At 32.9% G+C, this 57,671-nt stretch carries 58 protein-coding genes, 1 tRNA gene and 1 pseudogene (2 of these 60 cut by a window edge); 38 read left to right on the top strand and 22 right to left on the bottom strand.

Translation table 11 applies throughout. The features are described 5' to 3' along the window. From H3S88_RS06985 to H3S88_RS06970, 4 genes are all read right to left on the bottom strand, one after another. Positions 1–26: the 5' end (the start) of a tautomerase family protein gene (locus tag H3S88_RS06985; protein WP_198228453.1), read on the bottom strand. Its footprint begins 223 nt before the window's first position; the window shows 26 of its 249 coding nt (coding positions 1–26); the start codon lies at positions 24–26; its stop codon lies off the left edge, out of view. Further along, positions 27–857 carry a hypothetical protein gene (locus H3S88_RS06980; RefSeq protein WP_198228452.1) on the bottom strand — a complete coding sequence of 277 codons (831 nt, stop codon included), beginning with the start codon at positions 855–857 and terminating at the stop codon, positions 27–29. It abuts the gene before it with no gap. A 14-nt stretch (positions 858–871) separates the two neighbouring features. Next, a complete protein-coding gene (locus tag H3S88_RS06975; protein ID WP_198228451.1) occupies positions 872–1,621 on the bottom strand; it encodes an AfsA-related hotdog domain-containing protein in 750 nt (249 codons plus the stop codon). A gap of 90 nt (positions 1,622–1,711) precedes the next feature. After that, on the bottom strand, positions 1,712–2,332 hold the full coding sequence (locus H3S88_RS06970; protein WP_198228450.1) for a hypothetical protein: 621 nt from the start codon (positions 2,330–2,332) through the stop codon (positions 1,712–1,714). 1,105 nt (positions 2,333–3,437) lie between these two features. Here H3S88_RS06970 and H3S88_RS06965 point away from each other — a divergent pair. Continuing rightward, the gene (locus H3S88_RS06965; RefSeq protein ID WP_198228448.1) at positions 3,438–4,343 is read left to right on the top strand and encodes a LysR family transcriptional regulator; all 906 of its coding nucleotides are present in this window, start codon (positions 3,438–3,440) and stop codon (positions 4,341–4,343) included. A gap of 393 nt (positions 4,344–4,736) precedes the next feature. Here the strand turns inward: H3S88_RS06965 and H3S88_RS06960 are convergent, their stop codons facing one another. After that, entirely contained in the window at positions 4,737–4,979 is a 243-nt protein-coding gene (locus tag H3S88_RS06960) for a CGNR zinc finger domain-containing protein (RefSeq protein ID WP_198228446.1), read from the bottom strand. Positions 4,980–5,664: 685 nt separating this feature from the next. On the opposite strand from H3S88_RS06960, the gene H3S88_RS06955 reads away from it, so the two are divergent. The 4 genes from H3S88_RS06955 (at position 5,665) to H3S88_RS06940 (ending at position 9,897) form a co-directional block, all read left to right on the top strand. Continuing rightward, positions 5,665–6,567, top strand: coding sequence for a LysR family transcriptional regulator (locus tag H3S88_RS06955; protein ID WP_086327572.1), 903 nt, complete (start codon positions 5,665–5,667; stop codon positions 6,565–6,567). Positions 6,568–6,719: 152 nt separating this feature from the next. Next, positions 6,720–7,559 (top strand): aldo/keto reductase, encoded by an 840-nt coding sequence (locus tag H3S88_RS06950; RefSeq protein ID WP_198228444.1) that lies wholly within the window; start codon positions 6,720–6,722, stop codon positions 7,557–7,559. A gap of 396 nt (positions 7,560–7,955) precedes the next feature. Continuing rightward, positions 7,956–8,471, top strand: coding sequence for a shikimate kinase AroL (gene aroL, locus H3S88_RS06945; RefSeq protein WP_086327678.1), 516 nt, complete (start codon positions 7,956–7,958; stop codon positions 8,469–8,471). A 226-nt stretch (positions 8,472–8,697) separates the two neighbouring features. Further along, positions 8,698–9,897, top strand: a complete 1,200-nt coding sequence (locus H3S88_RS06940) for an MFS transporter (RefSeq protein ID WP_039129514.1) — start codon at positions 8,698–8,700, stop codon at positions 9,895–9,897. A gap of 581 nt (positions 9,898–10,478) precedes the next feature. On the opposite strand, the gene H3S88_RS06935 is transcribed toward H3S88_RS06940, so the two are convergent. Next, positions 10,479–11,705, bottom strand: a complete 1,227-nt coding sequence (locus H3S88_RS06935) for an MFS transporter (protein WP_086327533.1) — start codon at positions 11,703–11,705, stop codon at positions 10,479–10,481. A 359-nt stretch (positions 11,706–12,064) separates the two neighbouring features. On the opposite strand from H3S88_RS06935, the gene H3S88_RS06930 reads away from it, so the two are divergent. The 5 genes from H3S88_RS06930 (at position 12,065) to H3S88_RS06910 (ending at position 18,129) form a co-directional block, all read left to right on the top strand. Continuing rightward, a complete protein-coding gene (locus H3S88_RS06930; protein WP_198228442.1) occupies positions 12,065–12,892 on the top strand; it encodes a sugar phosphate isomerase/epimerase in 828 nt (275 codons plus the stop codon). A gap of 15 nt (positions 12,893–12,907) precedes the next feature. Then, a complete protein-coding gene (locus H3S88_RS06925) occupies positions 12,908–13,780 on the top strand; it encodes a shikimate dehydrogenase (RefSeq protein ID WP_198228440.1) in 873 nt (290 codons plus the stop codon). A 110-nt stretch (positions 13,781–13,890) separates the two neighbouring features. Continuing rightward, positions 13,891–14,655, top strand: a complete 765-nt coding sequence (gene aroD / locus H3S88_RS06920) for a type I 3-dehydroquinate dehydratase (RefSeq protein ID WP_198228438.1) — start codon at positions 13,891–13,893, stop codon at positions 14,653–14,655. Between the two features lie 134 nt (positions 14,656–14,789). Next, positions 14,790–15,629: an SDR family NAD(P)-dependent oxidoreductase gene (locus H3S88_RS06915; RefSeq protein ID WP_086272788.1), complete on the top strand. Its 840-nt coding sequence runs from the start codon at positions 14,790–14,792 to the stop codon at positions 15,627–15,629. A gap of 460 nt (positions 15,630–16,089) precedes the next feature. Then, positions 16,090–18,129, top strand: a complete 2,040-nt coding sequence (locus H3S88_RS06910; protein ID WP_198228436.1) for an FAD-dependent oxidoreductase — start codon at positions 16,090–16,092, stop codon at positions 18,127–18,129. Between the two features lie 347 nt (positions 18,130–18,476). Here the strand turns inward: H3S88_RS06910 and H3S88_RS06905 are convergent, their stop codons facing one another. The 5 genes from H3S88_RS06905 to H3S88_RS06885 form a co-directional block, all read right to left on the bottom strand. Then, on the bottom strand, positions 18,477–18,770 hold the full coding sequence (locus H3S88_RS06905) for a nuclear transport factor 2 family protein (RefSeq protein WP_198228434.1): 294 nt from the start codon (positions 18,768–18,770) through the stop codon (positions 18,477–18,479). Positions 18,771–18,836: 66 nt separating this feature from the next. Continuing rightward, complete coding sequence (locus tag H3S88_RS06900; protein WP_086289960.1) at positions 18,837–19,196, bottom strand: MmcQ/YjbR family DNA-binding protein; 360 nt, start codon at positions 19,194–19,196, stop codon at positions 18,837–18,839. 141 nt (positions 19,197–19,337) lie between these two features. Then, the gene (locus H3S88_RS06895) at positions 19,338–19,658 is read right to left on the bottom strand and encodes a hypothetical protein (RefSeq protein ID WP_198228432.1); all 321 of its coding nucleotides are present in this window, start codon (positions 19,656–19,658) and stop codon (positions 19,338–19,340) included. A gap of 43 nt (positions 19,659–19,701) precedes the next feature. Beyond that, on the bottom strand, positions 19,702–20,004 hold the full coding sequence (locus H3S88_RS06890) for a DNA alkylation repair protein (protein ID WP_198228430.1): 303 nt from the start codon (positions 20,002–20,004) through the stop codon (positions 19,702–19,704). Between the two features lie 630 nt (positions 20,005–20,634). Then, positions 20,635–21,474, bottom strand: a complete 840-nt coding sequence (locus H3S88_RS06885; RefSeq protein ID WP_198228428.1) for a helix-turn-helix domain-containing protein — start codon at positions 21,472–21,474, stop codon at positions 20,635–20,637. A 217-nt stretch (positions 21,475–21,691) separates the two neighbouring features. Between H3S88_RS06885 and H3S88_RS13540 the strand changes: the two genes are divergently transcribed. Beyond that, entirely contained in the window at positions 21,692–21,775 is an 84-nt protein-coding gene (locus tag H3S88_RS13540) for a tRNA-dependent cyclodipeptide synthase (protein ID WP_370528590.1), read from the top strand. Between the two features lie 162 nt (positions 21,776–21,937). Then, a complete protein-coding gene (locus H3S88_RS06875) occupies positions 21,938–23,302 on the top strand; it encodes an MFS transporter (protein WP_198228426.1) in 1,365 nt (454 codons plus the stop codon). Between the two features lie 365 nt (positions 23,303–23,667). On the opposite strand, the gene H3S88_RS06870 is transcribed toward H3S88_RS06875, so the two are convergent. Beyond that, complete coding sequence (locus tag H3S88_RS06870; protein WP_198228425.1) at positions 23,668–24,612, bottom strand: GlxA family transcriptional regulator; 945 nt, start codon at positions 24,610–24,612, stop codon at positions 23,668–23,670. A gap of 135 nt (positions 24,613–24,747) precedes the next feature. Here H3S88_RS06870 and H3S88_RS06865 point away from each other — a divergent pair, with 135 nt between their 5' ends. Continuing rightward, complete coding sequence (locus H3S88_RS06865) at positions 24,748–25,596, top strand: MBL fold metallo-hydrolase (protein ID WP_198228424.1); 849 nt, start codon at positions 24,748–24,750, stop codon at positions 25,594–25,596. Positions 25,597–26,255: 659 nt separating this feature from the next. Here H3S88_RS06865 and H3S88_RS06860 read toward each other — a convergent pair. After that, positions 26,256–26,834, bottom strand: a complete 579-nt coding sequence (locus H3S88_RS06860; RefSeq protein WP_198228423.1) for a CGNR zinc finger domain-containing protein — start codon at positions 26,832–26,834, stop codon at positions 26,256–26,258. 124 nt (positions 26,835–26,958) lie between these two features. Between H3S88_RS06860 and H3S88_RS06855 the strand changes: the two genes are divergently transcribed. Beyond that, positions 26,959–27,831 (top strand): alpha/beta fold hydrolase, encoded by an 873-nt coding sequence (locus H3S88_RS06855; RefSeq protein ID WP_198228421.1) that lies wholly within the window; start codon positions 26,959–26,961, stop codon positions 27,829–27,831. Between the two features lie 644 nt (positions 27,832–28,475). Here the strand turns inward: H3S88_RS06855 and H3S88_RS13535 are convergent. From H3S88_RS13535 to H3S88_RS06840, 3 genes are all read right to left on the bottom strand, one after another. Next, positions 28,476–28,688, bottom strand: a complete 213-nt coding sequence (locus H3S88_RS13535) for a nuclear transport factor 2 family protein (protein WP_367301848.1) — start codon at positions 28,686–28,688, stop codon at positions 28,476–28,478. Positions 28,689–28,947: 259 nt separating this feature from the next. After that, positions 28,948–29,307: an MmcQ/YjbR family DNA-binding protein gene (locus H3S88_RS06845; RefSeq protein ID WP_086326846.1), complete on the bottom strand. Its 360-nt coding sequence runs from the start codon at positions 29,305–29,307 to the stop codon at positions 28,948–28,950. Positions 29,308–29,454: 147 nt separating this feature from the next. Then, positions 29,455–30,012 carry a TetR/AcrR family transcriptional regulator gene (locus H3S88_RS06840; RefSeq protein ID WP_198228419.1) on the bottom strand — a complete coding sequence of 186 codons (558 nt, stop codon included), beginning with the start codon at positions 30,010–30,012 and terminating at the stop codon, positions 29,455–29,457. A gap of 116 nt (positions 30,013–30,128) precedes the next feature. On the opposite strand from H3S88_RS06840, the gene H3S88_RS06835 reads away from it, so the two are divergent. Beyond that, positions 30,129–30,668: an HPP family protein gene (locus H3S88_RS06835; protein WP_198228418.1), complete on the top strand. Its 540-nt coding sequence runs from the start codon at positions 30,129–30,131 to the stop codon at positions 30,666–30,668. Positions 30,669–31,400: 732 nt separating this feature from the next. After that, positions 31,401–32,063 carry a DUF421 domain-containing protein gene (locus H3S88_RS06830; protein ID WP_198228416.1) on the top strand — a complete coding sequence of 221 codons (663 nt, stop codon included), beginning with the start codon at positions 31,401–31,403 and terminating at the stop codon, positions 32,061–32,063. A 55-nt stretch (positions 32,064–32,118) separates the two neighbouring features. On the opposite strand, the gene H3S88_RS06825 is transcribed toward H3S88_RS06830, so the two are convergent. Then, positions 32,119–32,391, bottom strand: a complete 273-nt coding sequence (locus H3S88_RS06825) for a DksA/TraR family C4-type zinc finger protein (protein ID WP_198228414.1) — start codon at positions 32,389–32,391, stop codon at positions 32,119–32,121. A gap of 166 nt (positions 32,392–32,557) precedes the next feature. On the opposite strand from H3S88_RS06825, the gene msrA reads away from it, so the two are divergent. The 3 genes from msrA to msrB are packed head-to-tail and all read left to right on the top strand — an operon-like array spanning position 32,558 to position 34,115. Next, positions 32,558–33,091: a peptide-methionine (S)-S-oxide reductase MsrA gene (gene msrA / locus H3S88_RS06820; RefSeq protein WP_198228413.1), complete on the top strand. Its 534-nt coding sequence runs from the start codon at positions 32,558–32,560 to the stop codon at positions 33,089–33,091. Positions 33,092–33,103: 12 nt separating this feature from the next. Beyond that, complete coding sequence (locus H3S88_RS06815) at positions 33,104–33,631, top strand: cytochrome b (protein WP_198228412.1); 528 nt, start codon at positions 33,104–33,106, stop codon at positions 33,629–33,631. Positions 33,632–33,671: 40 nt separating this feature from the next. Continuing rightward, on the top strand, positions 33,672–34,115 hold the full coding sequence (gene msrB / locus H3S88_RS06810) for a peptide-methionine (R)-S-oxide reductase MsrB (protein WP_198228411.1): 444 nt from the start codon (positions 33,672–33,674) through the stop codon (positions 34,113–34,115). 218 nt (positions 34,116–34,333) lie between these two features. On the opposite strand, the gene lptG is transcribed toward msrB, so the two are convergent. Then, complete coding sequence (lptG, locus tag H3S88_RS06805; RefSeq protein WP_198228410.1) at positions 34,334–35,398, bottom strand: LPS export ABC transporter permease LptG; 1,065 nt, start codon at positions 35,396–35,398, stop codon at positions 34,334–34,336. Positions 35,399–35,409: 11 nt separating this feature from the next. Next, positions 35,410–36,510 carry an LPS export ABC transporter permease LptF gene (gene lptF, locus H3S88_RS06800; protein ID WP_198228409.1) on the bottom strand — a complete coding sequence of 367 codons (1,101 nt, stop codon included), beginning with the start codon at positions 36,508–36,510 and terminating at the stop codon, positions 35,410–35,412. A 138-nt stretch (positions 36,511–36,648) separates the two neighbouring features. Between lptF and H3S88_RS06795 the strand changes: the two genes are divergently transcribed. The 7 genes and pseudogenes from H3S88_RS06795 (at position 36,649) to H3S88_RS06770 (ending at position 44,599) form a co-directional block, all read left to right on the top strand. Further along, the gene (locus tag H3S88_RS06795) at positions 36,649–38,130 is read left to right on the top strand and encodes a leucyl aminopeptidase (protein ID WP_198228408.1); all 1,482 of its coding nucleotides are present in this window, start codon (positions 36,649–36,651) and stop codon (positions 38,128–38,130) included. 17 nt (positions 38,131–38,147) lie between these two features. After that, the gene (locus H3S88_RS06790) at positions 38,148–38,603 is read left to right on the top strand and encodes a DNA polymerase III subunit chi (protein ID WP_086327265.1); all 456 of its coding nucleotides are present in this window, start codon (positions 38,148–38,150) and stop codon (positions 38,601–38,603) included. Positions 38,604–38,922: 319 nt separating this feature from the next. Further along, positions 38,923–39,765 carry a Rossmann-like and DUF2520 domain-containing protein gene (locus H3S88_RS06785; RefSeq protein ID WP_198228407.1) on the top strand — a complete coding sequence of 281 codons (843 nt, stop codon included), beginning with the start codon at positions 38,923–38,925 and terminating at the stop codon, positions 39,763–39,765. Continuing rightward, the gene (gene panB / locus H3S88_RS06780; RefSeq protein WP_198228405.1) at positions 39,762–40,616 is read left to right on the top strand and encodes a 3-methyl-2-oxobutanoate hydroxymethyltransferase; all 855 of its coding nucleotides are present in this window, start codon (positions 39,762–39,764) and stop codon (positions 40,614–40,616) included. Before H3S88_RS06785 ends, panB begins: the two co-directional genes overlap by 4 nt. A gap of 4 nt (positions 40,617–40,620) precedes the next feature. Continuing rightward, positions 40,621–41,469, top strand: coding sequence for a pantoate--beta-alanine ligase (panC, locus tag H3S88_RS06775; RefSeq protein WP_198228403.1), 849 nt, complete (start codon positions 40,621–40,623; stop codon positions 41,467–41,469). An 18-nt stretch (positions 41,470–41,487) separates the two neighbouring features. Further along, a pseudogene (locus H3S88_RS13530) lies at positions 41,488–41,556 on the top strand (IS3 family transposase); the annotation flags it as partial. 184 nt (positions 41,557–41,740) lie between these two features. Continuing rightward, a complete protein-coding gene (locus H3S88_RS06770; RefSeq protein WP_198228401.1) occupies positions 41,741–44,599 on the top strand; it encodes a valine--tRNA ligase in 2,859 nt (952 codons plus the stop codon). Between the two features lie 61 nt (positions 44,600–44,660). On the opposite strand, the gene H3S88_RS06765 is transcribed toward H3S88_RS06770, so the two are convergent. After that, a complete protein-coding gene (locus H3S88_RS06765) occupies positions 44,661–45,332 on the bottom strand; it encodes an OmpW family protein (RefSeq protein WP_039127977.1) in 672 nt (223 codons plus the stop codon). Between the two features lie 269 nt (positions 45,333–45,601). On the opposite strand from H3S88_RS06765, the gene H3S88_RS06760 reads away from it, so the two are divergent. Further along, positions 45,602–45,677: transfer RNA gene (locus H3S88_RS06760), tRNA-Lys, on the top strand. Positions 45,678–45,896: 219 nt separating this feature from the next. Next, on the top strand, positions 45,897–46,229 hold the full coding sequence (locus H3S88_RS06755) for a multidrug efflux SMR transporter (protein ID WP_198228393.1): 333 nt from the start codon (positions 45,897–45,899) through the stop codon (positions 46,227–46,229). 387 nt (positions 46,230–46,616) lie between these two features. Here the strand turns inward: H3S88_RS06755 and H3S88_RS06750 are convergent, their stop codons facing one another. Further along, positions 46,617–46,820, bottom strand: a complete 204-nt coding sequence (locus H3S88_RS06750) for a hypothetical protein (RefSeq protein ID WP_198228391.1) — start codon at positions 46,818–46,820, stop codon at positions 46,617–46,619. Between the two features lie 18 nt (positions 46,821–46,838). Continuing rightward, the gene (locus tag H3S88_RS06745; RefSeq protein ID WP_198228389.1) at positions 46,839–47,765 is read right to left on the bottom strand and encodes a hypothetical protein; all 927 of its coding nucleotides are present in this window, start codon (positions 47,763–47,765) and stop codon (positions 46,839–46,841) included. 470 nt (positions 47,766–48,235) lie between these two features. Here H3S88_RS06745 and H3S88_RS06740 point away from each other — a divergent pair, with 470 nt between their 5' ends. From H3S88_RS06740 to H3S88_RS06695, 10 genes are all read left to right on the top strand, one after another. Continuing rightward, positions 48,236–48,706, top strand: coding sequence for a YhcH/YjgK/YiaL family protein (locus H3S88_RS06740; RefSeq protein ID WP_086326809.1), 471 nt, complete (start codon positions 48,236–48,238; stop codon positions 48,704–48,706). Positions 48,707–48,730: 24 nt separating this feature from the next. Continuing rightward, positions 48,731–49,666 carry a sugar kinase gene (locus H3S88_RS06735; protein ID WP_086326810.1) on the top strand — a complete coding sequence of 312 codons (936 nt, stop codon included), beginning with the start codon at positions 48,731–48,733 and terminating at the stop codon, positions 49,664–49,666. A gap of 211 nt (positions 49,667–49,877) precedes the next feature. Then, the gene (gene uvrA, locus H3S88_RS06730) at positions 49,878–52,709 is read left to right on the top strand and encodes an excinuclease ABC subunit UvrA (RefSeq protein ID WP_198228470.1); all 2,832 of its coding nucleotides are present in this window, start codon (positions 49,878–49,880) and stop codon (positions 52,707–52,709) included. 50 nt (positions 52,710–52,759) lie between these two features. Further along, positions 52,760–53,365, top strand: a complete 606-nt coding sequence (plsY, locus tag H3S88_RS06725) for a glycerol-3-phosphate 1-O-acyltransferase PlsY (protein ID WP_216355782.1) — start codon at positions 52,760–52,762, stop codon at positions 53,363–53,365. A gap of 173 nt (positions 53,366–53,538) precedes the next feature. After that, positions 53,539–54,144, top strand: a complete 606-nt coding sequence (gene recR, locus H3S88_RS06720; protein WP_086326811.1) for a recombination mediator RecR — start codon at positions 53,539–53,541, stop codon at positions 54,142–54,144. 93 nt (positions 54,145–54,237) lie between these two features. Beyond that, entirely contained in the window at positions 54,238–55,056 is an 819-nt protein-coding gene (locus H3S88_RS06715; protein WP_198228387.1) for a pyridoxal phosphatase, read from the top strand. A gap of 10 nt (positions 55,057–55,066) precedes the next feature. After that, a complete protein-coding gene (gene truC / locus H3S88_RS06710; RefSeq protein ID WP_086308554.1) occupies positions 55,067–55,774 on the top strand; it encodes a tRNA pseudouridine(65) synthase TruC in 708 nt (235 codons plus the stop codon). A 137-nt stretch (positions 55,775–55,911) separates the two neighbouring features. After that, a complete protein-coding gene (locus H3S88_RS06705; protein WP_144091445.1) occupies positions 55,912–56,340 on the top strand; it encodes a DUF4878 domain-containing protein in 429 nt (142 codons plus the stop codon). Positions 56,341–56,422: 82 nt separating this feature from the next. Then, entirely contained in the window at positions 56,423–57,034 is a 612-nt protein-coding gene (locus H3S88_RS06700) for a YiiX/YebB-like N1pC/P60 family cysteine hydrolase (protein ID WP_198228385.1), read from the top strand. A 118-nt stretch (positions 57,035–57,152) separates the two neighbouring features. Further along, on the top strand, positions 57,153–57,671 hold the 5' end (the start) of the coding sequence (locus tag H3S88_RS06695) for an FAD-binding and (Fe-S)-binding domain-containing protein (protein ID WP_198228383.1). 2,544 nt of this gene lie beyond the right edge of the window; the window shows 519 of its 3,063 coding nt (coding positions 1–519); it begins with the start codon at positions 57,153–57,155; the stop codon falls past the right edge of the window.

Here is a 57,671-nt window from a genome sequence, read left to right as displayed (position 1 = left end):
CAAGTTAAAATGTGTAAATGTGGCATTTATTTCTCCTGTAGTGGTTTCGTTAGTAAAGAATTTAATAAATCATTTTGACTTAATTTGAGTTGTGCGTGTACATCTCCCCCTAAACCAAAATACCCAATTGCACCACCATATGACTGTTGAGAACTCATGAATAAAACAATAATGTTAATGATTCGATTGCTGTTTTCATCATGTTTCGGAAATGGATTATCTAAAATAGCAAAATAGTTACCATTTCCTTTTTCATCTGTTATAAAAACGTTGGGTATCCCTAATGGACCAGGTCGAGTTAACTCATTTGGATCAAGATCTTTTTCTCTTAAACTCATCACGGTGTAAAGACTATTTGGAACTAAATTTTTAAAACTAAAATCAAATCTGGCCGAGAAACCATCAGTATTAATTTCAACACTGCCTTCTGCTTTAAGCCAATCGCTTAGTACAATCTTTGGTAATTTTCTACGCCCATCACTTTCTCGATAGTCATAAATGTAACCCTTATTTAATGGGAGGCTTGGACGATGTATCTGTGCAGCATTGGCACATTGCTCAGGTGCAAATACCATCGGGTAATTATTTAAAGGAAGTGGTAATGGCAATGTAAATAATTCTATTTCTGATAGTTTTTCTTCACTAATGTCATTCAACTCTTCCTTAACTGAATAAGCGGATATTTCTCCAAATTTAGGGACAGTGCTATTCTTTGAGACAATAGCCATTCCCCATGAAATGGCTTTGTCCTCCCTAATAATGTTTCCAACAACAACAAAGTCACCATTTTTATCCACGATCTCTGATGGTGGATATAAAGGTCCTTGCGTTGTTGGTGTTAATTGAAACTTAGACATTGATATTTCCTTCCCTATGCAACATTGTTGAGAGAATCTGTCAAGTATGAGTTCAGTGCTTCATTTGCTAACACTGCTTCTTTTTTTGAAAGATCATTAACAGGATATACTGCGAAATCAGTATTCATAGTGGCACAAACTTTGTTAGCCTGATTTATAGTTATTTTCGCTTTTACTTTGGTTCGATAATTATTCTTATCAATGTTGATAAGCTCAAAATAAATTTGTGCAGGTAAAGGAAATAAAAAGTTTTCAAACTGAATATTCATTCCGTTAATGACAAAATATTTATCTTGGTTATTGTCATCATTAAGGTAAAATTCTTCTGTTATTGCAATAAAAGTTTGTCTAAAAGCTTCTGTTATAATCATGCCTTGAACGTGTCTACCTGTCTGATGATCCCCCATCAGCATATTTCTTTCGTCAAGAATGAATGGTAATTCAAATAGAGTATCATTTAGTTGTTTAGCTTGACCAATCAAAACATTATGAATATTGATTTGATGAGTATACTTATTTGGTAAAACTTCACATCCATAAAATGAAATGAGTGAAGACATATCTAAATGTTCAGAATTCTCGATATCTTTAACAAAACGACTGACCTCATCTCTTTTACATCCCTGTCCTGGAACTAAATAATTTTTCTTAGTGAATATTTTTGCTGGTATTTGAGTCAACATGGAAAGCTGGGTTTGAGTGATTGTCCCATTTAATTTTGCAAACTCACCGAATTTATCACCAACAACTACTAATTTTTTCACAACATTTCTCCTTATAACATCTTTATAATAATTTATTTTAACTTCTTATAACTTCTTATAACTTCTTATAATTTATAATTAAAATATATATTACATCCCTAATTTTTTGTAGATTTTAGTGTAAAGACCTTCATTACCTCCAGTGATATAACTATCTCCAGCTTGAGTAACAATGTTTTTATAATTATCATCGGTAAATGGTTTAAGATAAGTTTCAACTGAGCCGTTAAAACATGAAATAAACATTACACCTGGAATCTGGCTAATAAGTGAATGGTAGGCGTCAAATGATTCAATTGTGGTTGAATTATTACGAACTACCTCAAAAATTGTTTCATTTCGCCATTTCAGATAACGCTGATATGCAGTAGGTAAGACTTCAACATGGCGAAGTTGAACATATTTAGTTTGTGGAACTGCCGTACTTGAACTAATAGGGCTTTCGACATAAGTAAGTAGTTCTCGTTTAATATCTCCACAGAGATAATTAGCGTAATCGGTGAAGGCTGAAGCTAAATTGTTTTCATATTTAGCCAGTTCATTTAGTGAACTTAAACTAATGAATTCAATTAACTCGCCTTCATCTTGAGAAATATAGAAACTACTTACTTCAGGAAGAGCCTTTGAATTTTTCTCGGCTAGATCCTGAATCTCCTTCTCTTTTCCTTCCATTACTGGATAATGATTTACTAATAAGTATTGTGATGTCATAACTTTCTCCTTTAATTGTTAGTTATTTATGTAATAGTTGAAAACTGTAAACAAAAAAATAGGAATACAGAAATACTTATTTTGCGATATGAAATTAATATCAAAGGTAAAACAGTTTTTAATAAATTTAATAATTATCAAAAAAATAAATAAATTTTGTTAAGTTTGTTTATAATGTATTTATGGTATGATGATAAAAAAAATGAAATTTCAAAAATGACACAATAAATTGATGACTAAAAAATTTTTATTATCATAATTAAAGACGATAATTTTGTTAAAGCATCCAACAGACTATTAATACGATCCTCAGCAATAAGCAGAAATTTAACTCAATTTAAAAAAATAATTGGTGGATGCTTAAGGGATAGAATTATCAAACAGATCTTCCTAATAATGTTAAGAAAATATGATAGGTTAACTAATTTAGTTGAAGAGTTTTCTAACTAATTAAGATTTAGAGGATTATCATCATAAATTATCACTAATCATAAAAGTAACTTTATAAATAAGTTAAAATCATCAGAGTGTTGGTAAATATATTTTTTCGTTTATTAAAGAATACCTAGAATAAAAATAGATTTAATGGGAACAAATCGAATAGTTGACTTATCTATTAGAATATTGATATAGCTATTTGTGTTGGAAATCTAATTGAAAGTGATTGGGTAGCAAAAAAATTGCTGGTGTCAAAAAATATATTATGTCCATCTGAAGAATTCTTCAAAAAATCGGATGCAATTCTAACTTTATCGATATTGAATAAAAATTTAATCAATGCAAATGATAATATAAATTGAATATCAACGAATATAAGTACGTTACAACCTAATGAAGTTTATGTAAATCCATATTTGATTATCGATGATACAGATCTTATTATTGAAATTGCTGACAATGGGAGGCGATGTGCTTCGTTCCATCAAAGTTTATTGAAGAAAGCATATCTAGTAATGAATTGAAGCAAGTTTTATCAGACAGGGTAGGTAGTTTCAGCCCCATATTTACAATTTTAAGGTAAAAATTATATACCGAATTGGGTTATAGTATTTAAAGAGTATATTGAAGGTTATATTGAAGCAAATTTTTAGGAGTTTTATATATCGTGAACATTTATAGCAAAGGATTGCCTACAATTAAACAGTTACAGTATTTTGTGGCTGTTTGTGAGGCGAAAAGTTTTAGAGGAGCGGCTGAAAAGTTGGGAGTAAGCCAGCCACCACTTTCAATTCAAATTAGAGATTTAGAAGAAAAATTGGAACAAACTTTATTTTTACGAAATTCACATAAAGTTGTTTTAACAAAAGAAGGAGAAGATTTTAAAATAAAAGCTACATTTTTATTAAATGAACTTTGCTCAACCGTTAGATCAATTAAATCAAGCAATATTGAGAAGGTTATTTTCGGTACAACTAAAACCCTTTGTTTTGACTTCATTCCATATTTTGATATGTTTTTCTCTAATTTTTGTGATGAAATAGAAATTTATAAACATAATTATACATCCAAAGAACTTCTATTTGAACTAAAAAAAGAAAACATCGATTTTGCCTTAGTTTCTGATTACCAAACGGGAGAGCAAATTGAAAACAATTTATTAGTATACAAAGAACCGATGATATTAGTTTTACCTAACAGCCATAAATGTAGTGAACAAGAAAAAGTCGATCTTAATGATGTAACTGATTTACCTCTCTTCTGGTTTAAACCATATTTAAATCCTATATTTCATAAGCAATGTGAGCTAGTGTTTAAAACACTAAATTTACCTCTTATTCGTCGTCCGGAGCTTCCGGATAATCTATCAATGCTACTTGAGGTATCGTTAGGTAAAGCTATGATGCTTTTACCTCAATCAATGACTCAAGCAAAAGTTGATGGCGTGGTATATAAAAAATTAATTAATAGTCAAAGTATGAAATTAAGCATTAATATATATCTTGTTTGGCAGAAGAATTTGAAGAAAAATGCTATAAATCAAGCGATTATTGATTATTTTGAAAATGAGTGATTAAAAGAATTATCTGAAAATTATTCGATATTCTTTTTAAGTACTATTAAAAGCATTTATCTTACAACCATCTTATTATTTACTATTTGGGTGGAGGAATTCGATTTATCTAAATTGTATTTAAAAACTTGATTTTTTTACTTAAAATACTAATAAACAACTTACCAACAAATAGTTTATGTCTCATAAAATAACTGATTGAGGATTATTAAAAAGATTGTCAGAATGCCACTCGTGGCATAGTTGTCTATAAGACTCTTTAAGAACTACTAAAAACTAGTCCAAATGGTTAGCAACGCCATAAATCAAAAATAATTAATATGATACATTCAAATTTTTATAAAATTCAAGTGCGTTTATCACGCCGATAACACTTTCTATAATCTTCTAAAATCAATTTTTCATGCTACACCAACGTCTTTTATGGGCTTTTGTCTTATCGTAGAACCACAGCACACAGTCTTTGTGCTCGCAGTGTTTTACTAAACTAAAATCTTCTTGCGCAATTAGCTTTGCTGTAGCCTCAGCCAAAGGAGCTAAAACCTGTTCTGGATTATGTTTGGCATAATGATGAGTGACGATAAGCGATTGGTTAGCATCATATTCTAAATTTAACCATCGGCTAGCTTTGTGCAAAAATACATTTAATGGTTCAATATCTAAACTATACCTTTCTTTTTTTTGTTGTATAAGTACTCTCTATCGATATCGTTTTATCTCGTTGTTTAAGGGGGATACCGAAAGAAAATCAACGAGAGTACATAAATGATTAAAAAGAAAAAATATAATTTAGAGATTAAAGCATTATATGTTTTTTTGTAAAAATTATTCAGGAGTCTATACCGTTTCAATGTTAATTCTAAATCCATTTTATTATTAAAACTGAAATGTTTTATATATGAAGACAGTTTATTTAGATTATAAAGAATTGTTTTTACTTTTAAGAAGATTAATCGAAACAAAGTTCGTTGATGATTCTAATTTTAAGAGATTTTTTATCTAACTTAACTAACTTTTTTACATTTAAATAAAAAGCCGCGTGATAGTTAGGTATCAGTTGATTTGATTCATTTTTATAAAGTTAAATACTTTCTTAGAATAAAGCAGGTTATCAAAAAACTCTGTTATTATTGAAGAGGTGGATTTTTTCTAGGCCTCTTTCTCTTATGTGACAATGTTTTACTATTTATAATTTAAATTGTAGGTAAAACTATTAATAATCATAGAGTAAGTAGTTTAATTTTAGAAATCCTATTTTTTCCATTTTAGTAATAAATATTTTATAATACAAATAAATCATTGATTAGAGAGTAATTCACTCATGAATATCAAACAACTTAAATACTTTCAGATACTCGCTAAAAATCAACACTACACTTATACTTCAGAATATTTTTCCATTAGTCAACCAAGTCTTAGTCATGCGATTGCAGAATTAGAGAAAGAGGTTGGTATCAAGTTATTTCAAAAGAAAGGACGTAATGTAGAACTAACTAAAGAAGGCGAACAGTATCTCATCTACGTTAATCAAGCATTACAATCACTAAATGAAGGTGAACAATTTATTAAAGAATTAACTAGCATATCGCATGGGCATATTCGATTAGCTTTTGTTTATTCATTAAGTATGGGATATATACCAAAAATTATAAAAGCATTTACTAGCTTACCTGAATATAAAAATATTTCATTTTCTTTTTATGAAGATTTGAGTGCAAATATTGTTCAAGAACTTAAAAGCAAACGTTATGATATCGGGCTATGTTCTTATTTGCATGATGACCCAGAAATAGAATTTACGCGTTTAGCTAAACAAGAAATTGTATTTATTATTTCTAATGAGCACCCATTATCTAAGCGAAAAAAGCTGGACTTAAAAGATATAGCGAATGAACCGGTAATTTTATATACCGAACGTAGTGGAATGAAAGGTTATTTGGATAATATCATTAGTGAATCAGGTGTCAAATTAACTAATGTTGTTAGTCGGGTTGAAAGTGAAAATGCAATGATTGGTTTAGTATCTATCAATTATGGTATTGGTATGATGATTAATGTATCTGTTCCTGAAGATGCTAATGTTTCATTAATACCGATGAATAAAAATCGCCAAAAACGAGACATCTATGTGGCGACGGTTAAAAATAGACCCCTAATGCCTGTCGCTCAAAAATTTTATCGATTTTTAACCCAATACTGTGGAGATAGTTTTTTTAATAATTAATTTTGTGCTACTATTCATTTAATTATTTAATAAATGTTGTTCTTTACATAGATAATTTAAATATATTTGTTAAATAAAAAACTTAAAACAACATATTTTGTTTTAAAAAAATTGATTAATTTTTATAGCTAGAATAATTTGATGAGAAAAAAATGACATCTTTAATTAAAAAAATTAGCTTAAGCAATAGTGTATCCATCGAACAGTTAGGTTTCGGTACTTTTAAAATTGTTGAACAACAGGAAGCTAATAACGCTGTCATGACAGCCTTAAATAATGGTTATCGTTCATTTGATACTGCCCAGCTTTATAATAACGAAAAAATACTGGGTGAAGCTTTTGTTAATTCAGGTGTTGCAAGGCAAGAACTATTTCTAACGACTAAAGTAAGTAATCTTAATCAAGGTTATGAGCAGACGTTAAAATCTTTCGAACAATCCTTAAAAGATTTACAAACGGATTATCTAGATCTTTTCCTAGTCCATTGGCCATTGAAAAATCATTTCTTTGATACTTGGAAAGCCATTGAACAACTATATGAAACTAAAATGGTTCGCGCAATTGGCGTTTGTAACTTTCATCAATCCCATTTTGAATTGTTGAAAACTCGTGCAAATATTAAACCTATGATTAATCAAATTGAGATTCACCCTTATTTAGTACAAAAAGAATTAATAGAATATTTAAACAAAGAACAAATTGCGATTGAAGCTTGGAGTCCTTTGGCTCGTGGTCGTGTTGTTGATGAACCATTATTGATAAATATCGGTCAAAAATATCAAAAATCATCTTCACAAGTAACGTTACGTTGGCATGTTCAAAAAGATCTTATTGTCATTCCTAAATCGGTTAACCCTCTGCGTATAGCTGAAAATATGCAAATTTTTGATTTTGAATTAACTGACACCGAAATGCAGCAAATTGATAGTTTAAATGAAGACTTTAGAACAGGTCCAAATCCTGCTGATGTTTATCAGAAAAATGGTTTTTAAAATTTTAGATGTGTAATCTATAACACATTATTTTTTAGAATAACATTAATAGTGATATTCTATTTAATAATAATAGATTACATATTGTTTTCTCTCTTATTGCTAAAAAATCCTATTCTATAAATCAATTCTCATAACTAAATTACCCCCTTAATTTAATTAATTTCTTTTTTTGGATATTGAAAGCTAAGATTATTTCTTATTTCAAATGTATCGCAAACAATTCTTCATAAAATAATTTTATCTGTAAAAAAATATTTACATACATCTTTTATTTAATGCTTTGATATATTGGGAATTTATAAAATAATGTAACTTTGTGTAAATATTTGTTGCATTTATGTATATTAAGAATAACATATAAGTGTATTATGTTATTGAAGTGAGATTATAAAAATGAATAAAACAATCTTTCTCGTTGGAGCTCGAGCGTCAGGAAAAACAACAATGGGGCGCTTACTTGCTGAAAAGTTAAATTACTCATTTGTTGATACAGATGTTTACCTATATGAAAGTACCCAAAGGACCGTTGCTGAAATAGTTGAAAAAGAGGGTTGGGAAGGTTTTAGAAAGCAAGAAAGCCAAGTTTTAAAAGACGTCACACAGCCGTGTCGAGTTATTGCAACAGGTGGTGGAATGATTTTAGCTGACCAAAATCGTCTACATATGCAAAAAATGGGTATTGTATTCTTCTTATCTGCTCCTGCAAAGATTCTTGCGGAACGATTAATGAAAGATCCTAATATGGCACAACGTCCTTCATTAACAGGATTATCAATTGTTGATGAGATGGAAAAAATACTTGAAGAACGTCATCATCTCTATATGGATTCTGCAAGTCATGTTATAAATGTAGATTGTCAGGAGATGCAAATATTAGGACAGTTTCTAGAAGTACTCAATATTGATTAATGAATTTGTACTTTTTTACATTATTAAGTTTTTATCATCATTCAAAATGATGATCCTCCATTTATTCTAATCTAACATAATTATATAAATAACTTATTCTTTATTAACTACAATTAATTAATAATACTATTAGTTAGGTTATTTTTCTTTTATTCCGGCACTTTTACCGCTAATATTAAATCAGTTAGTTTTGTAATGTTTTAAATTTATAATGGAATATTAACTGATGAACAATAATATTAACAGCCCTTATTCGATAGCAGGATCTATCTATGCTAATTACATTATTGAAAGTATCGCTTTAATAGTAATTATGCAATTTTCTGAAGAAATATCGGCTCAACTTAACACTGACCTAGTTGGTGTCGGGTTTGTGGCTTCTGGAATAGGATTTGGCAAAATATTGTTAATGTTTGCCGGTGGCATATTATCCGATAGGTTTGGTCGCAAACCATTTATTTTAATGGGAATGTTTTGTTATATTATCTTTTTTAGTGGGATTCTTTTTTGTCATAATGCAACTGTTGCCTTTTATTTAGCAATGTTTATTGGTGCAGGAAACTCTTTTTTAGATACGGGTTCAATGCCAGCATTGACCGAATGCTTTCCTAGATCAGCAGGTACCGCGAGCGTTTTAATTAAAGCATTTATCTCAATGGGAACCCTAGTTTTACCCTTTATTGTTACTATATTTCATACTTATCATTTGTGGTATGGTTATGCTTTCCTATTCTTTATTGCTTGTATCATTCTTAATTTGATACTACTCGCGCCAAGAAAATTTCCTTCTAAAAATACGGTTATTTGTGGTAATGAAGGTCATAATGACTATTTTATTGGTAAACCTAATATTTTCTTTGAAGGTATTTTATTAATCATTATGGGCTTTACCACTACAGCAACTTTCGTGATCATTTTACAATGGTTACCGGCAATTGCAGAAAAGGGGATAGGGATGGATCAAATGGCAGCCAAACAGTTAATCAGTTATTACAGCACGGCTTCAATAATTTCCGTTTTTACAACAGCCTATATTGTTAAAAAATTCATAAAACCTATTTTTTGTATAATTATATTGCCTTTACTTTCAGTGTTAACTTTATTAATTTTTCTTTTTAATCTGAATCCAACTATGAGTTTAATTGCGGCAATTGGAATGGGATTAACTGCCGCAGGTGGTGTATTACAACTTACCTTAGTTGTTATGCAACAGCTATTTCCTGATCGTAAAGGCTTTGCAGTCGGAACAATGTATACTTTAAGTGGCTTATCATTTATTGTCATCCCATTAATAGTACCGAAATTAGCTATGACAAATGTTAGCTATGCAATTCTAGTCGATCTTGTCGTTGCACTATCAAGTGTAATATTAGGCACAATTGTTTATTCACGTTTCAAGAAAGTCATTGATATGAAGAAAATTTGATAACTATCCACATGGGAATTAAAAAAAGCGTCTTATTGTAATAAGATGCTTTAACATTCATAATCAATTCATTGCGAAATAATTAATATAATCGTTACTTACTTTTTAATTATTATAAATAATGCTTTTTTAGGTAGCTATCTAGTATCGACAATAATACTAAGGATACTTTCTAATCGTATCCATCCCGATTTCAGGGCTATTGATAGCTCACATGCCAAAATAGGTTCCTATTTTTTATGTCAATCTTATTAGATAATTTATGGAATATTCATACTTTTCTTGAATTAACACTCGATTTAAAAAAAAGCTTATGGCTCTTGGTATAATTTCTTAGAGCAACGATTACATCACAGTTAAAGACATAAAAGATACTTTCTTCTCAATTGTACATCAATACATTGCATTATTATTTTAACATTTGGTTTTGTTATGTTATCGATATGAATCCTCTATTAAATTGTATATTTATATAATGTTATTTAATAGATTATGTTTGGACAGTTCAAAATGATTAGCCACAAAAGAAATTTATCACTCTTGTGGCTTATTATTTGTGAATTATTTTTGATAATAATTACTTAATTTAGTTTATGATTCGGTAGTTCAAAAATCTTATGATATCTAGCAATAATTACCGATGCTAAAACTGTTCCTAATACAGCAATAAATGCATCTAATAAAATGATATTAGCGATACTGGATTTTGAAATAATCCCAGTAATAACCGGTATAGAGAACGTTGCTAAACTAGACGAGGTGAAGAAAATACCAAGAACTTTACCTTTACCTTCCGGATAAAATTCTGACATTGTTGTTAAAGCTAATTGAAGAACGCCACCTGCGGCTGTAAATCCTAAGATAAAACCACCCGCCATACATAACATTGGTGAAGGGAATAAGAATAAAACAAACAGCATAATTGCTGATAAACAAGGATAAACAAACACAATATATACAGGGCGAATCAAGCTTTTAACTAATATTGAAGTTAGAATCACACTTGTTAATGTACCCATTGCATAATAACTTATAGTTTGAGCCGATGCAGAAGGACTCATCATTGCAACTGATTCAGAAAATTTAGGTAACCAAATTGACACTAAATAAAATGTTGCGGTTGATGTATAACCAATAATAATAAAGCAAATACCTTCGATCCAAAAGTTTGCTTTTTGTTTTAATTTTGGTAATGGTTTTGTCTCTTTCTCAATTGATTCATCTGCAATTTCTTCTGCTGCTGGTTGTTTATGATTTGGAAATGGCATTTTTAATACAGCTAAAGCATTAAGGGCTAATATAGCAACACAGAATAAGAATGACCAACCATAATAAGCTTTAAAAGCGATAATCATGGTCATCACAATCGGTAATACAAATTGCCCACCAGCAATGGCTGCTTTAGTTAAAATTGATGCTGTACCTGTTGCCTTAGGAAATGATTCCATCAATGCAGGATAAGTACCCGCATCCAGTGTTGAGTTAGCAATACCACCTAAAATAGCAAACAAAAATGCAACTTCTAGATTAGGACTAATCAGAATGCCAAGCAAAAATCCTATATAAAATAAACCGCCTAAAAATACGAAAGGTTTACGACCAAATTTATCTGATAATGCGCCCATAACAAACAAAACAATTAATCGTCCAATCCCCAAACCAGAGATCACATAAGCAATTCCCGCACTGTCGGTATTTAATTGATTAGCCAAATAATCCATATTTTGGGCGAGAATGATTGCTCCCATACCATGAACAAAATAGTTTATATATAAGCATATCGAGGTAGGAATATATTTATTTTTCATAATGCATCCTTTGTTAAATAATTTAATTTTGTATTTCATTCCAATTATTAAAATCGGCTAAATTTTTTTGATCATATTTTTTTATTTACAGGTCATTTCATTTATATCAAATCTATTAGCATCAAATTCATATTCATTATTTTTATTTATAAATCATAACAATATGTTCATTTTTGCTATTTAAATTAATAATTATTCTTAAATAATTTTTATGATTATTTGGCTTATTATGAATAAATTTATTAAAAAAATAAATTAAAATAACAAAATCTATAGATAAAATTATTTTATTGTTTTACATTATTAGCAACTTATTTTTTTAATTTCAGATAAATTTTTTAAAATTTCAGGAGGATTGTATGGCAATTGAACGTCCTATTGGGCTTGCTGCCTTGACAGTATTAGATGTATCTCCAGCAAATCAAGTCATTGTGGCAGCTGAAGCTGGATATACCCATGTTGGTTTAAGACTTATTCCAGCCACACCTACTGAGCCTGTTTATGCGACAGTCGGCGATACACCACTAATCAGAGAAGTAGAGAGGCGTTTAAAAGAGACTGGTATCAAAGTGTTAGATATTGAAATTTTCCGACTTAAACCAGATACACGTGTCATCAATTTTTTTCCTGTATTAGAAACCGGGGCTCGTTTAGGTGCTAGTCAAGTATTATTAGCAGGTAATGATCCCGATAGAAATCGTTTAGCTGATAATTTTGCACAATTATGTGAAATTGCCGCACCATTAGGTATCGCAATCAATATTGAACCAATGCCTTGGACTGATATTCCAACGGTCAATTCAGGTGTAGAACTACTTAAAGCAGCAAACCAAAATAACCAAGGTATGATTATTGATCCATTACATTTTGATCGAGGCGCTAATACTCTGGATGACTTGAAAAATGTACCTAAGGATTGCTGGCGTTATATGCAATTATGCGATGGGACTAAAGAAAAACCTAAAGATACTGAAGGATTACTTTACCAAGCGAGAAATTATCGCTTATCGCCGGGACGTGGTGGAATTGATTTAGTTTCATTATTGAAAGCTTTACCAGAAATGCCAATTTCAATTGAATGTTGTAATGATGAGTTTGCATTGAGTCATTCTCCAATTGAACGAGCAAAAATGTATATAGAAGATACAAAACAATTACTTAGACAAGTAGCTGAACTTAATGATTAAAAATTGGAGAAAAGTATGAGAGCAAATATTGATGGTCATTTTTTATTAATTGGACTAATGGCATATCCAATTCGACACAGCTTATCACCGAAAATGCAAAATATTATCTATTCTAAACTAGACGTTCCTTACGTCTATTTAGCTTTTGAAGTGACACAAGAAAAATTACCTGATGCTATAAAAGGTTTACGAGCATTAGGTTTACGCGGTAGTGCAGTATCAATGCCAAATAAACAACTTGTATGTCAATATTTAGATAAATTAACACCCGCAGTTGAGCTTATTGGAGCATGTAATACCATTTCTAATGATGATGGTGTACTAACTGGCTATAACACTGATGGTATGGGATACATGCGCTCATTAAAAGAGGCCAACGTTGATATTATTGGAAAAAAAATGACATTACTTGGAGGTGGTGGCGCTGCAAGTGCTATTGCCGTACAAGCCGCGCTAGATGGTGTTAAAGAGATTTCTATTTTCAATCAACAAGATGAATGCTTTGAGAAAATTGTAGAAATAGCTAAAAGAATCAATGATAAAACAAATTGTAAAGCAACCGTCTATGATCTAACAGATAAAGCCAAATTGCGTCAAGAAATCGCTGAAAGTGCAGTATTATGTAATGCAACAGGTGTGGGTATGAAGCCTTTAGAAGGGCAAAGTTTAATAACCGATCCTAGTATGCTAAGAAAAGATCTTGTTGTAACCGATTGTATTTATAGTCCGCGTAAAACTAAATTACTAGAAATAGCCGAAGCACAAGGCTGTAAAATATTAAACGGTATCGGAATGATGTTATGGCAAGGCCATGCACAAATTAAAATTTGGACTGGACAAGATGCCCCTATTGATTATGTTAAAGAAAAAATGGGTTTTAATGACTAATATTTATTTAACCTATTGTAATTAATATAAATATTAATATTTATATCTGTATCAATTATCCTCTTCACAATTTTTATCGAGAGGATAAAAATAAATTAATTGGTGACCAGATGACAAAAATTACCGTGAAAAATTTAGATATTGGTGTTGGAGCGCCTAAAATTATCGTTCCAATTGTGGGTAAAACAGAACAAGAATTAGTAAATGAAGCTGAATTTTTGACTCAAATCGACTTTGATATGGTCGAATGGCGAGTTGATCATTTCCAACATGTTGATGATATTGAAAAAGTAAAACAAACAGCAAACAAATTAAACTCAATCATTGGTCACAAACCAATTTTATTCACATTTCGTACCGCTAATGAAGGCGGCGTTTATCCTGCTTCAGTGGAATTTTATATTAATTTAAATAAACAGATGATTAAAAGTGGATTGATCGATCTTGTTGATATTGAAGTTTTCACTGGCGACAAATATGTAGAAGAAATTGTCGAGCTAGCTCATCAAAATAAGGTTTTAGTTATTGCCTCAAACCATGATTTTGATAAAACACCGCCAAAAGAGGAAATTATAGCAAGATTACGCAAAATGCAGGATCTTGGCGTAGATATTCCAAAAATCGCTGTAATGCCGCGTTCACGTGAAGATGTAATTAACTTACTTGCTGCAACAGCGGTAATGAAAGACAAATATGCGCATACACCACTAATTACTATGTCAATGGCAGGAAAAGGTGCGATTAGTCGTGTTGCAGGCGAAACTTTTGGTTCTGACCTCACATTTGGCGCAGCAAAAAATGCATCTGCACCTGGTCAACTTGATGTAAAAGACCTGAGATACATTTTAAATATATTACATAAAAGTTTAGCTTAAAATTATAACTGTTTTATAAAAACTCAAATTGAATACAAGTTAACTTATTGAAAGTCAAATATATAAACTATTAAGTTGCAAAGATTAATCGTAAATAATCAGCGATTAATATAAAAATAATATTAGGAGTCTGTATGAATAACAATTGGTTAGGTTTAGAAGGTGATGTCTGTGTTATCACAGGAGCTGTTGGTGGCATGGGTGCAGAAATTTGCCGAGAATTTGCCAAACAAAAAGCAAATTTAGTACTCATCGATCTTGATGAAACCAAATGCCAAGATTATGCTGCTGAATTAGCCAAAGAGTATGGTATTAAAGCGATAGGTTTGGCTTGTAACACAACTGATGAAAAAAGTGTTGACGATGCCGTTGCTTTAGTCAAAAAACAATTTGGTCGCTGTGATGTTTTAGTCAATACTGCGGCAATTTTAAAATTCTGTCCATTAGAAGATTTACCACTTGATGAATGGCAACTAACTATTAATGTCAACATGACAGGTTATTTCCTAATGTCTCAACGTTTTGGTCGTATGATGATCGAACAGAAATCAGGTCGCATGGTACATATCTCAACGGTTGCTTCGCATACACCTGAAACCTATAGTGGCGCATATAGCCCTACAAAAGCTGCTATTTCAATGTTATCAAAGCAAATTGCCGCTGAATGGGGACAATTTGGTATACGTAGTAATGCTGTTTGCCCTTGTTTTGTTAAAACACCATTATCGAAAAAATTCTATGAAGATAAAGAAGTAGAAGAAGGTCGTACGCGAATGATTGCAAGCCATCGTATTGGTGAAACAATTGATATCGCTAATGCTGTTTTATATTTGGCCAGTAAACGTTCAGATTATTCTAATGGTACTGAATTAGTTGTCGACGGTGGTTATGAGATTATGTTGGGTGACTTAGTACCAAGACCAGGTGGACGCCGTCAGTTTGCAATTAATTCACGCACAGCAAATAAAAGCTAAAATCGATCAAAAAGCATGTTTATAGATCGAAATTAGATCGCCTTTCAACCAAAATACCACTAACAAGTGGTATTTTTTTATTTAAAAAATGAATTGAAAATATCATAAACATTTATAAATTAAATGATAGCTAAATAATAATTTAATTTAAAATCAATAAAATATCTAATTTATAAATAATTAATATTTTTTTATTCTAAAATTTAATTATTTATAATATTTGTAATAAACAAAGCTAATTTAATAAAGTGTTCCTATTGTCAAATTAATTTAATGTTTTGATTTATAATATATAATACTTAGGTTAAAACAAAAATAATTTATAGAAAAAATTAATAAATAAATGAAAAAATAAAGAATATATTTATTGATAAATTGTGTATAATAGAGTTAATCGAATATCAATTTAAAATTTAAAGTAGCACAACTTCAGAGTTGTGTGATGGTATGAGGGAGTAACATGAGCGATTTCTCTTCAATATTTCAACCTATCACAATTAAACGCACCACAATTAAAAATCGAATTGTAATGCCACCGATTGGCACTAACTTTGCAACCTTAAGTGGTGAATTTGTTGATGACCACATACAGTATTATGAACAACGAGCTAAAGGTGGAACTGGATTAATTATTCTTGAAAATGTCTGTATTGATTACCCATATGGAACTAATGGGACAACACAACTACGAATTGATAATGACCAGTATATACCAGGATTATTTAGATTTACGGAACGTATGCATAAACATGGTGCTACTGTCGCTGTACAAATTAATCATGCTGGTGCCTCTGCCTATTTTGGACGACTGAATGGCTTACAGCCTATTTCTGCATCAAATATTCCATCAAAAACGGGTGGCAATGCTCCAAGACCTATGTCAGTTGATGAAATATATTATGTTGTGAAACAATATGGATTAGCAGCATCAAGAGTACAACGAGCAGGATTTGATGCTGTCGAAATTCATGCTGGGCACTCCTACTTACTTAGTCAATTCTTATCCCCAATATTTAACAAACGTACTGATGAATTTGGTGGGAGCGTTGAAAACCGTGCGCGAATAGTTCGCATGGTCATTGACGAAATTCGCAAACATGTTGGACCAAATTTTCTAATAATGTTGCGTTTTAGTGCTGATGACTTTATTGAAGGCGGGAATAGCTTAGAAGATACGCTAGAAATTCTAGAATATTTAAACGAAGGCGTTGATATTTTTGATGTATCAGCGGCACAAAATGACACTTTATTTATGCAAATCGATCAGATGAACTTACCCGATGGTTGGCGATCATATATGGCGAAAGCAGTGAAAGACAAATTCAACAAACCAACCATTGCCTCAGGAAATTTCCGTGATCCAAAAATTATTGCTGATACGATAGCAAACGGTGTTTCCGATTTTGTTGTAATGGGGCGAGGATTAATTGCAGAACCTTATTGGGTTGAAAAAGTTAAAAATAACGAAATTGATACATTAAGACGTTGTATATCATGTAATATCGGGTGTGCAGATCATCGAATTGCCAAATCTAAACCAATACGCTGCACAGTAAATCCTGATATTATCAGTTATGAAGATTATAAACGCTATCAAATAACTGAACCACTTAATGTTGTCGTAATAGGTGGAGGGACTGCTGGGCTTGAAGCTGCAGCCACCGCAGCCGAAGTCGGTTGTAACGTAACCCTATATGAAGAAAAACCATTTCTTGGTGGATTATCATCCATTATTTCACGTTTTCCTTATAAACGACGTATAGCGGATCTACCAAAATTTTTGATCAACCGTATCAACAAATTAGACAATGTCACAATCCATTTAAATACAAAAGCAACGCCAGAAATGGTAGCAACTCATCACCCTGATCTGGTTGTCGCAGCTACAGGTGCTAAGGCTATATTACCTACTATTAAAGGATTACATGAACAGTTAGCGAAAGAGAAACGCAACGTCTTCTCAATTTTTGATCTAATGGACAATTTCGAATACTTTACTGATATTCCTAATAAAAAAATTGTTGTAATCGGTGGGGGGGCTGTTGGGTTAGATGTGGTTGAATATTTCTCTGAAAACAAAGCTAAAAGTACCACTATTGTTGAAATGCAGTCGGCATTAGCAAAAGATTTAGATATGATTGGCCGTTTATCAATGATGAGAATGATTGATGATAATCACGTCAACGTAATGTTAGAAACTACATTACAAGAAGTTAAAGAAGATCGCTTTATTGTTTCTCGAAATGGTCAAATTGAAGAACTCGATTTCGACTATGGTTTTGTCTGCTTAGGTTTAACTCCCGTATCAGAATTTACTGAACAATTCCGACTACATGCAGATAAAAACCACTATCAGTTTCAACAAATTGGTGATTGCAAACAAGCAAGAAAATTAATTGATGGAATGCGAGAAGGCCGTGATGTCATTGCTGCTATTCAATCAATTGAAAGAAGCCGAGCTCATAATATTCGTGGTGTGGATGTTAACTATGCTATTTAGTTTTTTCGACTTGTTTAGTTGGCAATAAAAAATAATTAAAAGAGAACTCAAAACGAGTTCTCCTTTATATTCAATCTAAATGTATCACATCACTCAAAATTTATCTTGTTAGTTGCACAAACCTTTGAATGAGAGTCATGGACCAAATCTTTAATAAAATAACTAGAAGAAAATTCAAAATCTATAAAAAATATGCTAAAAATAATTTTTTATAGATTTATATGATTGATGTTAATAACTGTAAATTACTATCTTTATAAAACCTAATTAAAATTACTAAAAAATCCCATTATTATTGAACGATTGTATCTTTTCTACACCTCTTTCAATTACATCCCAATGTTCTACTATTTTATGATTTTAACGCGAAAAATATCACATACTTTATTAATACTACCATTAGCGAGAGTACATTTATGGAATATGTAAACCATATCACCTTCACTGCACAGATTAATAATTTCAAATTTAGGTTTTAATTGAAGAAAATTTTTAAAAAAGTTAATAACAGCTTCACGACCTGTTTCAACTTTAGGGTTGTGTTGTATATAATCTTCGATAACATATTCAGGGATTTTATCAATTTCACCATTGATAAATACGTGTTGATAAAATTGTTTAATTAGCTCTTTATTCGTCATAAAAACATACTATTTTATTAATAAAAATTAGTATCATATCTCTATATTAGGTTAATGATGCAGTGGTTAACGAGAAGTTAAATTATAACTTTCAGTAAGAAAATCAAATATTTCTTTATCGGTTAGTGGTCCAGAAAGAACAATACTAATCCAATGTTCTTTATTCATATGATAAGCTGGCAAAATACCTTCTTTTTTTCTTAACGATCCAATATATTCTGGTCTGAGTTTGACATTTAATATATCCACTTCTTTATCATCTTTGAGACCTAATTTTGTACCAGGCACATTCATCACAATAGCAAACCACTTATCTCCATCATCGTGATGCCGTAATACAGCATACCTAGGAAAATTGTTCCAAAGATAATTAGGTTCTGCATGAAATTGCTTTTTGGCATAGTTTAATAACGTTTCCCTTTTCATAATGACTCCTTGGAGTATTAAATAGATGATTAGAACATTAGTTTATGTGATGAAACTAAGCAGTTTAACTAATGGCTTATAGTTTAGTATTAAATATGCATTAACAGACTAGATGTAATAGTGATTATTTATCAATAAAATTCAGTCCTGCTGTGATAATATTTCTAAAACTAATTCAATATTATCATTAATCAGTTCATCATAAAGTGATTTATTTTCTTTATAAACAACGCTGATATTGATTAATCCTTCTAATATCACCATTAGTTGGTTGGTTAAAGTTGTCTGTTGTGGGGTTTTGGGCAGTTGGTCATGGATCAGTTTACGGATAAATTCTTTATGTTCAATCACCAGTTGTTGTACAGCTTGATCGTTATGAATTTCTTCTTTAGCTCTAACAAATAAGCAGCCATTAAAATCGTCTTGATTAAACCAATCAACGTGCCATTTGAATATTTGCATAATTGACTCATAGTGATCAAGAGCAGCAATTGCTTCAGTGAGTTTAACAGACTGACCAGTTATCAATTTTAGTGATAAATTGTTTCACATAACGTGAACGCTCAGTCCATGGCAATTTAATTTCACCTATAATCATACCTTGTAACATCACTTCCTCGAAGTATAAGTGATTATCCATTGCAAGGTAGTAGTCATAATCAAGCTGTACTATTTTTTTTGCTATTTTACGCAGTTTGGGTAATCTCACACCTAATAAATTATCAATGTTGGGAATAAGCTTTGCAGCAAAGATTCGATAATTTTCTTCGGCTATTATTTCAAGTTCTTTGCGAATTTTTTCTCTCATGATCTGATTTTACAAACTCTATTATCTATTACAATCTGAATCTTGCTATTTGATAATTACATTCTATATGTTAAAAAATAAAATGTACGTACTGCGCTCAAATCTGGCTGTCAGATTTAATTTTTCTTATCGAGAATTACTTAAAAAACTTAAACTAGTATATTTTACTGTTTATATCCAACAACTTTATTTTTACATTCATGTTAAATCAATGTCACTTGCTAGCTATAATTAATTTTCTTTTACTTCTAAATAGTGGCTAAAATATTTATTTGATTATCATTCCTAATCATAAAACATATTAGTTTTTGATTCTTTAAATCAACTGGATGTAACGAGATCGAATTTGATTCTAAATACTTAGGAGAGGCACATAAAATATTTTTTGATAGAAATAATTTTTTTACTACTCAATTACTATCATCTAAATTTCCGACTCCAATTGCAATATCGATGTTCATATACTGAGGTTATGAGACAGGAAATTCATCAAAATTGACATTGATAAAACTTTGCGAACAAACAAGCACAAGTTTTTAATTCTATTAAAAAATTATATTTCTCTAGAAATAGCTCTATTTACTTGAAACTTCTTTTCTCACTAATTAGGTTATGAGACCTAGAAAAGGTTTACTTTATTAATTTATCATTTTGGATAGCAGTTTTAGTAAAGTTTCGCCATGCGAGACGGTTTATCATGGATTTTTGGTAGTTTCCCGGCGTTACCCCGAAATTTTGTCGAAATATAGAAATAAACCCACTAATATTGTCATAACCTAAATATAACGATATTTCTGTGATTGGTTTTCCAGTAGCAAGCAATTCTAACGCTTTTAACATCCGTAGTTTCTGACGCCATTGTGTGAAATTAAACCCAGTTTCATTTGTAAATCGACGTGTTAATGAGCGTCGGGAAATGCCCGCCCAAACGCCCCAGTCATTGATTTTTTTATTATCACCAGGATTATCAGATAAAGCTAAAGCGATTTTTAACAAACGCATATCTTTCGGCATTGGTAGTGCTAACTCAACTTTAGGCATTGTCCTAATCTCGTCAAGGATCACGGCAATTAAACGCTTCTGTTCCGGCTCCAATTCTGAATTATGCCATGACATGGTCCGTGTAATTGCTTCGCGCAATAAGTCAGATAATTCTAAAATGTATGGTTTGACAGGTAGTTTAGTACATGCATTTTTTTGTATATAGATGCTCCATCCTTCGAATGGCCCATGCGATCTAAGAAGACTATGTTGTACATTTGGAGGTACCCAGACACAGTGAGTTGCAGGCACTACCCATTGACAACTTTCTGCTTCAATTGAAATTAAACCCTGTAAAGTACCGAGTAATTGTCCTCTCGAATGACCATGACGTTGCGTCACTCTTTGTGAAGAGTGACTAACTGTCGATACGATCATCGGTTCGCTATCAGAAGAAGCAAGATGTGGAGAAATAAGTGGCGTATTCATTTATATGGCCCCGATGGGATATTTTGTGGCTTAAATTGGCTAGTAAAACGCTATTCTACTGGCTATCCTAAAGTCCTCTTAATTAAATTGAAGATAACAAGTTAGCAATAAATAGATAAGTTGTAAATGAACAAAATAATAGTTTTTATACAAATCAATTAGTAATTTTCAAATTTATTAATTGATTAATAATCCGATTTTGAAAAGGAACAGATACATGAAAGGAAAGCATGTCTTATTTGGCATTAGCCCTTTTAATTCTAAATTTGATGAGAATTATATTAAGAGTATGTTGGAGTAGGAATTCATGCTTGTATTGGCGCTCAATTTGCAAATATGCAATTAAATATCGCTCTGCAAAAATTAGTATTAATACTTAAAAAATATAAAGAAATTACGCCACCAACATTCGATGGAATATATACACGGGGCGCAACTAAATATAATCTGGAAAGGGTGTAATATGAAACAATCGATTGACCTGACAACCGCCGAAAGGAAGTTAGTGTTTGCTATGACGCTATCTTGTATATTGCCATTACTAGATAGCAGTATTGTTAATGTTATTTTATCCTCAATTTCGAATGACATTAATACCTCTTATGCCTATATACAATGGGCTGTTACAGTATATATGCTTGCTTGCGCAGCCGGCATATTACTATCACCTTATATACATGAAAACTTTGGGCTCAAGAAAGCATGGATATGCTCAATTTTTGTTTTTCTTGTTGGTTCTATATTAGTTGGATTTTCCTATAATCTGGCTTCTTTGATCTTATTTAGATGTCTACAAGGTTTTGGTGCAGGAATATTAATTCCCATTACTCAATCCACAATAGCGATTTATTTTGGTAAGGAAAGACTAAAGCCGATTATGGCATTGATTGCTATTCCGTCAGTCTTTGCCCCTGCGTTAGGACCAATTTTTGGAGCGGTCATATCAGAACAGTTAAATTGGAGAATAGCTTTTTTTATCAACATGCCTTTGGTGCTTGTGGCTTTTTTCTGTGGTAGGACGACAATACCTGATAATAAAACGTCTAAATACAATATGAATATTTATGTATTTATGACATTTTTAATTGCTTTAATACTCTTTTTTATCTCTATTAAAAATCTCACTTCTGGGGGCTTTTTTGATATTTTTAATATTATTATGCTAGTTTTAGGTATTGGTTTAATGATGGTTTCGCTTATTACTAATAACAAGTCAGACAGTAAATTGATTGATTTAAGTGCGTTTAGTTGTATTCAATATTCGTTTGCAATAACTATGGGATTTCTGACGTCACTTATCTTTTTTGGTTTTATGATTTTTTTCCCTTTAATACAAGCAATAAATGATAATATATCTATTACCTATATTGGTATGCTGCTTGCTCTACAAGGTGTAGGTGCTTGGTTGGCTAGAAAATTTATTTATAAATCTCTAAGTGAGATAAATTCGTTTCTAATTATTGGCGTAGGATTAATAATATCAGCAATAAGTATATTAATAATTCAAGTTGGTGGGATCCCCTCTGAAATCATCGGTTTTATTGTTCGAGGTTCCGGATTAGGCGTCGCCACGATTGCTGTTCTCTCTTCTCCATTCGAGTTTTGTGATAAAAATCACATTAAGGACACGAGTGCAATCACACGAGTTATACAGCAAATTGGTGGTGCATTTGGAGGTGTATTATCAGGAATATTAATCCACCTCACTCAAGATCAGATAATATCAGTAAACTGCGCTTATCAGACAATGTTTTTTGTGTCTCTTACTTTTGGTCTTCTAGCGGTTATTGTCTATATTTTCTTTGGTCGAGTGAATATAAAGATTTAGTATACAAAAAAACAGAGCATGTGAATGAATTGTCTCTCTAATAGTTAGGCAACCAATTAACTGACCTATTGATGTACCCAATGGAATACACATTGATAATGCTATTGGAACGCCTAGGATAACTATAATTATTGCTCTATCTCTTTTATCATCCCTAACCATTTTTGTTGCATAACCAACCACCATTACCCATAAAAGGCCAGCAAAACACCTGCTAAAAATCTAGCTATTAATATCAGAATTATTGTTGATATATCTAAGTATCTATTTTAGCATCAACAGTTTTTAGGTTTGTTGATTAGATTAAAAATTAGAGCAAAATTATAAAATTTTTACAATTTGTTCGGCCTAAGCATATTTTAGAATTAAGAGAAAGTTTTACGCCATACGTTTGGACTAACTTGATATTTGTTTTTAAAGTATTGTCTGAAAGATGTTGTATTATGAAATCCTGATAGTTCTGCAATTTTTTCTATTGATAAAGAGGAAGTTTCTAACAAATCCTTACTACGTAACAACCTTTCATTAGTAAGCCAGCCCACTAATGTCATACCTGTCTCTTTTTTAAAGTGACGTGTAAAAGTGCTTCTACTCATAGAGGCTTTCTTGGCAAGTTCATCTATAGTATAGGTCTTGGTTAAGTTCTTTCGTAAATAATCCAAAAGAGAGTTTATTTGTTTGTTATGGGCAGCCATTACGATTGGATGCTCAATATATTGAGCTTGTCCTCCCTCACGATGGGGAGGCGCAACCATTACCCGAGCTATTTTATTTGCAATTTTACTACCGTAGATTTTACGAACTATGTATAAGCAACAGTCTAAACTAGCAGCTGTTCCAGCAGATGTTATGACATGATGATCCTCTACATAGAGGGCATTATTGTCTAACGTTATTTCAGGGAAGCGTTTTTTAAAATCTATCTCAGCCATCCAATGTGTTGATGCTTTCTTACCATCAAGTATTCCTGTATATGCCAGTGCGTAAGTTCCATAACATAGCCCAACTATTTGAGCACCACGTGTGTACGCTTGATAAATAGCATTAGCTAAACTAGGTTTCGGTGGTTTAGTGAGATCATGCCATCCGGGAATAATTATAATGTCTGCTTTTTCTAGTAATTCTAGCCCGCCATCAGATTTTATGGTCATTACATTTTGAGTTTCATGTTTCTTATTTTCTATTGAGATGATTTTTAGATCGAATAATTTACGTTCTTCAACCTCAATATTAAATATCATATAAGGAATTGAAAAGTGAAATGGACTAATGTTTGGATAAAGAACTAATGCGATGCAAGGTAAATTCATAGTATTTAAGCTTAAAAAATTAGAACATATAATTTGACCCGATTATTTCGATGATTGATAAAAATGTCAATGGTTAGTTATTCAAACTAATTCAATAATAAGCACACCAAATAATTATTGAGAGATCATATTTTTATGAAAACTAATTTCACTCTGGCTGATAAAACATCTAATCTGAATTTTAAAAACAATACTAACCAAGTTTTAATTCAGCAAATTAGAAATGCAACATTGAAGATTAGTTATGCGGGGACTATTTTTTTAATTGATCCTATGTTAGCACCAAAGGGGGCTTATCCTGGTTTTGAAGAAACTTATCGTAGTGAGTTGTGTAACCCCCTAATTGATCTACCATGCACTATTTCAGAAATAATTAAAGATGTTGATGCAATTATTGTTACTCATACACATCTCGATCATTGGGATGATGCCGCGCAAGAATTCATCCCTAAAAATATACCTTTATTTGTTCAAAATGAACAAGATGCTGATTTAATTCGATCACAAGGTTTTATAAATATAAAAATATTAGATAACAACACTCTGTTTAACAATATTCATTTAAGTAAAGTAGGAGGTCAGCATGGTACAGACACTATGTATGCAGTACCTGATCTAGCAAAGCGATTAGGTGATACTATGGGTGTTATTTTTCAGGGGAAAGGTATTAAAACTCTTTACATTGCAGGTGATACTATTTGGTGTGATGAGACGACTAGAGTAATTGGGAATTATAAACCAGAAATTATTATTTTAAATACAGGTTATGCACGACTCAAAAACTTTGATAAATCGATTATCATGGGTAAAGATGATGTCAAACATGCGTATCAAACAGCGACTAATGCAATAATCATTGCAACCCATATGGATGCTGTAAATCATGCAATGTTGACACGTAAAGAGCTTGATGAATACATAACTAAAGACGGGATTGATGATAGAGTGCTTGTACCTAATGATGGAGAAACTATTAAAATCTAAACTAAATCATTATTTGTAATCTATCTTTAATGACTACACTTTAAAAATTTCTATTAATTAACAAGGTACTTCGATAGCGAGATAAATCAGCCTAAAATAAATTATTTAAATCAAGTTTAATTATGTCTAGTACACTATTAGCGTTATTACTGATGTGATGATTAATATTTTGGCGCAATTGAGTCAATTATATGTATTGCACAGCTTCAAATTTCTTCTGTAAAATAAATAGGTTAGCAATACAAAGTTTGCCTTGTTTTCGGTTGTTGTAGTATCAAATCACTAAGAACATTATTGTGTATTTACTGTCACAATAAATATCGAGATAAATAAAAAGGATATTTGACGACCAGCTAAAGTGTACTAGATATAAATGGTAGCTTGCTATTTTAGGCTTTTTACAAAATTTTAATGTCCAACTTTTTTAGCATAAATTAAAATAAATTATGTTTTCAGGAATAACGATTAAATTTGAGAAATAGAGAAAATTTATTAAACAGTCATGTAGTAAAAAAATTTAATCAATAATTAATACAACCCTCATATTTAACTTGTTAACTTATCTGTACGGAACTTAATTAAATCTGAGGGTGGATTATTGCCAATAGTCTACATTATGACAAATCATCTTAATATGAACTATATTTACAGAGCTTATCTTATAAGGTTGCTAGCTTTTTTCTAAACTTCATAACTTTATGTCTATTGCCACAAACTTTCATGCTACACCAGCGCCTTTTATGGGCTTTTGTCTTATCATAGAACCATAGCACACAGTCTTTGTGCTCGCAGTGTTTTACTAAACTAAAATCTCCTTGTGCGATTAGCTTGGCTGTAGCCTCTGCCAAAGGAGCTAAAACCTGTTCTGGACTATGTTTGGCATAATGATGAGTGACGATAAGCGATTGGTTAGCATCATATTCTAAATTTAACCATCGACTAGCTTTGTGCAAAAATGCATTTATTGGTTCAATATCTAAACTATGCCCTTCTTTTTTTTGTTGTATAAGTACTCTTGTCATTTCTCTTAGCTCTTTAGCTTTTTCAAGTAATGCTGACGAGGAGTACAAATCATCAGGAACTAAAATGCCAGCCACTTTGTTAAGCCAATAGATGAGTTGTTCTGTTGAGCTCCAACGATCAATCAAATTGCCATCTATTTTAACGACGGTATTTATCATGTTAAGCGCGTCGTTATCTCCTACCAATGCTAAATCATCTAATGTATTTGTTTTCATATTCACATACCTTTTTTACAAGGAGATTGTAACCTTTAAAATACGCATTGACAAGTTACAATAAATTTAAATATTATAAATAACCCTTTAAATTTGTATTTAGTGGTTACAAAGCGAGGCTTTTATGGTAAATAATATTCATCATCCGATTCAATATAAGTACGTCAATATTGAAGATGTAAACATGTTCTATCGGGAGGCAGGGGAAAAAAACTTACCAACTCTTTTACTATTACATGGCTTTCCTAGTTCATCACATCAGTTTAGAGAATTAATTCCTTTACTTGCGGATAAATTTCATCTGATTGCGCCTGACTTTCCCGGTTTTGGTTTTACTGAAGTGAAAGACACTGCCAACTATATTTATAGTTTTGATAGTATAAGTAAAACACTCATTAAGTTCGTCGATGCTTTAAATCTTAAAAAATATGCAATGTATATTTTTGATTATGGCGCTCCCATAGGTTTTCGTCTTGCTTTAACTTATCCTGAAAGGGTAACAGGATTTGTATCCCAAAATGGCAATGCTTATTTGGAAGGTTTGGGTAGTGCTTGGGATCCAATAAAGGCTTACTGGGATCATCCAACAGAGCATAATAGAAAAATTATTGAAGATGCGATATTGAATTTGGAAGGAACGCGTGGGCAATATATACATGGAGTACCATCGATTGAGAGCATAGCGCCAGAATCCTATTATTTAGATACATTTTTGTTTGAGCGTGGAGCTAATAAATCTATTCAGTTAGATTTATTTTTAGATTATAAAAATAACCTAAAAATGTACCCTTTATTTCAACAGTTTTTTAGAGATTATCCATTGCCGTGCTTAATTATTTGGGGAAAACATGATTTATTTTTTATACCTGCTGGCGCAGAAGCTTACAAAAAAGATAATGCTCATGCAGTGGTTGAATTATTAGATACAGGGCATTTTGCATTGGAAACGCATGTAGAATATATCGCTAAAAGAATCCGTGAAGTAATTTTAAAGTGATTATAAATTAAAACTAAATAAACAATTCAATTATTAGTTACAAAACTTGCAAACTGTATTCAATTAATCAAAGAAAACTTTTTTCAGTTATCTGTGTAATTTAGGATTATTATTAATAAGTGTTATGACTAATTCTCACATTAACTCATACGGCGCTAAAATTAACTCACATCTTATCGATATCGTTTTATCACGTTGTTTAAGGGGGATACCGAAAGAAAATCAACGAGAGTACATAAACGATTAAAAAGAAAAATATAATTCAGAGATTAAATCACTATATGTTTTTTTGTAAAAATTATTCAGGAGTCTATACCGTTTCAATGTTAATTCTAAATCCATTTTATTATTAAAATTGAAATGTTTTATACATGAAGACAGTTTATTTAGATTATAAAAAATTGTTTTTACTTTTAAGAAGATTAATCGAAAGCAGGTTCGTTGATAATTCTGATTTTAAGAGATTTTTTATCTAACTTAACTAACTTTTTTACATTCAAAGAAAAAACCGCATGATAGTTGGGTATTAGGTGGTTTGATTCAATTTTATAAAGTTAAATACTTTCTTAGAATAAATCGGGTTATCAAAAAACTCTGTTATTATTGAGGGGGTGGATTTTTTCTACGCCTCTTTCAATTACGTCTCAATGTTCGACAATTTTATGATTTTCAACGCGGAAAATATCACATACTTTATTCACATTGTCATCAGCGAGAGTGTATTTATGGAATAGATAAACCATATCGCTTTCACTGCACATATTAATAATTTCAAATTTTGGTTTTAATTGAAGAAACCCTTTGAAAAACTCAATAAAAGCTTCGCGACCCGTTTCAACCGTAGGGTTGTGTTGGATATAATCTTCGATAACATATCAGGGATTTTATCAATTTCATCATTGATAAATACATGTTGATAAAATTATTTAACTAACTCTTTATTCATCATAAAAACATTATCATTTTATTGATAAAAAAGTTTATTTTGAGGAAAATTTTTTAAAATTAGATGCTTGATTTTTGCTATAAATTATAACAACTCGATAATTATATCAATAAAGATAGTTATTGTTTAGTGATATACTACACCACTATCCTAGAATAGTGGTGCAAAGATTACCGAGAAGTTAAATGATAGCTTTCAGTAAGAAGTTCAAATATTTCTTCATTGGTAAGTGTTCCTGAAAGAATGATACTAATCCAATGTTCTTTATTCATATGATAAGCGGGCAAAATACCTTCTTTTTTTCTCAACGATCCAATATATTCGGGTCTCGCTTTAACATCCAATACATCTACCTCTTTGTCATCTTTGAGGCCTAATTTTGTACCAGGCACATTCATCACAATCGCGAACCACTTATCACCATCATCGTGATGCCGTAATACTGCATACTTTGGTAAATTTTCCCAAAGATAATTCGGTTCAGCATGAAACTGTTTTTTGGCATACTCAAATAACGTTTCTCTTTTCATAGTGACTCCTTGGAGTATTAAATAGGTGATTAGAATAATTACTTTACATGGTGGAACTGAACAGTTTAACTAATGGTTAATAGTTTAACATTAAATATGCGTTAACGGACTAGATGTAATAGTGAATGATTTATTTATTAATAAAATTCATTCGTGCAAGGATAAAAGTCTTAATATTAAATCAAAACTATCATGAATCATCTCATTATAAAGTGATCGATTCCCTTTATAGATAACGCTGATATTGATTAATCCTTCTAATATCACCATTAGTTGGTTGGTTAAAGTTGTCTGTTGTGGCGCTTTGGGCAGTTGGTCATGGATCAGTTTACGGATGAATTCTTTATGTTCAATCACAAGTTGTTGCACCGCATGATCGTTATGAATTTCTTCTTTAGCTCTAACAAATAAGCAACCATTAAAATCGTCTTGATTAAACCAATCGAGGTGCCATTTAAATATTTGCATAATTGACTCATAGTGATCAAGATCAGCAATTGCCTCAATGAGTTGTTGTTTAAAACGTGAATCTCTTATTTTCAATATTTCAAAAATTAAATTATCTTTATTACCAAAATATTTATATAGCGTTGTTTTAGAACAACCCGATTGATCTCTAATTTCATCCACCCCAACATTGCCAAATCCTTTTTGATAAAAGAGTTGCTCGGCGGTATCTGCTATTAATTTAGATGTTTTTTTCATTTTTTATCCAAAGTGTTTGATATGTGAACAGATCTGTACTAATATAAAAAGTGAACAGAGTTGTTCATTTTCAGGTTTGCACTCTTACTTTCACTCATCGAATAGGATAAAGAATAATGAAATCATTTTTTTTCAGCAAGGAAAAGTTACCGCCAAAGCCCAGAAATATTGAATTATTACAGAGCTTAATTGGTGGTTTTGTTTCTATATTGTTTCTTATTGGTTTTAGTCAGTTAACTCATTACACCTTTATAATGGCGCCTTTTGGGGCAAGTTGCGTAATATTGTTTGCGGTATCTCAATCGCCATTGGCTCAACCCAGAAATGTCATTTTTGGGCATTTAATTGCCGCTTTTGTTGGATTAGTTTTTCTTAAACTATTTGGTAGTAATATCATTATTGCAGCATTAGCCGTTGGAATTGCAATTGTTTTTATGCAATATTTTCGAGCGGTACATCCACCTGCGGGTGCTAATCCTTTAGTCATTTTATTAACCGCAGATAAAATAGATTATGGTTTTAGTTTTCTATTATTTCCGGTATTATCTGGCTCAGTAATATTGGTTATGATTGCTTATTTAGTTAATAACCTTTTCAATAAAACCCATTGGCCTATCTATTGGTTGGCTTTATTTAATAGCAAAAAAGAGCCTTAACCTTTTTATAATGATTTAATTATTAAAATTAATATTCTCTATCTATGTTTAAATGATTTTTATTGTTCTAGATAGAGTTTAAAATAGTTATGGTATGCGATGCTTACCATACAGCTTTTTTAACGTTACCTTTTTTATCCAAGTAATTTTTGATGATGTTATGCTTAAAAGAGGTTAATTTTTGCGATTTGCTATTTTAATAACATTTTGTTTATCTAAGTAAACAGCTTTAGAATGTACAATAATAAGTTTTAATGTGGGATATCAAGATTGTCGTAAACAATCATTATCATCAACCATTTCATCAATAGACGGCAAAATAACTTTGATATTAAAACCATTTGATATTAAATCCAACGTAAAAAAAGGGTTTTGATAAATATTTTCTTGAACCGATAGGGTATCATTTTCAAGTAATAATCATAAGAAATAGATATTATTATATTGATTATTAATATTAAAATTATTAAATATGGTCTTAAAATTTTTCTTTATCGTTTAAGAAATCGATAGCTTTTACTATTCATATTTTTTTCAAATTGGATTTAGAGTAAACTAATATTGTTTTCATTAAAGTTCAAGTCACTATCCAAAAATTAATAATCATTTATTTCCTATAGATAAAAATTTAGTTTGCTCCTGATATTTATTTTTTAATTGTCATTTATCTGCTTATACCCTGTTGCAAAACTTTTTAGAAATTTTAAACGGATATATTCTTGGAGGTTAGAAATGTATTTAATTGAAATGGCACCAAAATTTTTAGTTGCTCTTATTATTTTACTTATTTACGTCAAATTATCGGGCAAAAGCCAAATAGCACCTATGTCACAATTGGATCAAGTTGGTAGTATGGTTATTGGTGCATTAGTTGGGGGAGCACTTCTTAATTCTAATGTTTCAGCATGGCAATCCGCGGGTTTAGTCGCTATTTGGGCAGGGCTGCTTATATTAGTTCGATTCATTAAATCAAAAAATTCACGATTAAGAGATGCCATTGATGGAGAACCGATTCAACTTGTTAAAAATGGGCACTTAATTAGTGACAATTTTATTAAAGCCAATTTACCCGTCAGGGATTTTGAGACGCTCATCAATATTCAAGGTATTTGTGCTTTTAATGAATTGAAACAGGTTTGGTATGAATTAAATGGTTCATTAACAATTATCAAAAAAGGAGATAAAGATATTGCTGTGCTGGTGATTGAAAATGGGGCGATCAGTGAAGATAATCTTGAACAGTTACATAAAAGCGAGACATGGCTTAAGCATGAAATCAAAAAACAAGGATATGATGATATCAAGGATATTTTTTGTGCTGAATGGTTTGATAATAAATTACTGGTTTATCCTTATGACGATGTTCGCAAAAAAAGTAAAACTCACCAATCATAAAAAATTATTTCATAAAAGAGAAGAAGAGGGAACCGACATTTCCCTCTGATTAAGATCATCGAAGTTGACTATCTTTGCTGCCACGACGGTTATATAAACTCGCTGATTTGGCTAATTGTTTATCAATTTCTTGTTGGCAAGACAGACAATATTTTACGCCTGGTAGCGCCTCTCGTCTTGCTTGCGCAATAGCATCGCCACACTCAACACAAAAATGAGCACTTATAGTGCCATGTTTTAATTGCCGTCTTGCCATTTCGATGGCATCTGCAATAGTGCCTTCGATTTGTTGATTAACAGCATCATCAGATGCCCATCCACTTGCCATAAAATAGACCTCCTAAAAACTGTAACGCTATAGTGAAAATATGGTGTTTTTTTAATCTATTTCAAGTAATATGATTAATGTATAATTAAAAAGGCATGACTAAAACGTGTTGATACAGGGTAAGAGTGAATGAATTTGTCAAAAATCATTTAATCAGGAGATTATTATGCAACAATATGAACAAGCAACATTTGCCGGTGGTTGTTTTTGGTGTATGGTAAAACCCTTTGATCAGTATGAAGGAGTGATAAACGTGGTATCAGGTTATACAGGCGGACATGTTGAAAATCCAACTTATCGAGAAGTTTGTTCGGGCACGACAGGGCATACCGAAGCCGTACAAATAACGTTTGACCCTAAAGTCATCAGCTATAAAAAATTACTCGACATCTTTTGGCAGCAAATCGATCCTACTGATGCCCAAGGTCAGTTTGCTGATAGGGGGGATTCTTATCGACCAGCTATATTTTATCATAACGAATTTCAATATAAGCAAGCTTTAGCATCAAAGCAAGCTTTGCAAGAAAGTAGGCGTTTTAGCAAACCAATAAAAGTGGCAATTGAACCTGCGGTAACATTTTATCCAGCAGAAGATTATCACCAAAATTATTACACAAAACAACCTTTACATTATAATGAGTATTATCAACGATCAGGGCGAAGCCAGTTTATTGCTCAGCATTGGCCCAAAAATAGATAGGATACATAGTTTATGGAAAACTACCCAGAGTATAATAGCAAACAAAAATGGCTCCACTGGTTAACTTTTATACTAGTGTTTATGGAATTTATCTTGCTGACATTTAAAGTGACTCTGTCCCAATACTTGGGCGGGATGTTTATGGTTTATTTATTTCATAAATCATTTGGGGTAGTTATCGTTATGTTAACAATTTTGCGCTTTATTGTTATCACGGAAGAAGGACTGCCCGATGTTTTACCGAAAGATCGGAGATTCCAGCGCATTTTTTCAAAATCAACACAAGGATTGATCTATATTTTATTGATAATTGTACCTTTATCTGGCTACTTAATGAGTAGCCGTTCACTCTGTTTATTTGGCATCATTTCGCTTCCAGCGATTGATATGACAAATAAAGTGTATCAATTGTTTCATGTTATACACAAAGTAGGCTCATACTTATTAGCTGTTTTATTTATTTTACATATAGTAGGTGTTTCATATCATTATTTTTGGATTAAAGATAAAGTTCTACAATCGATGTTAAAAGGAAATTAGTTGTTATTGATGACTCTTAATTAAATAGGTTAGGTGATTTATGAATAATACATTAAAAGAAAAAGCGATATCACGATTAACACCCATGCAATACTATGTCACGCAACAAAATGGAACCGAACCACCATATGAAAATGAATTCAATGATAATCATCAAGAAGGGTTGTATGTAGATATTGTATCAGGCGAACCCTTATTTACTTCATTTGATAAATTTGATTCAGGATGTGGTTGGCCAAGTTTTTCTAAATCGATAAACAACGACAACATAATTGAAAAAACTGACCATAGTCATGGTATGAATCGTGTCGAAGTACGTTCAGCAAAAGCTGATTCTCATCTTGGTCATGTATTTAATGATGGACCGAAAGCGTTGGGTGGTTTACGTTATTGTATTAACTCAGCAGCTTTACGTTTTATACCTAAAGATGATCTAGAGTCTGCCGGTTATGGACAATATTTGAATCTTTTTAAAAATACTTAATGCGTCCATTCAATACTAAAATTGTTTAGGATGCATTAAGTATCTATTATTTAAATTTTGACTGTTTACATAAACTGATTATAGCTATTTTTAGTAAATTCTAATGCTATTGTTATCATCAATTAACCATTCTTAATTATTTAATAAGGAATGCCTTTATATGATTTTAACTTTTTAATTTCTGTTTATTTAAAACACATCAGTATGCATAAGTATGCTTAATTTTTTCTTTTAAACAAAATATAGCTGATCAAAAGAAATACTATGCTAGTTAGCATAGAGCCGATTATTGGATATATTCCTATTACAATGCTGGCTTGAGCAAATAGGTTATCAGCGATATAGAAGATAAATCCAAAGCTAATACCAATAATCACTCTCACTCCCATAGATACGCTACGCAGTGGTCCAAAAATAAAGGATAACGCAAGTAGCATCATAACAGCCACCGAAAGCGGTTTGATTAATTTCTTCCAAAAAAGTAAATCATAATTTCTAGTATCTTGACCAGAGCTTTTTAAATATTGTGAATATTTGTATAGTCCTGAAGCTGAAAGAGAGTCGGGATCAAATGCCACAACGCTTAACTTATCAGGGGTAATGTTAGTTTTCCACTCCATGGAAAGAATATTGCTAGTTTGAATTTTATCGATTTGAGTTAAATCACTTTTTTCAATTTGCGATAACGTCCAAACATTATCTTTGAATATACCATTATCGGCATGGGTTATTGACAATAATTTATTGTTGTCTACCGAATAGATATCAATGTTAGATATTGAACTGTCGCTGTTAATGTGACCGATATAGATATAATCATTACCATCTTTCGCCCATAGGCTGCCTTGTTGTGCCATTAATGAACTGCCGTAGAGCTTTTCTGAGCGCATATTTCGTGCAGTTTGCTCACTAACAGGTGCAACCCATTCGCCAATAGCCATAGTGATAAGCACGAGCGGTAATGCTGTTTTCATTACCGCTAAAGCAATTTTGAAACGGCTGAATCCTGCTGTTTCCATTACTATTAGCTCACTACGAGATGCTAACAAACCTAATCCAATTAAAGCACCAAGCAATGCTGCCATAGGAAAAAATACTTCTAAATCTTTTGGTGCCATTAATAAAGAATAGATACCCACAGCAAAAGCATCGTAGTCAACTTTTATCCTTCTAAGTTGATCAATGAAACGGATTATGCCTGATAAGCTGATTAATAAAAACAGACTAATCCCAATAGTGCTTATAATAGTTTTACCAATATAGCGATCTAAAATCGAAAACATCCCTTTCTCCTTTATGATGCAATATATTTCAAACGAAGTTTACGCATAAATAAGTTATCCCAACAATTTAAAATTATGGCAAGAACAAAATATCCTAGATTGATAATATAAAACCACAAGACTGGATCTAAACGGCCCTTACCTGCATTAGCTTTAATTGAACTCGCTAATAAAAAATAGACCAAATAGAGCAATAATGCTGGAAGAATTTGGGCTAATCGACCTTGTCTAGGATTCGATACGCTGAGAGGAATAACTAAAAATGCCATGAGAGGAACAGAAATAATAAGAGTTAACCGCCAATAAAACTCAGCTTCTGCTTTTTGTGTTTTTGTTTTGTATAAATCCGTTAGGCCGAGTTGTTGAACATCGTTTGTTTCATCACTATTTGAGTCTAGTTCTTTAGGTTTAATAATACCCATATAATTATGAAAGTTTGATATACGAAAGTCTTTCAGTTGCGCAGTCCCTTCGTAGCGATTAGCATCATCAAGTGTGATGATTTGATTACCTTCTGCATCATTTCCAGTCTTTCCCTTATTAGCGATAATGATTGAAGGTCGTTGATTGTTCCTAGGATTAATTTTTGCAATAAATACACTTTCTAAATTATTTTTATCGACATTACCAATATAGATCACTGAGTTTCCATCTGAAGTTTGCTGAAATTGACCCGCTAACAGACCCGCTAAACTCGGATTGATTTTGGCATTTTCAATTAACTGGTCTTGTTTTAGGTTTGACCAAGGTCCAAACCAAAGACAATTGATAGTGGTTAATGCGCAAGTGAGAATACAAAGAAAACAGACTACTTGATAGTTTAGATTCTTTTTTACGCCACAGGCATGCATGGCTACCATCTCACTATCAGAATATAAACGACCAAAAGTCACTAAAACACCCAAAAACAAGCTTAATGGTAAAATTAAATCCGCCATATTTGATACGCCTAACACTAGCAAAGGCATGATTAAATCACGTGGAATATTTCCCTCTATGGCACTAGATAAAATTCTAATTAACTTTTGAGAAAAGAAAATTAGCAATAATATAAATAATATTGCACCTTGTGTTTTTAATGTTTCTTTCACTAAATATCGACGAATTATCACATTTTACCTATCTTCAAGTTTCATGAATTAGACTATTATAATAGGATTTGCTTTGTTTAGTTATCTTTTTGTTGCTATCGCTAAATGAACAGATAGAATGTTACTCATCATCATAAATTTCATAAAAAGAGAATATCTATGGAAATTTTAATTAAAAACAGTATTTCAATTACAAAACCAAAATCAGAATGTTTAGTTGTTGTTGTAAATTCAGATAAAAATCAATCAGATACATTAAAAGAAATTGATCGAGCGACGAGTGGGTTAGTCAGTCAACTGATCAAATCTGGTGATATTAGTGGCGAACTTGGTAAAACCACTTTTTTATATTCCTGTTCATCAGAATTAAAGCAAGAACTTTTATTTGTTGGTTGTGGAAAAGTGAAAGAATTTGACATCAACCAATCGAAACAAGTTATTCAAGCAGTAGTCAAAGAATTATTGGCAAAAAAAGTCAAAAGTGTGAATTGGGATTTGTTAACGGTTAAATCATCTGTAAATAGTGAAATTGTTAAGCAACTTCCACAAATTATCAATAATATGACCTATTGTTTTGATCAATTCAAATCCAAAAAGTCTCCAATTCCAGATTTGAATAAAGTTACCTTAATTCTCAATGATAAAAAGCAAAGTGAATCTTTAACAAACGGTTTATTACAAGGTCAAATTATTGCTGATGCAATTAGTACCACAAAGACAATTGCTAATATGCCTTCAAATGTTTGCAACGCGCAATATTTAGCTGATCAGGCTAAGCAATTAGGTAAAAAGCATTCATCTTTAAAAGTTTCATGCTTAGGTGAAAAAGAGTTAGCTAAACTAAATATGAATGCCTATTTAGCGGTGGGTCGTGGTTCTGCAAATGAATCAATAATGACGATTATTGAATATTATGGAGCAAAAGATAAAAAAGCCCAGCCTTATGTGTTTGTGGGTAAAGGATTAACATTCGATTCTGGTGGTATTTCAATTAAACCTTCTGCGGGTATGGATGAAATGAAATATGATATGTGCGGAGCCGCAACCGTTTATGGTGTTATGCAGGCAGTCGCTGAGCTTAAACTACCTATTAATGTCGTTGGGGTAATGGCAGGTTGTGAAAACATGCCTGATGGCAATAGCTATCGACCAGGTGATATCTTAACGACTATGTCGGGAACTACGGTCGAAGTTATTAATACCGATGCGGAAGGGCGCTTAGTATTATGTGATGCTTTAACCTATGTTGAACGTTATAAACCAAAAACTGTTATCGATATTGCAACCTTAACCGGTGCATGCATTGTTGCATTAGGTCACCACTATACAGGGGTGATGGGTAACAACAAAAATTTAGTCAATGAATTAGTGTTAGCATCTAATAAAGCGGGTGATAAAGCATGGGAATTACCGATTGATAATGATTTCCAAGAGCAGATTAAGTCAACTTGTGCAGACATTGTCAATGCTGGCGGTCGTGATGGTGGAACAATTACCGCAGCGTGTTTCTTATCACAGTTTACCGAAAAATATCACTGGGCACATTTAGACATTGCGGGTACAGCTTGGCAATCAGGTGCCAAAAAAGGTGCGACAGGTCGACCTGTTGCGATGTTGATTGAATACTTATTAACACAATAGGTTGATCATTCATTTATATGAAAAAAGTGATTTTTTATCTTTTAGAAAACCAAAAACCGGCGAGTGAATCAGGTGTTTTATACCATGAAAAGCTCGCTTGTGAAAAAATTGCTGAAATCTGGCAAGCGAATAAAAGAATCTTAGTTGCTTGCCAAGATCAACAACAAGCTGAACGTATAGATGAATACCTTTGGCAGCTCGATACCGACCATTTTGTACCACATAATTTAGCTGGTGAAGGTATGAAAGGTGGTTCGCCTGTCGAAATTTGTTGGCCACAAAAACGCAGTAATGGCAATCGGCATATATTAGTTAATCTGCAAGAGCAGTTTCCTGAATTTGCCGCAGTCTATTCTGACATTGTCGATTTTGTGCCAGTAGACGAAAGATTAAAAGAGTTGGCAAGAACAAGGTATAAATTATATAAAGAGGCTGGATTCAATTTAAAAACCATACCCGTGACTTGCGAGTGATTTTATACCATTGCGAAATAATATAAAGGCAATGGTATAAACTTTTTAGATTTGGTGATGGATCGATATTACGCAGGGTTAATGCGGTGATGGCAAGCTAAAAAAATATTTTATTGGTTATAAGCAAAGCAAGTTTATTCGCTATTGGAGTCTATGGAAAAGCTCTAAAATTATTTAATAGAGGTAAATTTTATTTTTGCTCAACAAAGTAATAGTCGCCGATAAATTATAAATATTATTAATTTTATTAGAATTAATCTGATTGAATATCAGGTGAATTAAGCTATAATGCGATCTTTTTAAAAAAGATATAATTGTAATGATTATCGGTTTTATAGGTGCAGGTAAAGTTGGTTGTACGTTAGCGAAGTACTTTTCATTGAGTGGTTTTAGTATTGCTGGTTTTTTTAGTCGAACTTATGAACATGCACAAGAAGCAAGTGATTTTACGCAAAGCAAAGCTTATTCATCACTAGGTGATTTAGTTAACGATTGTGATTGCATATTTGTTACTGTATCTGATAGTCAAATATTAGTTGTTTGGCAAGAAATTTGTCAATTACCTATTGCAAACAAATGGATAGGTCACTGTAGTGGTTTATTAACATCCCATATCTTTAGCCAAAATAAGCTTGTGCATCCTTTTGCTTTTTCATTACATCCTTTATATGCCATTTATGATCGGTTTGGTTGTTATTCCGCCATGCCTGCTGTCTCTTTTACGCTTGAAGCCAATCCTAATGTTATTTGCCAATTGCAAGCTTTGTTTACCCCTTTAAAAAATCCTTTGGCAATTCTTTCTGCCAGTAAAAAGCCTCTTTATCATGCAGCCTGTGTCATGCTCAGTAACCAAGTTATTGCTTTAGTACAAATAGGAATAGAATTACTAAATCAATGTGAGTTAAACAGTGAATTTAGTGAACAAGCATGGCATCCGTTATTTTTAGGTAATGCCAATAATACCTGTAAACTAGGGGTGATTAATGCTTTAACGGGGCCGGTTGAACGTGGTGATATTGATACTATCAAACAACATATAATGGCTATGCCAAACGAATTAAGACCGATCTATAAACAATTATCAACTATTTTACTTAATATTAGTCGACAAAAACATCCGAATAACGACTATCGACAACTGGAATTGGAGCTGTTTTCGTGAAAAAAACTATTTTAACCTTACAACAACGCAAAGAAAATCAACAAAAAATTACTATGCTAACGGCGTATGATTATACAACTTCCAAGCTTATGGATGAAAGTGGGGTCGATTGTTTACTTGTTGGTGACTCTTTAGGAATGGTCATGCTGGGCTACGAAAGTACAGTATCGGTCACTATGGAAGATATGATTCATCATTCGAAAGCTGTGGCAAAAGCGGCTAAAACAGCTTTTGTGATTACGGATTTACCCTTTATGTCTTATCATACCTCCGTCTATGATGCTGTCTATAATGCAGGTCGATTAATTCAAGAGGGTCAGGCGCAAGCTGTAAAACTTGAAGGAGGGCAAGCGTTTTGCGAACACATTAAAATGATTGCCCAAGCTTCGATTCCCGTTATTGCTCATATCGGTTTAATGCCACAATCTGTTTTAGCTTTAGGTGGTTATAAAGTTCAAGGTAAAGATTATCAAAACGCTAAAAATATTGTGCTCGACGCTTTAGCCGTTGAACAAGCTGGCGCGGCAGCCATTTTATTAGAATGCGTACCTGCCAAACTGGCTAAATTTATTACTGAGCTTGTCAATATTCCAACTATAGGTATTGGAGCGGGTGCTGGATGTGATGGACAAGTGTTGGTTTATCAAGACATGCTGTCAATGTATGATGGCGTATCTTCAAAATTTGTTAAATCCTTTGCACCAATCGGGGAACAAATGAAAAAGGCGTTTGGTGATTATTGCCAAGAAGTCAAACAACAACAATACCCTGCATCGATTCATGAATTTGCAATGGATGATGAAATTATACAAAATCTGAAAAGTGAATTTTTGAATAGCAAAAAAGGATAAAATAATGAAAGTTGTAACAACGATTAAAGAGGTGCGTGAGCATGTCAACGCTTGGCGACAGGCGGGTAATAGCATAGGTTTAGTGCCGACAATGGGATTTTTACATGAAGGTCATCAAAGCTTAATGCAAGCTGCTAAACAAGATAATCAAAAAGTTATTGTGACTATCTTTGTCAATCCTATTCAATTTGGTCCTTCAGAAGATCTTGCTAGTTATCCACGAGATTTAGAACGCGATAAATTCGCCTGCGAACAGATGGGTGTCGATCTGATTTTCTGCCCAGACGCCAGTGAAATGTATTCCCCTAATTTTAATAGTTATGTTGATGTAAATGGATTAACAGAAGCTTTATGTGGCAAAAGACGTCCAGGCCATTTTAAAGGCGTTTGTACGGTCGTGACCAAATTATTTAATATTGCTCAACCGGATCGAGCTTACTTTGGACAAAAAGATGCCCAACAATTAGCAGTAATTAAACGTATGGTAACGGATCTGAATTTTAATATTGAAATTATCGGTTGTCCTATTGTACGTGAATCAGATGGACTGGCTAAAAGTTCCCGCAATAGTTATTTATCTGAAAGTGAACGAGCTGCTGCGGTTTGTCTTTACCAAGCAATTGAATGTGCAAAAGCTATGATCAATAAAGGTGAAAAATCAGTGAGTGTGATTACCCAAACCATGCAAGAGTTGATCAGTAAACAACCTTTGGCAAAGATTGATTATATTGAGTTTGTCGATTTAGCTACATTAAAATCGATTGATTTACTTGCACAAGACAGTTTATGTGCTTTAGCGGTTTATATTGGTAAAACACGATTAATCGATAATTTTATTTATCAACAGGATTAATATAACTGTAAATTCAAACGGATTAAAGCCAAATTAAAAGGCCTGACTCCAGTTGAATATCGAAATCAGGTCTTACAAGCCGCTTAATAAAAGTGTCCAACTTTATGGGCTCACTTCAAATAAGCGGTTTTTTGTATCAATTATCAATCTGATAAAGTTTTAATCATATATTAAATCAACGAGTTTATTACTCTGCTAATTTATTGTTTGGCTATTTTCCTGTAGAATATAGGGCATTTTTATGCCTTGAATTAGGATTTATTCATCAATTATGAAAAATACGACTTATAATCCACAAGAAATTGAACAACCTATCTATAAACATTGGGAAGAAAGCGGTTATTTCAAACCCAATGGCGACAAATCTCAACCAAGTTACTGCATTGCCATTCCACCTCCGAATGTAACAGGTAGTTTACATATGGGGCATGCATTTCAACAAACCATCATGGATGCATTGATTCGTTATCATCGTATGCAGGGTAACAATACCCTTTGGCAATCAGGTACGGATCATGCTGGTATTGCTACTCAAATGGTTGTTGAACGTAAAATTGCCGCTGAGGAAAACAAAACTCGTCATGATTACGGTCGTGAAGCATTTATTGATAAAATTTGGCAATGGAAAGCAGAGTCAGGCGGTAGTATTACTAAACAAATGCGTCGACTAGGTGATTCTGTTGATTGGGATCGTGAACGATTTACTATGGACGAAGGCCTATCCAATGCCGTAAAGGAAGTGTTTGTAAGATTATATCAAGAAGATTTGATTTATCGTGGTAAACGTCTAGTAAACTGGGATCCTAAACTTCGTACCGCCATATCAGATCTTGAGGTCGAAAACCGAGAAGTCAAAGGCTCAATGTGGTATTTACGCTATCCACTTGCTGATGGAGCTAAAACAGCAGAAGGCAAAGATTATTTAGTTGTTGCCACAACTCGACCAGAAACACTATTAGGCGATACAGGTGTTGCAGTTAATCCAGAGGATCCACGTTATAAAGATTTAGTTGGTAAATATGTCATATTACCATTTGTAAATCGTCGTATTCCGATTATTGGTGATGAACATGCCGATATGACTAAAGGGACTGGTTGCGTAAAAATCACTCCTGCCCATGATTTTAATGACTACGAAGTAGGGCGTCGTCATCAATTACCGATGATCAATATTTTTACTTTTGATGGTGATATTCGTACACAAGCTGAAGTATTTGATACCAATGGCGAAGCATGCACTCTTTATGCAACAGAAATTCCAGCAGAATTCCAAAATTTAGAACGCTTTGCTGCCCGTAAAGCCATTGTTGCTCAATGTGAAGCATTAGATATACTCGAAAAAATTGAGCCACATGATCTTACTATTCCTTATGGCGATCGTGGCGGAGTGGTTATTGAACCTATGTTGACTGACCAATGGTATGTTCGTGCAAAAGTACTTGCTGAACCCGCTATTGATGCAGTAAAAAATGGTGACATTCAATTTGTACCAAAACAGTACGAAAATATGTATTTTTCTTGGATGAATGATATTCAAGATTGGTGTATTTCTCGTCAATTATGGTGGGGGCATCGAATTCCTGCTTGGTATGACAACCAAGGTAATGTTTATGTAGGTCGTAATGAAGCAGAAGTACGGCGCGAAAATAACCTATCTGACGACATTGAATTATCACAAGATGAAGATGTACTTGATACTTGGTTCTCATCAGCGCTATGGACATTTTCAACCTTAGGATGGCCAGAAAATACCGATGATTTAGCGACCTTTCATCCAACTAATGTATTAGTAACTGGGTTTGATATTATTTTCTTCTGGGTAGCCAGAATGATTATGATGACGATGCACTTCATCAAAGATGAGCATGGTAAACCACAAGTACCATTTAAAACTGTATATGTTACAGGGTTAATTCGTGATGAAGAAGGGCAAAAAATGTCTAAATCTAAAGGTAACGTAATTGATCCTTTAGATATGATTGATGGTATTTCATTAGCTGATTTGTTAAAAAAACGTACTGGCAATATGATGCAACCACAGTTGGCTGAAAAAATTGCTAAACGGACTGAAAAGCAATTTCCAAATGGTATTGAAGCTCACGGTACGGATGCACTACGCTTTACTTTATCAGCACTGGCTTCAACTGGGCGTGATATTAACTGGGATTTAAAACGCTTAGAGGGTTATCGTAACTTCTGTAACAAATTATGGAATGCAAGCCGTTACGTATTAATGAATACTGAAGAACATGATTGTGGCTTTAAAGGCGGAGATTTAGATTATTCACTATCAGACAAATGGATCTTAGCGGAATTTAACCAAACCGTTAAAGCCTATCGTGAAGCATTTGACACTTATCGCTTCGATTTAGCTGCTAATATTTTATATGAGTTTACTTGGAATCAATTCTGTGACTGGTACTTAGAACTTACTAAGTCAGTATTAGCTAATGGCGAACAATCTGCACAACGTGCTGCTCGTCATACGTTGGTGACCGTTCTGGAAGCGTTATTGCGCCTTGCACACCCAATTATTCCGTTTATCACTGAAGCAATTTGGCAAAATGTGAAAGGGCTAATGCATATTAAAGCTGACACAATTATGCTACAACCAATGCCAGCATTTGATGAAAAATATATTAATGAAGAAGCGGTTGCTGATATTAATTGGATTAAAGATGCTGTTGTTGCTGTACGTAACATCCGTGCAGAAATGAACATTGCACCGAGTAAGCCATTACAATTATTGATTCGCCAAGCTTCACCGACAGTTCATCGTGTTGTAAGTGATAATATTACTTTTATTAAAACTTTGGCCAAACTTTCTGAAATTGTCTTGCTTGATGAAAGTGAAAATGGTCCGTTGTCTGTAACTAAATTGGTTGATGGGGCAGAGCTACTTATACCAATGGCGGGATTAATAAATAAAGAAGATGAATTAGCTCGTCTTGAAAAAGAGATTGCTCGCATTGAGGGAGAAATAGCCCGCATTGCAAATAAATTATCAAACGCTAGTTTTGTTGACAAAGCACCTGCTGCGGTGGTTGCTAAAGAAAAAGAAAAACAGCAAGGTTACATTGATGATAAAGCCAAACTGCAAGAGCAGTATGTAGCAATCAAGAATCTATAATCTTGATATATAAAATCTCTCGTTAATTCGATTAACGAGAGATTTTTTATTTAGCAAAAGCTTAAAATTTATAACCTACACCAATCATTGCAACCCATGGGTCTAATTTATATTTAGCCGTTACTTTAGTATTTCCTAAATGCGTAGTTGCTTTAGTTTCAATATCAATATAACGTACTTGTGCATTAATGAGCCAATTTTCATTAATAGAATAGTCTGCCCCAATTTGTGCCGCTAAGCCCCAAGAACTATCAAGGTCTAAACCATGAAATCCTGCTTTTTTAGCTTCTCCACTGAGTTTTTCATCAAAGAAGAAAGTATAGTTTACCCCAACACCCACATACGGTTGAAATTCAAATTGCGAATCAAGAGGGTACCAAACAGCACTTAATGTAGGTGGTAAATGTTTAATTTTACCAAGGTGAGCGCCAGCCAATCCCGTTGAATTACCACCGCCAAGTTTAACTTGATGGCTAAATGGTGTTGCTCCTAACAGTTCAATACCGATATTATCCGTAATCATATATTGAAAATTTAAACCAAGTTGAGTGTCATTATCGGCTTTGGCTTTTAAATCACTTTTTGCCCCACCAACTTTCACATGATCACTTTTATCTTTTGGATGAACATAAACAGGTCCACCACGGACTATGATTTCATTCGCTTGATGTGCATAAGCCATTGAACTTGCTAATCCCATTGAAATGAGCATTGCAACAGATGATATTTTCATTTCTTGTCTCCTAATACTATCTTATAAGCTATAATTTAAGGATTATTGAATTAGGCGTTTAATTAATTTTATTAACTAATTGTCAATTCATACTGTTATTTATGTCATATTAAGTTAATTAAAGAATCGGTTGGATAATAATAAATTCTTTAATTTTATGATAATATCACATTTAATTTGATAAATCTGAGATTTAGCTCAAAATTTATGTAAAATCTATGGCTTGCATTAATCTTAAAGGTTAGATATAATAGAAAGAATAATTTAGTGGGTTGTTAGCTCAGTCGGTAGAGCAGTTGACTCTTAATCAATTGGTCGCGGGTTCGAACCCCTCACAACCCACCATTAAAAATCATCCTATTCAGTGATATTCAAGAGTTAGTAGCTATCTAGTTTACTTATCATTTAAAAATAATACAGATATAAAAAATATAGATATAAAACTCTAGCAGGTTTTAATAATATACCTTATAAGCTTACCAAATTGAACAATTCAAGCTTTTAAACCTGATTTATTGAAAGTTAGGAATAAGACTATCGTTTTAAACAATTATGGGTATTAGCATGAATTCATATCTTCTTCTTTTTCTAGCTATTATTTGTGAAGTGATTGCAACTTCTTCATTAAAGTTATCCAATGGCTTTACTCATTTGGTTTTTTCAATCATTACTATCATTGGATACAGCGCTTCTTTTTATGTACTTTCATTAGCATTAAAAACTATTCCTGTCGGAATTGCTTATGCGATCTGGTCTGGCATCGGAATTGTGCTTATTAGTTTAATTGCTTGGATTTTTATGAAACAGACTTTAGATCTTGCTGCTTTAATAGGGATGGGATTTATTATGTTTGGTGTGGTCATCATTAATCTCTTTTCGAAAGTAGCAGGACATTAAATTATAAAACCATTCATTAAATGGTGCATTACTCAGTTTGGATCTCTTTATTTCATAAAATTACCGAGCCAATTATTTCATATTGGTAATATGACTGTTTCGACTCATCTATGATAAATAACTATAGAACATTTGCTTTAATCGTTTTTGGAAAAACGGTTTATATCTTGAAAAGTCACTTTAGTTTCATAATAAGCCTATTCTTCAAATCGGACAGCATCATAAACAGAAATTATCAGTATGTTATTTATTATTACATCGATTAAATTTAAACTAGGACTTTTGATGATTATTCAAATTGACTTAATTTTTCCAGCTGTCTGAATGCAAAATTGTCACTTATCTATCGTACTTAACGTTTAGCGTTACAGCATTTCTAAAATCGTTTTATGTTTGTGGCAATTTATTTTTACTAATAACTATTTTTAATCTTCTAATTTCCTTAAGCATCTTAGAAATATCTTGGTGTGCATATGCAATAAAATCATGCCCGGCATCTGTTGCATCAATCAGTTTGATATCTTTGTTTCGTTGTTGTCCTGTTCCAATCCTAATAAAATTGTTACTACTACAATAGACATAACCCGCCAAATCCGCTTGCCCTGTAGGTTAGGTTACATTGTCACTTCTTTTTTGGATTTGGTTTAATTCATCTTCTGACAAAGTGCTAATTTGTGGTATTAACTGCTCAGCAAACACATGATAGTTTTGAGCAACTTCTGTATCATCAATGTTTTTACATCGATTTATAAACTGTTCGATCAGAAATGAATTATTTAAATCATACAACAATTCAGTCATTCTACGATAGATAATCTCATCGTAATAATTGAGATCATCAATATAATTAATTAGTAATAAATTGGCGATTTTTTGATTAATAGATTGATTATTTTTGTTTTTCACTAATATTTTATGTGCAATAACACTCGGTTCCTCATTGCCTTCTAAAACAATATTGATAAGGGGGGATAGTAACTGGCTTAATTGATCATCATTCAATCCATCATCATGGATTAATGTTAATGCGCTTGTTTGTTGTGATGAAGAATTGAGAGCAATTTGTAGTTGTACAAAAAAATCAGGACATTGTCGAAAATTCTGTTTCGCAATCAGTAAATTTTGTTGAGCCTGATTTAAAGCAAGCCATTCATGAGCATTTGCAAGATATTTTTGCCTTAGTTTTCTTATTTCTGACGTTATCTCAAAGCAATCCTCTAGTGGTTCATCGGGTGCTGCCCAATAATCAATAAGTTGCCAATGCTTGGCATAATCGTTATAAAGGACATTTAATACTTGGTGAATAATAGGTTGATTTTGATTAGGATCAGCGGTGAATAAATCATTACAAATATCGATACATAAATTCATTAATATGTGTTTTTGAAATGTTGAGTAATTATTATCAAGATATACAGACAAATATTTAGCTAACCATTGCGGTGTTCGATATTCGTTCGCTAATTCATATTCCCAATCTTGTCCATTACCGAGGGGGACTTTTAAATCTTGGCAAAGTTTTTCTAATTCATTCATAATTATGACTCAACCTAAAGGTTTATCTGAATTTTTTCACATAAATGGATACTAAATTTAGGTAAAAATGGATTGTTTTAATATCCGAATTTCATACTGTTAATTCATCTCTTTTATTATAAAAAAACAATTTTAGCTCTATCTACCTAAATCATAAAAAGTTTTTTTATTTTAATTCTTATAACAGGTTCATTATCATCTATCATAGGGTTAATCTTATCGTAGACTAACCACATCGAGCCTAAAATAAGATGTGCATTTTATCGTTTTTCGGTGATTTTTTTATTTTATTGAAATAGAACTGATAACGTTAGCAGATTATAAACTGTTTTTATGTTTTAAGATCTACAAAAAAGCCCGACTTAAGTATATACTCTTTATCAATTTAATTAGTTTAACATGGCAAGTTTTTGTTATGCGTAATTCAAATAGCCTTATTTGTTTTCATCAATTTGTAAAGGATCATGAGTATGATTTTAGGTAATATTAATCATTTGGATTTAATCCCATATTTACCCAACAAAATTAAGCAATCAATCGAATATGTTAAAGATAATGTTAACAGCAACACGCCAGTAGGACGTTATGATATTGATGGCGATAATATGTTTTTTATGGTGTCTGATAGTACTTTGCGACATATTCATGAGGCTAATCCTGAGTTTCATAAAAAATACCTTGATGTACAAATTGTATTGGAAGGGCAAGAGGGAATGGCAGTAAGCACCTTACCGCCCCACACTAAGGTATTAGACGACAAATTAGCAGATAATGATATCGCTTTTATCGAAACACCCCCAGAAGAAACCATGTTAATATTACAGTCGAACGATTTTATTGTATTTTTACCCAACGAAGTTCACAAACCGCTCTGTACTATCAATAATAAGATTACAACAGTTCGTAAAGTTGTGGTTAAAATCGCATTGGATTATTTATAATTAGGTCAAGGATATAGGTACAATATGACTTTAAATATCGCTGTTATTGGCGAATGTATGATTGAATTGTCGATGAAACAAGATTCGACAACACGCAGTTTTGGTGGAGATACACTTAATACTTCTGTCTATTTATCACGTTTATTACAAGGTAAAGACTTTGCAATTCACTATGTAACTGGATTAGGCACCGATCCTTTTAGCCAAGAGATGGTTGATAGTTGGCAAAAAGAGCATATTAAAACTGATTTAGTACAAAGAATGTCAGATAAGATGCCAGGACTTTACTCAATTGTCACAGATGATCAGGGTGAGCGTTCTTTTTATTACTGGCGTAATGATGCAGCAGCTAAGTTTTGGTTAAAAACTGCCGAAACAGACAAGGTAGCCGAACAGATTGCTCAATGTGATTATGTCTATTTGAGTGGTATCAGTATTGCAATTTTAGATGCGGAAAGTATTCTTAAATTATTAGATCTTTTAAAAAGAGTTAAAGCTAATGGTGGCAAGGTTATTTTTGATAATAACTTCCGTCCACGTTTATGGAGCAGCCTTGATTTAGCTCGAAGTGTTTACAGCGATATTCTGAGTTTTACCGATATTGCATTTTTAACGCTTGATGATGAAGATTTGCTATGGGGTAAATTGCCTTATGAGCAAGTAATTGAGCGCACTAAAAATTTTGGTGTAACTGAAATCATCATCAAACGAGGTAGTGATAGCTGCATTGTTGATTGTGCTGAAGGCCGCTTTGAGGTGCCAGCTAATAAAATCGCTAAAGATAAAGTTATCGATACAACCGCAGCAGGGGATTCATTTAGTGCAGGTTATCTTGGTGCACGCTTAAGTGGGCGAGATCCTTCCCAATCAGCATTACAAGGCCATTTAGTTGCGGGTACGGTCATTCAATATCGTGGTGCGATTATTCCTTTAGATGCAACTCCAAAACTAATTGATTAATATAAATGACTAAAAACGGTCGCTAAAGACCGTTTTTATTTTAGCAAATAATCTTGTCAAAAAGTTTCAGGTTAACTATACGTTTGAGTATATAATAGCCAATAACGTGTTCTATTATATATGTGGTATATTTAATCGATTATTACTGGTATAATATACAGTTTATTTCTAATTCATTTCGTTTAAAACACACAAGAAGAGATCTATGTCAATCAAAGATATCGATATTCGTGGTGCGCGAACGCACAATCTAAAAAATATTAATGTTACTATTCCAAGAGATAAACTGGTTGTAATAACGGGTCTTTCGGGATCAGGTAAATCTTCGTTAGCATTTGATACTCTCTATGCTGAAGGGCAACGACGTTATGTTGAGTCATTATCGGCTTATGCACGTCAATTTTTATCATTGATGGAAAAACCCGATGTTGATCATATTGAAGGTTTATCACCAGCGATTTCGATCGAGCAAAAATCAACTTCGCACAATCCTCGTTCAACAGTGGGAACAATTACCGAAATTTATGATTATTTGCGCCTGCTTTTCGCTCGAATTGGCGAACCACGTTGCCCGAAACATGATTTACCGTTAGCCGCTCAAACGGTATCACAAATGGTTGATAGTATCATGGCATTACCGGCTGAAAACCGTTATATGCTACTTGCACCCGTTGTAACTGAACGTAAAGGTGAATTTGTTAAGTTATTTGAACAATTATCAGCGAGTGGTTATATTCGAGTCAGGGTTGATGGTGATGTCTATGATCTGTCTGATCCGCCGACACTTGAACTGCAAAAAAAGCATACTATTGAAGTGGTCGTTGACCGTTTTCGTATTCGTGATGATTTAAAACTGCGCCTAGCGGAATCAATAGAAACCGTACTTTCTATTACTAATGGGATTGTAAAAGTTGCCAATTTGGATGATCCACAAGCTGAAGAACATCTGTTTTCGGCTAATTTTGCTTGTCCAATTTGTGGTTACAGTATTTCAGAACTCGAGCCGCGATTATTCTCATTTAATAATCCAGCGGGAGCTTGCCCAGAATGTGATGGTCTTGGTGTACAACAATATTTTGACGCCAAACGCATCGTTCAAATGCCTGAAGTTTCGTTAGCCGCAGGTGCGATTAAAGGTTGGGATCGTCGTAATTTTTACTATTTTCAGATGTTAAAATCCTTGGCTGAACACTATAAATTCGATATAGATCAACCATACGAAAAATTACCTGAAAAAGTGAAAGATATTCTATTAAATGGATCAGGTAAAACCGAAATTCAATTTACCTATTCAAATGATCGTGGTGATGTTGTTAAACGCGTTCATCCATTTGAAGGCATTATTAATAATTTAGCGCGACGTTATAAAGAAACTGAATCACAAACCATTCGTGAAGAGTTAGCTAAATATATCAGTAATCGTCCTTGTCCTTGTTGTCATGGCTCAAGGTTATGTATAACAGCAAGACATGTATTTATTAATGATACTAATCTGCCAACTATTAGTGATTTAAGTACTCAACAAGCAAAAGACTTTTTTGACAAGTTATCATTAACAGGACAGCGAGCACAAATAGCTGAAAAGATCTTAAAAGAGATCAACGACCGTTTGCAGTTTTTAATCAATGTTGGGCTCAATTATTTAACGCTTTCACGTTCTGCTGAAACATTATCAGGTGGTGAAGCACAACGTATCCGACTAGCTAGCCAAATCGGTGCGGGATTAGTTGGAGTGATGTATGTACTTGATGAACCTTCTATCGGTTTACATCAACGAGATAATACCCGACTTATTGATACATTAACGCATTTACGTGATTTAGGTAATACCGTTATTGTCGTTGAACACGATGAAGAAGCCATTTTAGCGGCAGATTATGTTATTGATATCGGGCCAGGTGCAGGTGTACATGGTGGTGAGGTCGTTGCACAAGGTACCCCTAAACAAATTATGGCCAGTAAAACATCATTAACGGGTCAATATTTGTCAGGGAAACAAAAAATTGAAATCCCTGCAAATCGTACAAAAGTCGATAAGACAAAAATGTTATCGCTCATTGGTGCAACGGGTAACAATCTTAAAGATGTGACATTAAATATTCCTGTTGGACTCTTTACTTGTATTACTGGGGTATCAGGATCAGGTAAATCGACATTAATTAATGACACTTTATACCCATTGGCACAAAATGAACTCAATGGTGCAGAAAAAAGTGACATAGCACCTTATAAAGCTATTGAAGGGTTGGACTATTTTGATAAAGTCATTGCAATTGATCAAAGTCCTATTGGGCGCACACCTCGTTCAAACCCAGCTACTTATACGGGATTTTTTACTTCTATTCGTGAGCTTTATGCTGGTGTACCCGAAGCCCGAGCTCGAGGTTACAATCCTGGAAGATTTAGTTTTAATGTAAAAGGTGGTCGCTGCGAAGCTTGTCAAGGTGATGGTTTAATAAAAGTTGAAATGCACTTTTTACCAGATATTTATGTACCTTGTGATCAGTGTCATGGTGCACGCTATAATCGTGAAACGCTTGAAATTAAATATAAAGGCAAATCAATTAATGAAATTTTAAATATGACGGTTGAAGAAGGTCGTGAATTCTTCGATGCTGTACCAATGATTGCCCGTAAATTGCAGACATTGATTGATGTAGGATTAGCTTATATTACCATTGGTCAATCTGCCACAACATTATCGGGCGGTGAAGCTCAGCGAGTAAAACTTGCCAAAGAGCTATCTAAGCGCGATACTGGTAGCACTTTGTATATCTTAGATGAGCCGACCACAGGTTTACATTTCGCTGATGTAAAACAATTACTTGCACAACTTCATTCACTCCGCGATAAAGGTAATACTATCGTAGTGATTGAACATAATTTAGATGTGGTTAAAACGGCAGACTGGATTGTCGATTTAGGCCCAGAAGGGGGCAATGGTGGTGGTGAAATCATTGCTGAAGGTACGCCAGAAGAGGTCGCAAAATCGAAAAAATCGTATACAGGTCAATATTTAAAACCATTGCTTGATAAGCAATAATGTAAACCAACGTTATTGTTATTACAAAAAAGTGAACCAAGGAGAGCATTTTGATATTACAAACATTATTGATGATCATCATCGCTTATTTCTGTGGTTCACTTTCTGGCGCTTTGATCGTCAGTCGAATGATGCATTTGCGCAATCCATTGGAGTATGGTTCACATAATCCTGGAGCGACCAATATGTTACGAATCAATGGTAAGCTTCCGGCAATGCTTGTACTAGTGTTTGATATGTTAAAAGGTACAATACCTGTTTATATTGCTTATCGGATCGGTATTTCACCTTTTTTCCTTGGTATGGTGGGCATTGCAGCATGCCTTGGGCACATTTTCCCTTGTTTTTTTGGCTTTCATGGTGGTAAAGGGGTCGCAACAGCATTAGGCATGATGATGCCAATAGGTCTCGATTTTACTGGCTGCTTTATTTTGACTTGGTTATTGGCATTATTCGTAACAGGTTATTCATCCGTTGCATCAATTGTTGGATTTCTTTTTGCCCCGTTGTATGTTTGGATTTTTAAAGCAGAATTGACCTTACCCGTTACAATGCTCTCTTGTGTTATTATAATTCGCCACAGTAGTAATATTATGCGACTTTTTAAAGGGGAGGAACCGAAAAGTTGGCTTTTCAAAAGCAAAAATAAACATTGAAATTATTGTTAATCAGCATTGGTAACGGTTTTTTATTTTCGTCATTTTTATCTCAATGGTTTTTCATAACAAAATATAATTAAATTGAAATAATAACGTATTTCTTGTTTTATAGATTTTTGAAACAAGGTATCATTAATACTAAATAAAATAGATGGTAACAAAATAGATTCATGCAAATTAGCCCATTATTAGACTCTCTCATGGAAGCATTTCGCTGTTTACCTGGGGTTGGTCCCAAATCCGCACAAAGAATGGCTTTTCATTTATTACAACGCAATCGACAAGGTGGTATTAAATTAGCTCATGAACTTCATGAAGCGATGATTAATATTGGTCACTGTAATGAGTGTCGAACCTTTACTGAACAAGAAACTTGTACAATTTGTGCCAATGTTCGACGGCAAAGCAGTGGACAACTTTGCGTAGTTGAAACACCCGCTGATATTGTTGCTATTGAGCAAACAGGTCAGTATAGTGGACGTTATTTTGTCTTGTTAGGTCACCTATCACCATTAGATGGCATTGGTCCAAGCGATATCGGTCTGGATTTATTGAAAAAAAAATTAGCATCAGAAGCGATTAATGAAGTGATTTTAGCGACTAATCCAACGGTTGAGGGGGATGCTACTGCTAATTATATCGCGCAAATGTGTGGTGAATTTAACGTTGTGGCAACAAGAATTGCCCACGGCGTACCTGTTGGTGGTGAGCTTGAAATGGTTGATGGTACAACTTTATCGCACTCATTTGTTGGTCGCCAAAAAATTGAATTTTAAATTGGTGATCCATAAGATTACCTTATGGATTACCTAAATAATTATCAATAAAATGTTTAGCTGGTTCGATAGAAAAGATAGAAGAGGAAATGTATGAAGTATAAAGCTGTTGCGTTCGATATGGATGGTACCTTATTAACAACTGACCGACTTGTGTTACCTGAAACGGCCGAAATGATCAAAAAAATCAGTTCGAAAGGGGTAAAAGTTATATTAGTATCTGGTCGTCACCATAGTGTTATTTATCCTTATTATTATCAACTTCAATTATCAACACCAGCGATCTGTTGTAACGGCACCTATTTATATAATTTTGAAAAACAACAATCATTAGCAGCCAAACCAATGACCAAAGAGCAGGCTAAAACGCTACTTAACCTAGTTCATCAATATGGTATCCATACTTTAATTTATACCGATAGAGTAATGACATATGAAGTGCTTGATGATCATCTTGAAGGATTTTTTAAATGGGTTCACTCATTACCCGATTACTTACAACCTGAAATCGACAAAGTAGAGAGCTTTGAAAAGGTTATTGAAGAAGCGAAAGCCGTATACAAATTTGCAACCAGTAGTCACAACATTCCAGTGTTACAAGAGTTTTCAAAGGCAGTTGACGCGCTGGGATGTTTTTCATGTGAATGGTCTTGGTCTAATCGTGCCGATGTTGCCATAAAAGGCAATACAAAAGGTAATGGTTTAAGTCATTGGGCTGCGCTTGAGAACATCGATCTAAGCGAAATTGTTGCTTTTGGTGATAGCTATAACGATATTAGTATGTTATCTCTTGCGGGATTAGGAATTGCGATGGGTAATGCCGATGAAGAAGTCAAAGCCAAAGCCAGCTATGCCATAGGTGATAATAATAGTCCGAGTATAGCAGCAGAACTAGAAAAACTGTTTTTATAATTAATACGCCGTGTTTGAAATTCTATATCAAGATAATGACTTAATTGCGATAAACAAGCCAAGTGGTTGGCTTGTGCATCGCAGTTGGTTAGATAAGCATGAAACAGTAGTGGTTATGCAAACATTGCGTGACCAAATTGGTCAACATGTGTTTCCTGTACATAGGCTTGATAGGCCTACTTCTGGTGTATTACTCTTTGCACTATCAAGTGAAATTGCTCGTTTAATGTCTGAACAATTTGCAACAAAGCAAATTGAAAAAACATATCATGCCATTGTGCGAGGTTATGTTGAAGGTGAAGCTATTATTGATTATCCATTAGTGGAAGAACTCGACAAAATTGCGGATAAATTTGCAGACACCAATAAACCCGCTCAAGAAGCAGTAACGGCTTATCGAGGAATTAGTAAAATTGAAGTTCCAATAAAAGTGGGCAAATTTGATACTGCTCGATACAGTTTTGTTGAATTAAAACCTAAAACGGGCCGTAAACATCAATTACGCCGTCATATGAAACACATTTTCCATCCTATTTTGGGCGACAGTAAACATGGCGATTTACATCAAAACCGTGCTTTTGCCGAATTTTTCTCGATAAAGCGACTGATGTTGCATGCCAGTAAGTTACAAATCACCCATCCAATCAGTCATAAACCCATTGTCATAGAAGCCAATTTAGAACAGCAATGGCAAGATATCCTATTGAAATTTATTTAATAAAATTGAATTTGTATAAAAGTTAGCTTGCAAATATTTTTATACATAGTATTATTCTAACGCTTTCTTTTTGATATCTCTATTGAAGAGAAAGTAAGCTATTACATGAATTTATAACAACACGATTGGAAATAAAAATGAAATTATTTGTGAAATTTTTTAGTGTTTTTTTATTAGCACTTATGATAACAGCATGCTCTTCGCAAGAAGATGGACCGGAAGGCGCTGCCAAAGAATTTATGTCTGCTATGTATAAAGGCGATCTTGATAAAGTTACTAGTTTGCTTTACTTTCCTGAAGAGAAGAATTCTTCTGATATGATGTTAATGGAAGGTATGGTAAAAAGCAAAATGAAAATGGCTGTCGATGAAGCTGCTGAGCTTGGCAAAAAGCATGGTGGGGTTGATAAAATTGAATGTACTCTTGTTAACTATACCAATGAAGAAAAAACAGAAGCAAAAGTTCTAGCTACTACTTATTTCAAAGATGGTACTAAAGATGAAGTACATGGTGCAACAACTGTTATAAAAGTTAATGGTAAATGGCTAGTAGCATTTAAAATTTAAATAGATAGTATATATTGATTGATATAATTGATAATAAAAGGGCAAAATAGTTTTGCCCTTTTATATTTTGGAAATTACTTTAATGAAAGTTTATCGTTTTATTCCTATTATTTTTATTCTATTACTCAATTTAGTTTGGGCTGATGAAAGGGAGCAATTTACGCATCAACATGATAATTTATCTTATAACATCAAAGTCGGAGATTGGATTTTTAGAAAAGGCGTACAAGTAGATAGTCTAATTGCTCATCAATTTAGTGGAGGTAAATTTTCCCATATTGGGATGGTGGTATCAATCAACCCAGATATCAAAATTATTCATGCCACTACTAGTGATGATGAGAATTACCCTAATCAGGTCATTATTTCAAGTTTTGATGAATTTATCACACCAGAACTCGCTGAAAAATATGCGATAGCAAGACCCAATTTTTTATCTGAAATTCAAAACCAGCAAATCGCTAATGAGCTTTTGACTAAACAAGGACAAGCTTTTGTTTTAGCTTCTCGCGAGGAACCTCATTTATATTGTACAACATTGCTGTATGACGCGATTATAAAGTACCAGCCAGACTTTACAGTTCAATGGCAGTATACCCAATTTCCTTTCTTTAGCGGTGATTATCTATTCCCGAGTGCTTTTGCCAATCATCCTGATATCACTTGGATCTATCATTATCCAATCTTAAATTGAGGCATTTTTTAAAAGCGAAATAACATGACAACTCATTGAATATTAATTGAATAAACTTTGACCGCGCTTGATACTTGGATTACACTAAGTATAAGATTTATTATTAACTAGATTCATTATGATCCCTAGACTATCAAACTCGCCTCAACTTGATGAGGTTACAAAAACATATTTAATTGCTCTCAAAGAATCTGGCTTTACCGGTGATATAGCAAGCGATTATGCTTCGTGTTTGACTATGGCAACGGATAACAGTATTTATCAATTAATGCCACAAGCGATATTATTTCCTCGTTCAACTGAGGATGTTCAATTAATAACGCATTTAGCCAATCAAGACCCCTTTCAAACTTTAAAGTTTACACCACGAGGGGGTGGTACCGGAACAAATGGACAATCTTTAAATAGGGGTATCGTAGTTGATCTTTCTCGTTATATGAATCGAATTTTAGAGGTCAATATTGAAGAGGGTTGGGTAAAAGTCCAAGCAGGGGTGATTAAAGATCAACTTAATGAATATTTAAAACAGTACGATTACTTTTTTGCACCCGAATTATCTACCAGTAATCGAGCTACGATTGGTGGAATGATAAATACCGATGCCTCAGGACAAGGCTCGATGGTTTATGGAAAAACA

The sequence above is a fragment of the Gilliamella sp. B14448G11 genome, from assembly GCF_016101765.1.
GTDB lineage: Bacteria > Pseudomonadota > Gammaproteobacteria > Enterobacterales > Orbaceae > Gilliamella > Gilliamella apicola_N.
Note: the sequence above shows the minus strand (reverse complement) of the source record. Positions and strands in the feature narration are given on the sequence as shown.

Bases quoted from the DNA above. Each gene is read 5' to 3' on its own strand.
- H3S88_RS06980 (WP_198228452.1), bottom strand. From the start codon at position 857: ATGTCTAAGTTTCAATTAACACCAACAACGCAAGGACCTTTATATCCA.
- H3S88_RS06970 (WP_198228450.1), bottom strand. From the start codon at position 2,332: ATGACATCACAATACTTATTAGTAAATCATTATCCAGTAATGGAAGGA.
- H3S88_RS06955 (WP_086327572.1), top strand. From the start codon at position 5,665: ATGAATATCAAACAACTTAAATACTTTCAGATACTCGCTAAAAATCAA.
- H3S88_RS06950 (WP_198228444.1), top strand. From the start codon at position 6,720: ATGACATCTTTAATTAAAAAAATTAGCTTAAGCAATAGTGTATCCATC.
- aroL (WP_086327678.1), top strand. From the start codon at position 7,956: ATGAATAAAACAATCTTTCTCGTTGGAGCTCGAGCGTCAGGAAAAACA.
- H3S88_RS06940 (WP_039129514.1), top strand. From the start codon at position 8,698: ATGAACAATAATATTAACAGCCCTTATTCGATAGCAGGATCTATCTAT.
- H3S88_RS06935 (WP_086327533.1), bottom strand. From the start codon at position 11,705: ATGAAAAATAAATATATTCCTACCTCGATATGCTTATATATAAACTAT.
- H3S88_RS06930 (WP_198228442.1), top strand. From the start codon at position 12,065: ATGGCAATTGAACGTCCTATTGGGCTTGCTGCCTTGACAGTATTAGAT.
- H3S88_RS06925 (WP_198228440.1), top strand. From the start codon at position 12,908: ATGAGAGCAAATATTGATGGTCATTTTTTATTAATTGGACTAATGGCA.
- aroD (WP_198228438.1), top strand. From the start codon at position 13,891: ATGACAAAAATTACCGTGAAAAATTTAGATATTGGTGTTGGAGCGCCT.
- H3S88_RS06915 (WP_086272788.1), top strand. From the start codon at position 14,790: ATGAATAACAATTGGTTAGGTTTAGAAGGTGATGTCTGTGTTATCACA.
- H3S88_RS06910 (WP_198228436.1), top strand. From the start codon at position 16,090: ATGAGCGATTTCTCTTCAATATTTCAACCTATCACAATTAAACGCACC.
- H3S88_RS06905 (WP_198228434.1), bottom strand. From the start codon at position 18,770: ATGACGAATAAAGAGCTAATTAAACAATTTTATCAACACGTATTTATC.
- H3S88_RS06900 (WP_086289960.1), bottom strand. From the start codon at position 19,196: ATGAAAAGGGAAACGTTATTAAACTATGCCAAAAAGCAATTTCATGCA.
- H3S88_RS06895 (WP_198228432.1), bottom strand. From the start codon at position 19,658: ATGCAAATATTCAAATGGCACGTTGATTGGTTTAATCAAGACGATTTT.
- H3S88_RS06890 (WP_198228430.1), bottom strand. From the start codon at position 20,004: ATGAGAGAAAAAATTCGCAAAGAACTTGAAATAATAGCCGAAGAAAAT.
- H3S88_RS06885 (WP_198228428.1), bottom strand. From the start codon at position 21,474: ATGAATACGCCACTTATTTCTCCACATCTTGCTTCTTCTGATAGCGAA.
- H3S88_RS13540 (WP_370528590.1), top strand. From the start codon at position 21,692: ATGAAAGGAAAGCATGTCTTATTTGGCATTAGCCCTTTTAATTCTAAA.
- H3S88_RS06875 (WP_198228426.1), top strand. From the start codon at position 21,938: ATGAAACAATCGATTGACCTGACAACCGCCGAAAGGAAGTTAGTGTTT.
- H3S88_RS06870 (WP_198228425.1), bottom strand. From the start codon at position 24,612: ATGAATTTACCTTGCATCGCATTAGTTCTTTATCCAAACATTAGTCCA.
- H3S88_RS06865 (WP_198228424.1), top strand. From the start codon at position 24,748: ATGAAAACTAATTTCACTCTGGCTGATAAAACATCTAATCTGAATTTT.
- H3S88_RS06860 (WP_198228423.1), bottom strand. From the start codon at position 26,834: ATGAAAACAAATACATTAGATGATTTAGCATTGGTAGGAGATAACGAC.
- H3S88_RS06855 (WP_198228421.1), top strand. From the start codon at position 26,959: ATGGTAAATAATATTCATCATCCGATTCAATATAAGTACGTCAATATT.
- H3S88_RS06845 (WP_086326846.1), bottom strand. From the start codon at position 29,307: ATGAAAAGAGAAACGTTATTTGAGTATGCCAAAAAACAGTTTCATGCT.
- H3S88_RS06840 (WP_198228419.1), bottom strand. From the start codon at position 30,012: ATGAAAAAAACATCTAAATTAATAGCAGATACCGCCGAGCAACTCTTT.
- H3S88_RS06835 (WP_198228418.1), top strand. From the start codon at position 30,129: ATGAAATCATTTTTTTTCAGCAAGGAAAAGTTACCGCCAAAGCCCAGA.
- H3S88_RS06830 (WP_198228416.1), top strand. From the start codon at position 31,401: ATGTATTTAATTGAAATGGCACCAAAATTTTTAGTTGCTCTTATTATT.
- H3S88_RS06825 (WP_198228414.1), bottom strand. From the start codon at position 32,391: ATGGCAAGTGGATGGGCATCTGATGATGCTGTTAATCAACAAATCGAA.
- msrA (WP_198228413.1), top strand. From the start codon at position 32,558: ATGCAACAATATGAACAAGCAACATTTGCCGGTGGTTGTTTTTGGTGT.
- H3S88_RS06815 (WP_198228412.1), top strand. From the start codon at position 33,104: ATGGAAAACTACCCAGAGTATAATAGCAAACAAAAATGGCTCCACTGG.
- msrB (WP_198228411.1), top strand. From the start codon at position 33,672: ATGAATAATACATTAAAAGAAAAAGCGATATCACGATTAACACCCATG.
- lptG (WP_198228410.1), bottom strand. From the start codon at position 35,398: ATGTTTTCGATTTTAGATCGCTATATTGGTAAAACTATTATAAGCACT.
- H3S88_RS06795 (WP_198228408.1), top strand. From the start codon at position 36,649: ATGGAAATTTTAATTAAAAACAGTATTTCAATTACAAAACCAAAATCA.
- H3S88_RS06790 (WP_086327265.1), top strand. From the start codon at position 38,148: ATGAAAAAAGTGATTTTTTATCTTTTAGAAAACCAAAAACCGGCGAGT.
- H3S88_RS06785 (WP_198228407.1), top strand. From the start codon at position 38,923: ATGATTATCGGTTTTATAGGTGCAGGTAAAGTTGGTTGTACGTTAGCG.
- panC (WP_198228403.1), top strand. From the start codon at position 40,621: ATGAAAGTTGTAACAACGATTAAAGAGGTGCGTGAGCATGTCAACGCT.
- H3S88_RS06770 (WP_198228401.1), top strand. From the start codon at position 41,741: ATGAAAAATACGACTTATAATCCACAAGAAATTGAACAACCTATCTAT.
- H3S88_RS06765 (WP_039127977.1), bottom strand. From the start codon at position 45,332: ATGAAAATATCATCTGTTGCAATGCTCATTTCAATGGGATTAGCAAGT.
- H3S88_RS06755 (WP_198228393.1), top strand. From the start codon at position 45,897: ATGAATTCATATCTTCTTCTTTTTCTAGCTATTATTTGTGAAGTGATT.
- H3S88_RS06745 (WP_198228389.1), bottom strand. From the start codon at position 47,765: ATGAATGAATTAGAAAAACTTTGCCAAGATTTAAAAGTCCCCCTCGGT.
- H3S88_RS06740 (WP_086326809.1), top strand. From the start codon at position 48,236: ATGATTTTAGGTAATATTAATCATTTGGATTTAATCCCATATTTACCC.
- H3S88_RS06735 (WP_086326810.1), top strand. From the start codon at position 48,731: ATGACTTTAAATATCGCTGTTATTGGCGAATGTATGATTGAATTGTCG.
- recR (WP_086326811.1), top strand. From the start codon at position 53,539: ATGCAAATTAGCCCATTATTAGACTCTCTCATGGAAGCATTTCGCTGT.
- H3S88_RS06715 (WP_198228387.1), top strand. From the start codon at position 54,238: ATGAAGTATAAAGCTGTTGCGTTCGATATGGATGGTACCTTATTAACA.
- H3S88_RS06705 (WP_144091445.1), top strand. From the start codon at position 55,912: ATGAAATTATTTGTGAAATTTTTTAGTGTTTTTTTATTAGCACTTATG.
- H3S88_RS06700 (WP_198228385.1), top strand. From the start codon at position 56,423: ATGAAAGTTTATCGTTTTATTCCTATTATTTTTATTCTATTACTCAAT.